Source organism: uncultured Turicimonas sp., from assembly GCF_902477955.1.
In the GTDB taxonomy this organism is placed as follows: domain Bacteria; phylum Pseudomonadota; class Gammaproteobacteria; order Burkholderiales; family Burkholderiaceae_F; genus Turicimonas.
This window is the reverse complement of record NZ_CABSJB010000009.1, coordinates 1-57,671: the sequence shown is the minus strand read 5'-3', so window position 1 is coordinate 57,671 and position 57,671 is coordinate 1. Positions and strand designations below refer to the sequence as shown.

Here is a 57,671-nt window from a genome sequence, read left to right as displayed (position 1 = left end):
ATCATGTTAGAAACAATCACTTTAATGGGCGAAGGTTTTGTTCATGCTTTAAATCCTCTGACTCTCGTCTTGATGATCGCCGCAACAGCTCTGGGTATTACGATTGGTTGCTTACCCGGACTGTCGGCTGCTATGGGTGTGGCTCTTCTGCTTCCGGTCACTTTCGGTATGAATCCGGCTACCGGTCTTATCGTATTGGGCGGTATTTATTGCGGTGCAATTTTCGGCGGTTCAATTTCAGCCATTCTTATTCATACTCCGGGCACCCCTGCTTCTGCAGCTACCGCTATCGAAGGATATGAATTAACTAAGAAAGGCCAGGCAGCCAAGGCCTTAGCAGTTGCATGTTTCGCTTCATTCTGCGGGGGTTTGTTAAGCTGTATCTCCCTGTACTTCTTCTCTCCCTTCCTGGCTGAACTTGCTATGCAGTTCAAGAGCCCGGAATACTTCTGGCTTTCTATTTTCGGTTTAACGATTATTGCCGGCGTTTCCTCCAAATCTTTACTTAAAGGTTTCATTTCCGGCATTCTTGGTCTCTTGATCTCCACCGTCGGAATGGACCCGATGGAAGGCGTAGAAAGATTCATGTTCGGTCAAGCAAGCCTTTATAACGGCGTCAACGTAACGTGCGCCTTGATTGGCTTATTCTCTATGTCTCAAGTTCTTATCCTTGCCGAAAAGAAGATCAAGGAAAGAGCAAAAGCCGCAAAATTCTCAGGCAGTCTTTTACTCTCCAGACAAGAAATTAAGCGTTTAATGCCAACTATTACACGCTCTTGGATGATTGGAAACATCCTTGGCATCTTGCCGGGCGCCGGAGCAACGATTGCTTGCTTTATGGGTTATAACGAAGCACGCCGTTTTTCTAAGCATAAAGATGAATTCGGAAAAGGTTCCATTGAAGGCGTGGCCGGCTCAGAGGCTGCAAACAACGCTGTTACCGGCGGTTCTTTGATTCCGACTTTGACTCTAGGCATCCCGGGTGAATCCGTAACAGCAGTATTAATGGGCGGCTTGATCATTCACGGTCTCCAACCCGGTCCGGAGCTCTTCTCTACTTATGCTCCGATGACATACACCTTCTTTGCCGGTTTCGTTTTAGTTCAGTTTGCGATGTTGGCAGTCGGATTACTAGGCTGCAGAATCTTTGCGCAAGTTTCTAGATTGTCTGATTCTATTTTGATTCCGTCCATCTTCCTTCTGTGCGTTGTAGGTTCCTTTGCCATTCATAATAATTTCGATGAAGTTCTTCTGATGTTCCTTTTCGGCTTCATCGGTTACCTCGTCAGAAAGTTCGATTTGAACGCTGCAGCTATCGTTTTAGGTTTAATTCTTGGCCCGATCGGCGAAAACGGATTGAGAAGATCCTTATACCTAAGCGATGGCGATCCCGCTATTCTCTTCAGTACTCCGCTTTGCTGGCTGCTTATACTTCTCTGCGTCCTCGGTACGCTTTCTCCGTGGCTCATGGCCAAGTGGGAAAAGCACGTAGAGCACAGAGCCAACAAATAAGTAATGGACTCCATGCGGTAAAGCTGAGTAGAATATGGCTTACTCGGAAACAAATATTTAAATTTTTAGACAAATCAAACCAACTTATCCCTAGGAGGATTTAGACAAATGAAAAAAGTACTTTTAGCCGTTGCCGTTGCAATGACAATGCCTGTAGCCATGGCTTGGGCTCCGACAAGCGACGTTAACGTTATCGTTGCTTACAAGGCAGGTTCCGGCACAGATACAGGTGCTCGCCTTCTCTCCACAGAAGCCGGCAAATATGTGGGCAAGACCCTTGTCATTCAGAATCTTCCCGGCGGCGACGGTAAGATTGGCTGGACACGTTTGGTTAATTCCAAACCAGACGGTCACACAATCGGTTTTATCAACCTTCCGACTTTCACAACATTAGCCGCTCAGAAAGGAGCTCCGTTCTCTGTTTCTGACGTTATTCCTATCGCCAACCACTTGACAGAATCCGGTGTTGTCGCTGTTAAGGCTGACTCTCCTTACAAGACAATCGAAGACTTGGTTGCCGCTGCTAAACAGAAACCGCTTAAGGCTTCTACAAACGGCGTTAAGGCTTCCAACCACACTGCAGCTCAGCTTCTCGCACAAAGCGGTAAGTTTGATTACAAAGCAGTTCCTTACGGCGGTACAGCTGACCAGCTCTTAGCTTTGCGTCAGGGTGAAGTTGATTTCACATGCGCTAAAGTTGCTGACGTGGCTAAGCTGGTTAAGGGAGACAAACCTGAATTGAGAGTTTTAGCTGTCTTCTCTCCGACACGTGCTCCTGAACTTCCAGACGTACCGACATTAGGCGAAAAAGGTCTTTATCCGGAATGGTACGGTTCTGCACGCGCTATCGTTGCACCTAAAGGCACATCTCCTGAAATCATCAAGTTCTATGTTGATGCTTTCAAGAAGACAATGCAGGATCCCGCAACTATCGAAGCACACAAGAAAGCCGGTCTTTCTATGGACTTCAAGGATGACAAACAACTTGGTCAATTATTAAAAGATCAGGAAGTGTTTGCTAAAGACGTTATCAGCAAACTCTATAAGTAATTTATAACTAAATCTATTTAATAGGCTCGGCTAACCGAGCCTTTTCGTTATGTCCGGAGAGAACAGAAAATTAGGACTTATCGGCGCGACCTCAGCCTATTTAGTATGGGGATTCCTTCCGATTTTTTGGAAAATGTTCGGCAAAGCCGGCGGTTGGGAAGTCGTTGCCCATCGCGTCGTTTGGTCTTTGCTTGTAATGCTCCTATTACTGGTGATTTTCAAAAAATTCCACAAGTTCAAAGAAACTTTTCATTACTTAGCCGAACAAAAACAATATGCTATTTGTCTAACACTCGCCGCGGCTTTTGCTGGAGTGAATTGGTGGATCAACATCTATGGCGTTAACAGCAACCAAGTGGTAGAACTTGGCATCGGCATGTTTCTGACTCCTTTAATTTCTGTATTTCTTGGAGTCCTTTTCTACAAAGAGAAACTTCCGCCGCTTAAGTGGGCCAGTATCCTCCTTGCCTTCTTGGGTTTGCTTATCATGGTCTTCCAGCTAGGAAGAATTCCTTGGATAGCTGTTGGTGTCTCCTCTACTTGGGCCATTTACGGGGCCTTAAAGAAGAAAATAAAAGTGGATCCATGGATAAGCAACACGATTGAATCCGGTCTGATGCTGCCCATGGCCTTGGTCTATATCTTTACTTTAAACCACCTCGGCACAAGCCACTTCTTCTCCGGAAATCCGGCCGAAGATCTTACCTGGGTTCTTGTCTCAACCGGCGTCATCACAACAATTCCTATGGTTGCCTTTTCTTATGCAGCCTTAAATCTGCCGTTGAACGTCCTTGGGTTCTGCATGTATATCAATCCGATACTTACTTTGTTAGTGGGAATATTTATTTTCAAAGAGCCTTTTAATACAGAACAGTTGCTCCCGCTTTCTTTTATTTGGAGTTCTATCATCCTATTCCTGTTTTCAGAATCTAGAACTCTCGCTGCACGGCGATAAAAAGAAATTAGAATGACCCGACGACAACAAAAATATGGAGAATAAATTGAGCTCTTCTTCGAAGAAATTTTTAACACCGGCAGTCGCTATTATTCTTTTAGGCATTGCCGGCTATACAGGTTTTATTTACTACCAAGGACAAAAAGTTGATGAAACTATTGCAAACATTAATAAAGTCCTTGGCACCGATGAAGTGACAGTCAGCGGAGAAATCACAAAGAAAACTTTTTTTGCAAGAGAACTCCAACTCAAGCTTTATTTAAAGGACATCTCCGAAACCGCTAAACCTCTCGCTGTCTCAGAAGGTGTTGTCAATCTTGGCTTTTCTCCGAAAGCCGTTCTTCATTTGACTAAGATTGACGAATTCGACAAAGACAATCTTGTTCTTAACTCGATGCACCCTACCTTAGCAGTTGACTTTAATTACCGCTTCACTCCAAAAACAGCTACTTTCACAACGCAACCGTTTTCTGCAAACATTGACGATGTCAATATTTCTGTTGACCGTACCGCAGGTAAAACCACTTTTTTAAGCAAGGTAGAAGGTTTTTCCTCGGAAAGCCTTTCCCAATTTCAGACCAAATTTGATATCGGGACAATTAAGCTTAAAAAGTTCAACACAAGAAACAGTGACGGCGGAGAATTAGTTATTGGAAGTCAGACCTTCCAGTCTTATTCAGACAAGAACTCTTTAACCCCGGTTAAGTTTTCTTATGACTTGGAAAAGGTTGACCTAAATCAGAAAGACTTAGGCGGAGATATTAAATTCGCTAATTTCTCTTTCAATACCGAAGTTTTAAAAGAAAAGACCAACTTCATCCAAAACTTCAAGGTTGGTTTAGATGACTTAAACTACAAGTCCATCATTCCTGTAAATATTCCAAAGGCAGACATTAAATTAAAAATGGATTGGAACGCATCTGCCTCTCCCTACTCGGCTCTTTTCTATGACCAGTACGGTGATGACTTCTGCACTGCCAACCCTGTTGCTTGTCAAGAAAATCTTCCTTATTTAGGAAATCTAGGAGCCTCTTCTGAACAGTTGCTAACTGCTATCACCACCGGAAAAATCGGCTTAGAAGTCCTTCCTTCTTATGTTGACGCTAAAAATATCAAAATTGCCTTTAACGGCAACTTTAGATTTACAAAAGACTCTAATAAGATTGGAGAACTTTCTTTCAAAGTTTCTCCGGCAGAAGGAAAATCCGTTGCTCCTTATGTCGGCTTCCTACCCAAAGGTACTTACAAGATGGAAGGAAACGATGCTGTCTCCAACATCCTTCTCACCCATGATAACGATAATCTATTGCTCTCAATTAACGGCCAAAATATCTACTCTGTACCTATGAATTAAGAGGTGTTAAGCCTTAATAGAGAACAGACGTTCGCTGAGTACGGGATCCAAACATTCCTGTAAGTACGCTCTGAAAAGCTCGGGATCTTCACGGCGAAGTTCCTGAGCTTTTGGTTGTGAAAGGATATACAACAAGAGCAAACGCACTTTAGCCGAGGTTGACTCTCCGCCCATGACTGCACCAAGCTGAATAGAGTCCTTCACACTGCCAGGTGTCCCATAAGAATCCAAAATTCTTCCTGCCGGCGTCCGGCTAGTAATAACCACTTCAATTCCGGAATCTATCGCTTTTTTAATAGACGGCATCATTTCCGGTGGGAGGTTTCCTCTTCCGAAACCTTCAATGACTAACCCGTCTATTTTTTGAGACGTAAAATAATCGACAAGTTCGCCTTTATCTCCTGTCACGGCTTTAACTATGCCAACCTTTGCTGTCAATTTTTCGGGTGTCGGAAAGTTAAATCCCATGTCTAAATCCAAAGCACCTGCTCTGAAATAGACCAGATCGTCATCCACATAACCGACAGGTCCCCAAGAAGGAGATTTGAATCCGGCAACATTATCCGAATGAACTTTTTGTACTCTGGAGGCTGCATGAATCTCGTTATTCATACAGACCACCACTCTCGGGATATCTTCCTTCACGTCATGGCAAGCGACCTTAACGCTAGCCAATAAATTTGCCGGACCGTCTGCTCCTACCGCATCTGCTCCCCGCATTGAACCGGTGAGAACTATCGGTTTGAAATATTCATTCTGGAATTCATCGGATAAAGAGATGCTAAGAAAATAAGCAGTCTCCTCCAAAGTGTCGGTCCCGTGAGTAATCACCACACCAGAGACATCCGGACGTTTAAGAATTTCCTGAACTTGCTTTGAAATTTCAAGCATCATCTCCGGCGTCACAGCTGTGGACTGAACACAGGAGAAATTGATAACTTCAATATTGCACAAGTCATCCAAGCCAGGGACTTTTTTGCAGAGTTCTTCACCCGAAGCTGCCGGAACAAGATAGCCCTCGCCGTCTTTTTTGGTAGCAATGGTGCCCCCCACAGCAAAGATAACTACAGTCTTATCTTCCATGACATCCAAATAACCGTCATCTAAGACTTCTTCAGTGATATCAACTTCCGGCTCGATTTGCTGCGAAATAGTTTCCTTTTCTGTTCCGGTGCCTAACTTTGTCATTTCCGTACCTTCGGCTGTCAGATTAATTTACCTGGATTCATAATGCCCTCCGGATCGATGGCATTTTTAATCTTCTTCATCAGTTCCAGTTCGATGGGATCCTTAAACTCATCATTATGATGTTTTTTGAGCATTCCGATACCATGCTCGGCTGATATTGAGCCGTTATATTCCATCACTGTGGTATATAAATTCCTTCTGATTTCTTCTTCGAATCTGTAAGTCAGTGTTGGATCCTCCGGGCTGACAAAGTTGTAGTGAAGATTTCCATCTCCAAGATGTCCGAAAATAGAATCTTCAATCCAAGGGAACTCTTCCTTTAATCTCTTCAAAGAAACTTCGAGAAATTCCGGGATGCTTGCAATCGGAAGGCTGATATCGCTGTGAATACTGCCTCCCTCCGTTCTATCCGCCAGAGGAATAGATTCTCTCACATGCCAGAATTTATGGCTGTCTTTCAAAGAGTTAGCAATAATTGCATCTGTTATTTCTTCTGCTTCAAACGCTTGCTCAAGAATACTTTCTAGGACTGACTCTTCCTTTTTTTCAAATAAAGACAATTCGAGCAATACTTTCCAAGGAGACGACGAGAGTTCCGGAACTTCAACATCAGGAAGATTTTTCTTGACTCGGCCGATTGGTTTTTCACTAATTAATTCGAAGGCTGTAAGCAAAGAACCGGCAGAATTTTTAACACGATTCAAAAGAGCAACCGCTTTCGCCGGAGATTCAACACAAACTAAAGAGGTTTCTTTTTCTTTGGGTATCGGGAATAACTTCAGAACAACTTTTGTAATTACACCTAAGGTTCCTTCTGAGCCCATGAATAAATTCTTTAAGTCATAGCCGGTATTGTCTTTCCTCAAAGAACGGAGGCCATTCCAAATACGACCATCAGGTAAAACTACTTCAATTCCAAGCACCAACTCTCTTGTGGTGCCGTATCTCAAAACCGCAACCCCGCCCGCATTGCACGCTAAGCAGCCTCCGATAGTAGCGTTGCCCTCTGCTGCAAAGGAAAGCGGGAAAAACTTACCGTTGTCTTCCGCACATTTGTGAACATCTGCGAGAGTCATTCCCGCTTCAACAACCATGGAGTCCCCTTTGGTATCAACGGAGACTAAATTTTTCATTCTGGTTAGCGAGATAAGAACTTCTGAATCTGGAGTAGAGGTAGACGCTGATCCTGTCAAATTCGTATTGCCGCCTTGAACAACGACCCCCAAACGATTTTCAGCACAAAGTTTAATAATTTGGCTGATTTGTTCCGTAGAGTTAGGCCTAAGAATAACCAGGGGCTGGGATTTGTAGTGGTCTGTGAAGTCATCGGTGTACGGACCGTATAGCGAGGGATCCGTTAGGACGTGATTTACTCCAACAATCTCTATGAATCTGTCTTTTAAATCGTTTGGAAGAGGCATTTTCGCACCCGTATGAAGATCTTGAAATTTTAGCTTTTCAAGTTTCTTAAATACGAAGGAAAAAGATTTTCTTTCAGTGCACTCTCCTCCTTCTTCAAACTACTCGGAACAAATCAAAGGTATTTTTTATGAATTCAGAGTTTCAGAAAATCTTAGAGGCCGTCCTTTCCTAAGCTCATTTCTCTATTTACTCCATCTCCTCAAATTTGGTTTTAAAAATAAAAATAAACTCAGATTGAGGTGAGCTTTGAAAGCTTCTAATAAACACGAAATTAGAATTCGAACCATGGGCGCGCGGCCAACTTCGACACCGCTTATGTATGTCCGGGCTTTCATGCCTTTTAAGGACCGCCGCCCACTCTTCACTTTTAGATCTCGGAAGGAAATTTTCCTTCCCAAACAATTTCTAAGAAGCTCTTTCTATCGGTCACTCCTTCAGTTAAAAAACACAAGATCTTTGAAGATTCATTCAACTGTAATTTGCTCTTAATTTCAGAGAGTTTCGGATCCGCCAGAAGTGCAATAACTGCGCCTATCGGAGCCGCCCCGCTCTCGCCAGCCAGAATTCTTGGATCATCCTCCAAAGGACTTGAAAGGACTCGGACACCTGTTGCTGCCACCGACTCCTGAATTCTTAGATAAGCCGATGCGCAAGCTCTGAGCTCTTTCCAACCGAGGGTACAAGGTTTTCCGCAAGCCAGTCCAGCCATGATAGTTTTTAAATCACCTTCCACGACTTTCAACTCACCGTCATCGGCTGCGGCTGTTTTATAGATACAATCCGCGGAAAACGGCTCCACAACTACGATTTCTGGAGCCCTATCCCCGTAAGCTGACTTTAGGAAACTAGCTACTGCTCCTGCCATCGAGCCCACACCTGCTTGGAGGAAAACATGAGTTGGAACTTCCTCTCCCAGCTGTTCCTGAGCTTCTTTGGCCATTGTCAAATAGCCCTGCATAATGTAGGTTGGAATTTCTTCGTAACCGTCCCAAGAAGTATCTTGAACGAGCGTCCAACCATTCTTTTCTGCCATGTCAGCTGCCATTGCGACGGTAGCATCATAATTAACGTCGGTTATCCAAGCATCGGCCCCTAGCTTTTGGATATTCTCCAAACGCTCTGAGGAACTTCCTTTGGGCATAAGAACAACACATTTCGCTCCAAGTTTTTTTGCACTCCAAGCGATTCCCCTGCCATGATTTCCATCAGTTGCTGTGATGAATGTCATTTTGGAGATTGATTGGGCAACCTCGGGCGCTTGAAGATCCTTAAAGGAGTGTCTGTTGGAATCCAATCCCAGTAATTCACAAATTACTTTGAAAAGGCAGAAACTTCCTCCAAGAACCTTAAAAGCATTCAGACCAAATCTGGAGGATTCGTCTTTTATCCAAAAGTTCTCGACACCAAGTTTCTTTGACAGAGCTTTTAGATCGGATAATTTTGTTGGCTCATATCCCGGAACATTCTTATGAAACTCTAAAGAACCGAGGGCCGCAGCCGTTCCGAAATCTTCCGAGCAGTTTCCTTCAGGAGGAAGGACAAGACATTCGATAGTAGAAGACATTTATTTTTGCTTTTCCTCAGGCAGGTTTTTGATTAAATTAGTATAGAACTCACAGGCCTGAACTACTTGGTTCGGATCACATCTTTCATCACGCATGTGGGCCAATTTATATTCACCCGGACCAAAACCGATTGTTTTGACTCCAAGAGAAACCGGCACGACTGCGTTTGTTCCGAAATCCCAAAAATCAAATTTCTTTGGTTCATGCCCAAAAGTTTTTTCATAGGCTTCAATACTTGCCGTAGTGAGAGGATCTTCCATCGAAATTTTCCATGGATTGTGAATGGGCTTATACACCAACTTTTCTCCAGTCCATGAATTCATTACCAAAGTTCCAGGTTCCCACTTGGCATTCTTACCCTTTACCAATTCATCCAATTCCTTCTTTACGTCGTCTACTGTTTCTCCTAATCGAAGTCGACGATCGAGATAAATTTCGCATTGATCGGGAACCGCATTCAAAGAAACTGCAACTGAGCTTATCTGGGATAAAACAATCGTACCTTTCCCCGGGGTTGATTGAAGTGTCTTGTTGAGATTTTCAACTTGTTGAATAATTTCTGCCATTTCATAAACAGCATTCACTCCCTTCTCAGGAGCTGAACCATGGGCAGAGATTCCGAAAGTTTTTATTCTTGCCTGAACTTTTCCAGTGTGTCCTAAGGTGATGACATTATCGGAGGGTTCACAGATTACACAATAATCCGGAACCAATTTGTGATCGGCATAGAAGTTTTCAAGGCAAACACCATCGCAATATTCTTCACAAACAGATCCTGTCACGTAAACAGTCTTGCCTTCTAACCAGCCCTGTTCCTTGGCATTTGCAGCTGCAAAAATAGATGCAGTCAGACCGCCCTTCATATCGACTGAACCGCGGCCATAAATCATTCCGTCAACTTCTTTTGCCTCGAACGGAGGAGCAGTCCATTCTTCCGCATCACTTACTGCAACTGTATCCATGTGAGAATCGAAATGGATAACCACGGGGCCATTGCCTACTCTTCCAACCACGTTACCGACTCGATCAATATGAACTTCATCGAAGCCCAAATCCAACATGACGGTTTGAAGAAATTTAGCTAACTTCTCTTCTTCATTTGAGTAACTTCTTGTCTGGATTGCTTTTTTATAAGTTTCCAGAAGCTGTTCCTGCCGTTTTTGAGTAAGTGTTCCTTTCATGGGATTCTCCTTGTCAATTAAATCCTAGGGAAAATTTTAGAAAGGCAAATAAATTGAAATAGAACTTTTCTCCGATAAAATATAAAAATATTGAGGTAGATAAGATGCAAGTTACTCAGATCCCAATCGATTGTAATTTACAAGAAACTACCCATCACGTAACCGAAGGTATACCCTTAGCAATCTACCGAACTTATCTAGAAAGAAATGTCCTCGGTTACGTCGGATGGCACTGGCATAACGAACTGCAATACTGTCTGGTTACCGGCGGAGAAATTGATTTTAGGGTTGTGGATAATTATCTTCGTCTGAAAACCGGCGAAGGATTTTTCGTAAACTCCAGGGTCCTTCACATGGCTAGGCCAACTATTCCCCATACTTCCAACTCTTATATCTGTCTAAACTTTTCACCAAAAATTTTAGTTTCTTCGGTTGGAACCGAGCTCTCTCAGCGCTTGATCTATCCTTTTATCTCTCCCTCAGCCACAAAATACTTCTCAATAAAAACCGACAGATGTTCGTCCAGTCCATTGCTAAAAAACATCGAAGCAATAGAAGAAATTCAAAAGGAAAAGAAGATTGGAAATGAAATCAAATTGATTTCTCTGGTTCTAGAGATATGGCATCAAACCCTTCCCTTCTTAAAAACTTCTTCTAAAAATGACAGGAACGATAGAGCTTTTGCAGTCAGCCAACAGATAATCACATTTCTTGAAGCTAACATCACCGAACCTATTTCTCTGAAAGAAATATCCCTCGCAGTAAACCTTAGTCGGGAAGAGTGCTGTCGGTTATTTAAAGAAGCCCTCGGCATCACAATTTCGTCTTACATCCTGGAAAAAAGAATGGATTTAGCCGCTCAAATGCTTCTTTCTTCAAATAGAACTGTTGAGGGAGTTGGAAGAAGCTGTGGTTTTAATTCGACCAGTTACTTTATTAAAAATTTCAAAAATACTTTTGGACAAACTCCTCTTTCTTTCCTTAAACAATATCGCGGACGGTGATTCCTCTCCGTCCTTTCGGACGGAGTTTTTTGGCGAATGAACTAATTATCAAACGTGTCCTTCTTCAAGGTATTTCTCTGCTCCATTTCTCAATTTAGAAAGATGTTCAATAAAAGCTTTTCGATTAACAAGAGAATGAGGTTCACCGCCCTTTCGTTAAAAAGATTCACTTATAGCCGTCGACAGGCACTTTTGAAGTCTTTTAGAGACCCGTACAAAAGTCGTGAGAAGTTCTCCATTTCTTTCATCATCGTACAAATCACGTCTCGTCTCAATCATCACAGAACTCACTCTTCTATCTTTCTTGTAATGTTCGATTGGCACTAATGCTCCGGAAAAAGGCGAGTTAAAGCCGGTATCGAAACTGCGGGAGAACTCAGAAAAAAACGCTTTCTGAATTTCCAGCGTGGTGTGGAACGGATCTGTTCCAATACATATTTCGGGCCTCTCTCCTGAATTTCCTTCATAAGGAAGTGCTTTTGAGGCAAAGCTATGTAAATCAACAACTAAGGCTTTTCCATAGTTTTCGAGTGCCAGATTCACCTTTCTAGATAATTGAAAATGGTGAGGCCAATACCAGTTATTAAGAAGAGCTCTGCGTTCCGACCTACTTGGGAATTTTCTCAAACATCCTAAACTATGAGTAGCAGTGTAAATGACCCCCATACCTCTTTGAGCCATTACTTCATCTTTGTCCTCGGAAAAGCGCTCAACATCTACTACTAATCGGCAAACAGGCGACGACACTATCTGAGCAAAGGGTATTCCATTGCCGTACAAGACCAATGTCCATAGATCACACATGCACAACAACTCCTTGTTAAGCTGTTCATCATTAAGATAAATACTTTGACGAACTTGAGGAGGAATGTAAGAGGAGTCATGCGGCACGTGAAAAACAACCCAAGGAGGAATGGCGGCTTTCATTTAAATTCTCCAGTAGTCTGTGCTTAGATTCTAGGTCCCAGCAATTACTGGCGAATTAAGTTTTCCGTCAAGATTTGGCCAAATAAAAAAATTTTTTCTCTTCCGTTTCTTTGCAAGAGATTAGGCAGTTTATTCACACAGTTGAGAATTCCAAATTCTGAGATCAATAGCACTCGCTTATATTCTCCGTTTCGTCTATCCTTTTTCATATATAGAAAAAGAGGATGTTATGTCGACAAAACTCAAAATTTTTGCCGTCCTTGGTCTCGCCGCAGCTCTGGGGGCCGGAGGATATTGGTATTACGAAAGCCATCGACAATCGGGAGAACTAAAGTTATATGGGAATGTCGATATACGCCAAGTGGAATTAGCCTTTCTTTGGCCGGAAAGAATTAAAGAAGTACTCGTTGAAGAAGGAGACGTTGTTAAAAAGAATCAAGTTCTAGCAACCCAAGACACTGATACCCTTCTCCTTCAGATTCAACAAGCGAAAGCAGCGGTCAATGCCAGCTACCAAACTTATTTAATTCAAAAAAATGGTTCTCGTCCGGAAGAAATTGCTCAGGCGAAGGCTAATGTCGATGCTGCCCAATCTAAACTAGCCCTTTCTCAAAAAGATTTGGAAAGAGTCAAAGAAATTTTTCGTGCAACAAAGGGTCAGGGTATAAGCCAGCAAAACTTAGACCAAGCAGAAGCACAGCTTAATGTTGATAAAAACCAATTAATTGCAGCTCAGAAAGCTTATGAACTTGTAAAGATTGGACCGCGTAAGGAAGCCATTCAACAAGCTTACGAACAATGGAAGGCTTCCCAAGCTGAATTAAGCTTACTGGAATTAAAACTTCAGCAAAGTGAATTGACGGCCCCGTTAGATGCGGTAATCAGAAACCGATATTTGCAGCCAGGAGATATGGCAGCTTCCTCTAAGCCGGTTTTTTCTTTGGCTATCTACTCACCTAAGTGGGTGCGAGCCTACGTCAATGAAACGGATCTAGGAAAAATTAAGCCTGGACAAGAGGCTTTTGTCACCATTGATTCCTTCCCCGATAAAAAAATACCGGGCCAAGTAGGTTTTATTTCTTCTGTTGCAGAATTCACTCCTAAGACGGTTCAGACACCGGATTTAAGAACAAATCTCGTCTATGAAGTCAGAGTCAACGTAGATGATAAGGATAATGTCCTCCGCTTAGGCATGCCCGCAACCGTTTCCTTCCAAAGGTAGTCAATTGGAAGAAGTTGTCTTACATGCCCAAAAACTCTGCAAAGATTTTCCTCCGGAAGTAAAAGGAGGAGAACCGGCGCACGCACTCATTGATTTTGACTTAACTGTCAGAAAAGGAGAAATGGTCGCGTTAATCGGACCTGATGGTGCAGGTAAAACCACCTTCTTCCGTTTAGTAGAAAAACTTCTAAATCCAACCTCAGGAAAAATTTTGCTTTTCGGCAAAGATCTAAAAGATCAGTCTGATGAAATTAAAGACAAAATTGCCTACATGCCCCAGAAATTTGGTCTTTACGAAGATTTAACCATTATTGAAAATCTGAATTTATTTGCAGACCTGAAAGGAATCCCTAAGAACGAAAGAAAAGCTGTGTATGACGAGCTTCTTCAGATGACGGCTCTTGCTCCTTTTATAAACCGTCCCGCAGGAAAGCTCTCCGGGGGCATGAAACAGAAACTCGGAATTGCTTGTTCTCTTGTGAGTAAGCCGGAGCTTCTAATACTGGATGAGCCGACCGCAGGCGTTGACCCTTTGTCAAGAAAAGAGCTTTGGGACGTTTTAAGTAAAGTCGCGGAAGTCAGGAACACGAGTGTATTAATCAGCACAGGCTACATGGACGAAGCTGCACGTTGTGATCGAATTTACATTTTGAACGAAGGAAAAGTTCTAAGCACAGGAACTCTCTCGGAGTTGACTTCTCCTTATCAAAACCAGGTTTTCTATCTGCCTTGTGCAGAAAAAGATACAAGGAAGCTTCTTGAAAAAGTCGCTGACTCACCTGACGTTATTGATGCCATCCCGCGCGGAAACGGCGTTAAAGCCGTCTTCAAAAAAGAGCTGACAAAGCAAGATATTAAAGAGAAATTCAACATTCTAGACGTCAGACCTCTCGCGCCCGTGCTGGAAGACGCTTTTATTGCTACTCTTAAAAAGGCCAATGAGCACACCGCAGGCCATGAAACTTTCGGCACGATTGATTTAAAAGATTTAACTGTTGTTAAACCGGATCCTTCCGAAATACTTATTTCCGTTGAAGATTTGGTCAAAAAATTCGGAAATTTCACTGCTGTGGACCAAACTTCTTTCCAGGTGTCCCGAGGTGAAATATTCGGATTACTCGGCCCCAATGGAGCTGGAAAAACAACCACTTTCAAAATGCTTTGCGGATTAATTCCTGCGACAAGCGGAAAAATCAGTGTTGCCGGCTATAACCTTCGCACGGCCCGAGCAGAAGCCCGTAAAAATATCGGTTATGTGGCTCAATTCTTCTCGCTTTATCCGACTTTTACGGTAAAAGAAAACCTGACATTTTTCGGAGGAGCCTACGGCCTGGACGGATCCTTTCTAGATTCTCGTGTAAATGAAATGGCCGAGCAGTTTGAACTTTCTTCTATGATGAACGTGGATTCGAACAAACTCAATGAAGGATTTAAGAAAAGACTCTCAATGGCTGCGGCCTTAATTCATGACCCTGAAATTCTTTTCTTGGATGAACCTACCAGCAGTATCGACCCTTTGGCAAGACGAGCCTTTTGGAAAACCATCAATAAATTAGCAGATATTGGAAAAACCATCATCATTACAACCCACTTTATGGAAGAAGCGGAATATTGCACAAAGATGGCAATTCAAGCTGCAGGAAGAATGCTCGCGCTTGGCTCTCCGGCCGAAATTAAGAAAATAGCGGGCCTAAACAATACCGATTCTATGGATGAAGCTTTCCTTAGAATCGTAGAGAACGATAGAAAAGGAAGTAAATCATGAACTTTACTTCCTTAAAGAACTCGTGGAGACGAACTGCCTCTCTAACAGTTAAAGAAACACGGCAGTTAATGCGGGATAAAAGCTCCATCGCCATGGGACTTCTGCTTCCCCTGCTCCTCATTTTTATTTTCGGCTACGGCATTTCGTTGGATTTAACCGATGCAAAAGTCGCTGTATTCAATCAATCTCCCGGAAAAGTTACTAACGCTATCGTTGAAGGATTCAGAGGCTCGCCTTACATCACGCCATTTCCCGTGACATCGATGAAAGAAGCTGAAAAGCTCTTTGATGATGGGAAAGTGCGAGGGATTGTAGTCTTTCCTCAGAACTTCCAGGCCGACTTAATGAATCAAAAGGCCAAAATTCAAATTATTGTCTATGGAGTTGACACCACCTCGGCTAACAGCCTTCAAAATTATGTACAGCAATCGGTTTTAATTTCCCTAAATAAACTCGGGATGCAAAATAGTACTCCGATAGTAATGGAGCAAAGACTTTGGTATAACGCTGCCAACTCTTCCACTTGGTATTTTGTGCCGGGGATTATTGCTATTGTTCTGACACTGGTCGGAACCTTCTTGACTGCTTTGGTCATTGCCCGTGAATGGGAAAGAGGCACGATGGAAATGCTTTTCTCAACTCCGGTTACCACAACAGAAATCCTTCTTTCAAAGATCATTCCTTATTTTCTATTGGGACTCGGGGGTTTCATAATTACTTTGGAAGCGGCTTTATTGGTGTTCAACGTTCCAATGGAAGGCTCTTTCTTTGTGATTTTGGTGTCTTCCATTCTTTACCTCTTAACCTCTCTGGGTATAGGCCTGTTGATCTCAGGCGGATTAAAAGCTCAGTTTCTGGCCTGTCAAATCGCTTTGCTTGTAAGTTTTTTGCCTTCAGTACTTTTAAGCGGCTTCGTCTTTGACTTAAGAAATGTTCCGGACTTTATCGCTGTGGTTGCTTATGCCCTGCCTCCGACATATTTTATTGAACTGCTCCGAGGAGCATTCCTTTCAGGAGATAACTGGACGGTGATTTGGAAAGACTGGGCTATTCTGTTCCTTTACCTCACTGTTTTCTTTTACTTAACCAATAAAACCCTTAAGAAAACTCTGGAGAAAAAATAATGATTACAAAGTTTCTTCACTGGTTAAGATGGCAGCGTTTCCTCCTTTGGAAAGAAACTTCCGTTCTTCTCAAGGAAAGAAAGTCGAGATTTATTCTTATCGTTCCTTTGTTTGTTCAGGTCTTTCTATTTGCCTACGCTGCAACATTTGATTTGAAGTATGTTCCTTTTGTTCTGATTGACGAATCCAATAGCAAATACTCTCGAGAGATCATCGCAAAAATAGAAGCGAGCCATATCTTTACTCTTTATGCCAAAGAAAATAATCCTGCAGAACTTAAAGAGTTAATTTCCCCTCGAAAAGCCATGATGGCGATCCATTTTCAAAGTGACTTCGCCTCTCAAATAGCACAGGGCACTCCGGCCAAAATACAAGTAATTTTGGATGGAAGGAACTCTACAACAGCTTCTCTTGCCGCCGCAGAGCTAAGTCAAATCATCGGCTCATATGCCAAAGAGAATCTTCAAATTAAACCCGCCCTGGAATTTGAAAATAGAGCCTGGTACAACCCCAATCTTTTAACACGCTGGAACTTTGTCACAGCGCTGTGCGGAACTCTGAGTTTTATTCAAGTCCTAATGCTTTCCGGTCTTTCCGTTGCTCGAGAACGAGAACAAGGAAACTTTGACCAGCTTTTGGTGACTCCCTACTCTCCCGCTCAGATCCTTCTTGCCAAAGCAACTCCGCCAATTATCATCGGTTTACTGCAAGCTATATTGGTATGCATTATCGCCGTCTTATGGTTCAACATCCCGTTCAGAGGAAATTTTTTCCTCATGTTTTTAGGCTTGTTATGCTTCACGGCAAGTTCCGTTGGAATTGGGCTGGCTATCTCCTCCATGTCGAAGAATATGCAGCAAGCCATTGTGTTCTGCTTCGTATTTATTATTCCGATGGTGATCCTGTCCGGCTTAGTCTCGCCGGTCGAAAACATGCCTCCTTTCTTCCAATACATCACCTATCTGAATCCGCTGAGGTATGCTCTGGAAGTCGTGCATTCCGTATACCTTGCTGACGCCGGAATAGCACATATTAAAAATGAAATTATTCCGATGCTGATTATCGCCGGCATCACTATGCCTTTGGCGGCTTGGGCTTTCCGCAGACAGCGTTAGACAAAGGATTTTCGAAAAGAAGATTGCATCTGCTGCAAGCCGCATACTAAATCAAGCATCAAAAGGCTCAGGTCGTTGTTGGATAAACGTTTTAACGAAGTTGGCTGACTATAATTCCTTGACAACAAAAAAGTAAACACGAGGATAAAGATGAAATTAACACTCGCTGCAGGAAAACTCCTTAATCAGAAAACAGACGCTCTTATAGTCGGTATTTATCGAGGAAAATTAACGAAATCTGCCGAAGCTGTGGACAAAGCTTCTAAGAATGCGCTTTCTTCCTTAATTAAAGAAGGTGACGCAACCGGTTGTCTTGGAACCGTTGGCATCTTTCCGAACTTTCCTGGAATTGCGGCTAAAAGACTTGTCGTTGTAGGTCTCGGCAAAGAAGAAGATGGTGTCTTAAATTTCCAGAAGGCTCTCTCTTCTGCTCTCAAAGCTGTTTACTTTGTTAAAACAGCTGTTATCTCTTGCACTGACTGGTTTGATCTTTCTCCTGAATGGATTGCTGAGCAAGTTTCTTGTACTGCTATTGATGTTTTAGAGAAGTCCGTAGACTACAAGTCTAACCCTGACCGTCCGGCATGGAAGCAGCCGAAATCCGTTTCTTTATTCGTAGAAGAGAAGACTCCTGAATTAACAACAGCCTTTGCTGAAGGTGCTGTTATCGGAAAAGGCATCAAGCTGGCCAAAGAACTGGGAGACGCTCCGGCCAATCTTTGCACGCCTAAATATATGGCTGAACAGTGCATGAAACTGGGTTCTTCCTTGAAGTTTGACGTCACAGTTTTCGAAGAAAAAGCTCTTAATAAATTGAAGATGGGCTGCTTCTTAGGCGTGGCCGCCGGATCCAAACAGCCGGCTTACATGATCGTCATGGAATACAACGGCGGACAAAAGAAAGAATCGCCTGTTGCTTTAGTAGGCAAAGGATTGACGTTCGATGCGGGCGGCATCTCTTTGAAACCGGCAAAAGGCATGGACGAAATGAAGTATGACATGTCAGGTGCTGCTTCTATTGTGGCAGCAATGGCTACTGCCGCTTCTCTTAAGCTTCCTATTAATATTGTCGGAGTAATCGGCTGTACTGAAAACCTTCCGAGCGGCTCAGCCGTTAAACCGGGAGACATCCTCTGCAGCTATTCAGGCAAGACCGTTGAAGTGCTCAATACCGATGCCGAAGGCCGCTTAGTCCTTTGCGACCTTCTCTCCTACACTATCGACAAATTTAAACCGATTTTAGTTGTGGACGCCGCTACCTTGACCGGCGCCTGCGTTGTTGCCTTGGGTCACGAATATACCGGTCTCTTCTCCAATAACGAAGAGCTGGCGTTAGAGCTTCTCCAAGCCGGAGAAAACTCTTTAGATAAGTGCTGGAGACTTCCTTTAGGCCGTGCTTACACTAAAGCATTAAAGAGCCGCTTCGCAGATTTAGCAAACATCGGCGCCCCCGGTGCAGGTGCTTGTACTGCTGCCGCTTTCCTTCAGGAATTTGTCGGCAAAACTCCTTGGGCGCACTTAGATATCGCCGGAACAGCTTGGAGCAGCGGAGAAGAAAAAGGCTCTACCGGCCGTCCTGTTCCTCTCTTAATCAGTTTCCTTAAAGACCTCACTCATTAAAAATGATTAGATTTGAATGTGATTACGCTGAAGGATGTCATCCAAAAATTTTGGAGGCCCTTCAGAAGACCAATTTCGAACAGACTTGCGGATATGGTTTAGACCCTCATTCCAAGAATGCTGAAGAATTGATAAAGAAAGCCTGCGAAAACGAAGACGCCAGAGTTTATTTAGTCTCCGGAGGTACGCAGGCCAATAAAGTAGTCATCGCTCAGGTTCTGAGGCCTCATCAGGGTGTTGTGTCCGTTGAAGGCGGACATATCGCCCATCATGAAGCGGGAGCCATTGAATCTTCCGGACATAAAGTCGTTACGCTTAAGCCGGAAAACGGCAAATTAAAAGCTGAAACCCTTAGAGCTTATCTAGCCGATTATTGGGCTGATGACACTCATGAGCATATTGTTCAGCCGGGAATGGTATATATCTCCTCTCCTACCGAACTTGGAACTGTTTATACAAAGGCCGAATTATCCGCTCTTCATGATGTCTGCCGTGAATACAACATCCCGCTGTATCTTGACGGTGCTCGCCTCGGCTACGGTTTTGCCAGTAAAGACAATGACTTGACATTACCTGATTTAAGCCGTGTCACGGATATTTTCTATATCGGAGGCACTAAGGTCGGCGCTCTCTTCGGAGAGGCTATCGTCTTTAACGGCGACAAAGGACTCGATCGAGACTTCCGCAGCCTCATTAAGCAAAATGGCGCCATGTTGGCAAAAGGCCGAATCTTAGGAATTCAGTTCGAAGAGCTGTTCAAGGATAATCTTTACTTTGACATTTCCCGTAAAGCAGTCGAACAAGCGGAAAGAATCAAAAAAGCTTTCCTTTCTAAAGGATATAAGCTTTGGATCGATTCTCCTACAAATCAGCAATTTCCCATCCTTCCTAAGGATGCCATCAACAAGCTTAAAGAGAAGTTCGCATTTCTCATCTGGCCCGATACAGGCGAGCCGGAACTGATTACCCGTTTCTGCACAAGTTGGGCAACGAAAGATGAAGATGTCGATAAGCTCATCGACGAAATAAATAAACTTTAATCTTCCAGGCGCATTAAGCGCCTTTAATTTTCACTCATTCAAAATGATCGTAGGTCTAACCTTACTTTTAGTTTTCCAAATTATCGGAAACGTATTGGAACTCATGTTCCATCTGCCCATCCCGGGAGCGGTGGTCGGAATGTTTCTTTTACTGCTCTGTCTAATTTCTATTGATAGTCTGGCGGAGTATGTGAGACCAATTGCACTGGTATTAATTTCTTATTTAGCCGTCCTCTTTGTTCCGGCCGGTGTAGGCATTGTGCTGCACGTTGAAAGAATCAAAACAGAATGGTTGGCCATCACTGCTTCTTTGGTTATCAGCACAGCATTAGCCATCATCACCAGCAGCTTGGTCATTAAGTATTCGACTATCTGGCTCAACAAAAGAAAGACACAAAAGGAGTTGACACATGACTGATTATCATGAAATATGGACCTTCCTGTCTACCTCCTCCCTTTTTTGGCTGGCCGTGACTCTAGCTGCTTATGCAATAGCTCAAAGATTCTATAAGTTCACGAATTGGAATTCTTTAGCCAACCCGGTCGCCGTCGCAATTTTGATAGTGATTCTGCTTATTACGGCTACAGGCACCTCATATAAAACATATTTTGACGGCGCGCAGTTCATCCACTTTTTACTTGGCCCAACTACCGTTGCCCTTGCAGTTCCGCTTTATGACTTAAGAGTTCAATTAGCCAAAAATTGGCTTCCTATTGTGCTTGGGCTATTCAGCGGCTCTATTGTGGCCATTGTTTCAGCGGTTCTTATCGCCGGCGCTCTAGGGGCGAGTCCGGAAACGATGATTAGTTTGGCACCGAAGAGTGTAACTACTCCAATCGCAATGACGGTCGCTGAAAAAATGGGCGGTATGCCTGCTCTTGCCGCATCCTTTGTTGTTTTAACGGGTGTACTGGGAGGTGTAATCGCGGGCCCTATCTTTAAACTTTTGAAAGTGGATTCTGCTCCGGCCCGAGGCTTTTCTTTAGGTCTTGCGTCTCACGGAATCGGAACCTCTCGAGCATTCCAAATCAGTGAAGAAGCCGGCACTTATGCAAGTTTGGCAATCGGATTAACAGGCTTGGTAACCGCGCTTATTGCACCGGTTCTTTTACCTGTACTTCTAATGCCATTTGAGTAAATCCAACAAGATTCGTTTCTTAATCCCTCCCAGACATTGTTCGAATGCCTGGGATTTTTCTTAAGTGCGCCTCCTCCCTTTCCTGAAGTCTCTTTCTCAGCCGCTGAGACACATCTTCTCTTGTCATTCGGACTAAAGTCAGAGCCGGTGAATTAACTATTGGGATCGCTTTCAGATTTTTGGAGATTAAGTCACACGCCGGCGTCGCAATAATAGCAAAAGTATGCTGAGACTCGACGAATGCTACTTGATTGTAAAAATTGCGGATATCCGTTCTCGAAACAATATTGAAATGATATTGGGCCGAGAGCTGTTTCATAAAACTAAACAGTTGAGGAGAAACATCTGAAGGAAGACAAATGCAGTCGAGTTTACTAAGTTGCTCCAAATGAATACTGTCGAATTCCGCCAAAATATGATTCTTCGGAACAACTACCTTATTTTCTATTTTCGCAATAGGAACGGCGGCAATACCTGCTCTTTCAAAAGGCTCTGCGTAGGCGTAACCCACATCTATTTTGAAATCCTGCAGCTGTGAAACTAAATCGATACTCTCTATTTCAATGAAATCATAGCGTTTTTTAGAGTCCGCAATTTTTAGCTCGTTAAGCATCGGTGCGATAAAAAGCTGTAAAAGCCAAGCAAAAGATCCGAAGGTAACTTTTTTTTCCATGCCGTCCAAATTTGCTTGAACTTGATCAAAGAAAAGCTCCGTTTTAGTCAAAAACTTCTCTACAACAGGAAAAATTGCACGGCCTTCCTTAGTCAGAACAGCCTTTTTATTGGACCGTTCAAACAGCTTAACACCAAGAGAATCCTCAAGCTTTTTAATGTGCATGGACAACGGCGGCTGACACATGGAGGCAACACTAGCCGCTTTTGTAAAACTTCCTTCTTTTACAACCAGATAGAAGAGCCAATATGACTGAAGCAATCTTAAGTTCATACGAAAAAAGTATCACAGACATCTAATAATAGTATTTTATAGTTTGCGAGCTAACAATTAGAATTTTTCTGTATGCCTATTTGGCAACCTTGGAGAAACTAATGAGATTAACGAAAACTTTTTTGGCAGTATCTGCTGCCTTTTGCTCAACTATTGTCCTTGCCTACACTCCAGGCACATACACTGCATCAGTAGCCGGCCAGAACGGACCTGTAGCAGTTGAAGTTCAGACTTCGGCCGACAAGATTTTGTCAGTAAAAGTCACTGATCAAAAAGAAACTCAAAATATCGGAACTCATGCCGTAGAACAGCTTCCGGCGAAAATCGTCGAAGCCCAATCTGCTGATGTTCCCGCCGTATCAGGTGCTTCCGTTACATCAAAAGCAATTAAAACAGCTGTCCAGGAATGCTTAGATAAAGCCTCCGGAAAGAAGACCGTAGCTTCTCCTCTTAAAGACGGCACCTATGAAGCCAAAGCTTACGGCAACAACGGTTGGCTGAATGTCAAGGTCGTAATTAAAGACCATAAGATTTCAGAAATCCAAACACCGGGCCAGAGAGAAACAAAATTCTTAGGCGATACTGCTATTCGTGAAATCGGTAAAGATATCATCGATTATCAAACACTTAACGTTGACAACATCGCAGGTGCCACCGTTACTTCAACTGCATTGAAGACAGCAGTTGGGGAAGCCATCGAAAAAGCCGGCGGCAACATTGCTAACTTCCAAAAACCAGTACCGCAAAAGATCAAGAAAATTGACGGAGTACAAAAACAAGAAGTTGACCTGGTTGTCGTAGGTGCAGGGGGTGCAGGCTTATCTGCCGCCGTAACCGCTAAAGATCTCGGAGCAAAGAACGTTTTAATCGTTGAAAAAATGCCTGTCGTCGGCGGTAATACATTAAGATGTGCATCCGCATTCAATGCCGCTGATCCGGAAAGACAAAAAGCTCTTCCGATGACAGAAACTTTGAAAGATGCTGTCGTCAAAGCCATTAATGAAAAACCGGCGAATGAAGAACACAAAAAGCTCATGGCTGATGTTAAAGCCAAGTATGAAGCTTATCTCAAGAGCGGTTCCAAGACTCTATTTGACTGTCCGGAATGGCATGCCTTACAGACCTACAACGGAGGCGACAAAGTCGGCCACATTCCTCTGATCCGCACTTATGCAAACAATGTCTTAGACACATTGCACTGGATGCAGTCCAAAGGCTCTCCGGTAATGGATAGAGTAAGCCAAGGCGCAGGTGCCTTGTGGCAAAGAACCCACCAGTTGGATGCCCCTGCCGGTCTCGGCTTAGTTGATCCGCTGTATCAAGACGCTGTTAAACAAGGCGTAAACTTTAAACTCGGCACTCGCGTCACTGACCTTGTATTGGATAAGAGCGGCAAGGTAATCGGCATCACAGCAGAAGATAAAGTCGGCAACAAATACCAGATTCTTTCTAAGAACGGCGTCATTCTTGCAACCGGCGGTTACAGCCAAAACAAAGAAATGCGTCAGAAATCTGCACCTCACCTTACTCCCGATATGGTTTCAACTAACCAACCGGGCGCTACCGGCGACGGCATCACCATCGCCACAAGACATGGAGCAGATACCACAGGCATGAACTATGTTCAGGTTTACCCGTTAGCCACACCGGGCACAGGTACTCTTCAGGGCCGTGCAAGAAAGATGTCCGGCTTGGATGATGTTATTGATGTCAATAAGAACGGCGAAAGATTCGTTAAAGAAGATGCCCGCCGTGACGAATTCGTTGCAGCCATCAAGAAACAACCGGGTGCTGTATGCTATGACATCAACGACTCTTCCATCGTAAAACCGTTAAACAGCTTCAATGAAGATGTTGAAACCTTGGTTCAGATCGGCAGAATCTATAAAGCAGACACACTGGCCGACTTAGCAAAACAGCTTGGTATGCCGGCCGACAAGCTCGAAGCTACCGTTGCTGAATTCAATAAGATGGTCGAAGCTAAGAATGATCCGAAGTTCGGAAGAAAACTCTTTGATCGTCAGATTGTAAAAGCTCCGTTCTATGCAACTCCGCGTGCTCCGTCAATCCACCACACAATGGGCGGATTGGAAATTACTCCGAAAGCACAGGTTGTTGATAAAAACGGCAAGGTTATCCCGGGTCTTTATGCAGCCGGTGAAGTTACAGGCGGTATCCATGGCTCTAACAGACTCGGCGGAAACGCTACAGCAGACGTTTTGACCTTCGGACGTATTGCTGCAAAGAGTGCTTTAGGCAAAAACTAATCGTTCTGTTTTACAGTAACAACTGATTTTCTTAAGAAAGAAAATCAAAAACAATTAAGCCTCTCATTTCATTTTGATTTGGGAGGCTTAATAATTGCAACAAAAAAGCCCAAGATTTCTTGAGCTTTAATGTTTTATCGAATGTCTCCTGCAAAAACAGGAGACATTCTGAATTGAAGTTCTTACTTAACTTCTTCTTCCTTTTCGATACCTTTGAGCATCGGCATGGAGGAAGATCCGCCGATAAGGCCGACCTTGCTGTAGATACCAAGCTTGTCACGTGTATCAACAATGTCGAGGTTTCTCATTGTCAGCTGACCGATACGGTCTTCCGCTGTAAACATGGAGTCGCCCTTTTCCATTGTCAGACGTTCAGGCTGGTATGTGAGGTTCGGAGAACGTGTATCAAGGATGCTGTAATCATTACCACGGCGAAGTTCAATCTTAACTTCACCGGTAATAGCCTTAGCAACCCACTTCATGCTGGATTCTCTGAGCATGATAGCCTGCGGATCAAACCATCTGCCTTGGTAAAGGAGACGGCCTAAACGCATACCGTTGATTCTGTACTGTTCAATAGTATCTTCGTTATGAATACCAGTAACTAATCTTTCATAAGCAATATGAAGAAGAGCCATTCCCGGAGCTTCGTAAATACCGCGGCTCTTAGCTTCGATAATACGGTTTTCGATCTGGTCGCTCATACCTAAACCGTGACGTCCGCCGATCTTGTTGAGTTCCATCATGAGCTCAACTTTGTCTTTGTATTCTTTGCCGTTAATGGCAACAGGCATACCTTCTTTGAAGCTCAAAGTAACGACTTCCGGCTTAATTTCAACTTCCGGTTTCCAGAAAGCGACGCCCATAATCGGTTCAACAATCTTAATGGAGCTGTCCAAATGTTCCAAATCCTTAGCTTCATGTGTGGCGCCAAGCATGTTTGAGTCAGTGGAGTATGCCTTTTCTTTGCTCATCTTGTAGCCGAAGCCGTTGTCGATAAGGAACTGGCTCATTTCAGCACGGCCGCCCAATTCTTGAATGAATTTAACGTCGAGCCATGGTTTGTAAATTCTCAGTTCAGGATTGGCTAAAAGGCCATAGCGGTAGAAACGTTCAATATCGTTTCCTTTGTATGTGGAACCGTCGCCCCAGATATTAACGCCGTCTTCCTTCATGGCGTTTACAAGCATTGTGCCTGTAACAGCACGGCCGAGCGGTGTTGTATTGAAGTAAGTAACGCCGGCGGTATGAATATGGAAAGCATTACATTGAATCGCAGCAATACCTTCTGCAACTAACTGATCACGGCAGTCAATCAAACGGGCGATTGATGCGCCGAATTCCATAGCTCTCTTTGGAATGTCATCGTAATCTTTTTCATCCGGCTGACCCAGATTAGCTGTGTAAGCACAAGGAAGTGCTCCTTTCTTCTTCATCCAGAGCAAAGCAGAACTAGTATCTAAACCGCCGGAGAAGGCAATACCTACCTTTTCTCCTACGGGAAGGGATTTCAAAATGGTTTCCATTTCTTTAAGACTCAAAAAGTGTTGTTAATCTATCCTTCATTTCTTTTTGCAATGGGGAAAATCAGTATGACTCGCGCAAAAAGACCTAACGAGAAATTATGACCGAAATATAGAGGAGTAGCCTAAATTCAGATAAGATTTGTAAGAGATTAACTAAGTAGAAACACTAAACCGCTCCCGGCATAAGTGCAGGAACATTTTTTAGAAAGAAAGCATTCTTCTCTGACTTTGTTATTATCTAACCTATGTCTGAATTAGCTATCCATACAAACGTTGTCAACCGCGAAAGATATGCCTGTCTTGTGCTTAAAAAAGCGCAGAGACTCGGCATGAAAGCCGCTGTGTTTTTTGACAATGAAAACGATATGGATCAATTGGATAATCTCCTCTGGACATTTGAACCGTCGAGTTTTATTCCCCACTCGATAGCCCGTACAGCCGGTGCAACCGGGAACGCATATCTTCTCTCCGATAATCCTGAACATATCGGCAGCGGCGATCTTTTAGTACTTCTTACCCACAATGTACCGCCTGCTATTCATGACTTAATGCAGAGATTTCCAAAAGTGATAGATATCGTTCCGAAAGAAGATCCGGGACTAACTGAGGGAAGAAGACGTTTCGTTGCATATAAGAGAAACGGCATTACGCCGGTAGTTCATAACAGACAGTAGGAATTTCTCAGCTGACTTTCTCTCTTTCATATAGTGAACGTGAGAAAATATCGCATCTCTTGATTTAAAGAATTTTATTGAAGTAAATCTGCCATGAGCGACACACAAACCAAAGAACTAGCAAAGAGTTATGAGCCCGCTTCCATTGAAGCGAAGTGGTATCCGTATTGGGAAGAACACGGCTATTTTGCTGCCGGTAAAGATCTCGGCAAGCCTTCTTTCTCCATCCAGCTTCCTCCGCCGAATATCACCGGCATTCTTCATATGGGTCATGCCTTCAACCAGACGGTGATGGATACATTGACCCGTTTCCATAGAATGGATGGATTTAATACGCTTTGGCTTCCGGGTACTGACCACGCCGGTATCGCTACGCAGATTATCGTTGAAAGACAATTAGAAAAAGAAGGCAAATCCATCAAAGACCTTACCCGCGAGCAATTCTTGGAAAGAGTCTGGGAGTGGCAGAAGTTCTCCGGCGGCACTATCTTGAATCAGATGCGCCGTATGGGTGCCTCCTTAGATTGGAACAAGCTTTATTTCACAATGAATGAAAAGCTCTCCAAGACAGTAACAAACTGCTTTGTTGAGCTTTACAGAAAAGGTCTTATTTATAAAGGAACCCGTTTGGTTAACTGGGATCCGAAACTTCAAAGTTCCGTTTCCGATTTGGAAGTTGAATCCGAAGAAGAAAAAGGCAAACTTTGGGAAATTCGTTATCCTGGAGCTGATGGCTCTGAAGGCATTGTTGTTGCCACTACCCGTCCGGAAACTCTTTTCGGCGACCAGGCCGTTGCCGTCAATCCCGAGGATGACCGCTACAAACATCTTGTCGGCAAGATGCTTAAGCTGCCTCTGACTGATCGTGAAATCCCGGTTATTGCTGATCCGTACGTTGATAAAGAATTCGGTTCCGGCGCAGTCAAAATTACTCCGGCTCATGACTTCAATGACTTTGAAGTCGGTAAACGCCACAACCTCCCGGAATTGGTCGTTCTCGACAAGACAGCTCATATGAACAATAACGTTCCGGAAAAATATCGCGGTATGGATCGTTATGAAGCCAGAAAAGCTGCTGTGAAGGATCTTGAAGAACAAGGTTTATTGGTCGGCATTAAAGACCATGTTCACTTGGTACCGAAAGTTGCCAGAACCGGTGAAATCGTCGAACCGATGCTCTCGGAACAATGGTACATGGCTATGTCTAAACCGGCTCCCGAAGGCTGCAAGTTCCCGGGAAAATCTCTTGCTGAATTAGGCTTGGAAGCCGTTGAAAACAACCTCGTCAACATCTTCCCGGAACAGTGGCAAAAAGTCTACAAAGAATGGCTTAATAACATTCAAGACTGGTGCCTTTCTCGTCAGTTGTGGTGGGGTCACCAAATTCCGGCGTGGTATGACGACAAAGGTAATGTCTATGTTGCAGCCACCGAAGCAGAGGCTCAGGCACAAGCCGGCGAAGGCGTGAAATTGACACGTGATCCGGACGTACTCGATACCTGGTTCTCATCCGGTCTGGTTCCCTTCTCTTCCTTGGGCGGAATTACTCCTCCGGACGCAGACGCTGAAATTGACTTCCAGCTTTATCTGCCCTCCTCCGTCTTGGTCACCGGCTATGACATCCTCTTCTTCTGGGTTGCCAGAATGATCATGCTGACCCGCTTCTTTACTGGCAAAGTTCCCTTCAAAGATGTTTACATCCACGGCTTAGTCAGAGATGCCGAAGGCAAGAAAATGAGCAAATCTGAAGGCAACACTTTGGATCCGCTCGACATTATCCAGTCCATCGGCTTGGAAGACTTAATCGTTAAGAACACCCGTGGTTTAAGAAGACCGGAAAAAGCTCCTGAAATCGAGAAGAAACTTCGCAGAAACTATCCGTCAGGAATTGAAGCTCACGGCACAGATGCACTCAGATTCACTATGGCTGCTTATGCAACCTTAGGAAGAAACGTTAACTTTGATATTAAGAGAGCTTCCGGCTACCGCAACTTCTGCAACAAACTTTGGAACGCTACCCGCTTTGTTCTGATGAACGTCCAGGACAAAGATTGCGGCTTTACAGATGCAGAAAAGATCTACTCTATTCCTGATCTTTGGATCAAAGGACAGCTTCAGAACTGCATCAAAGAAGTTCGCCAAGCCTACAAAGATTATCGTTTGGACAATGCTGCCAACGCTATCTACAGCTTCGTCTGGAATGAATACTGCGACTGGTACTTGGAACTTGCCAAGGTTCAGTTAAACAGCGGGAACCCGGCAATTGAAAGAGCGACAAGAAATACTCTTGTTACCGTACTTGAAACTGTTTTGCGTCTTGCTCATCCGATTATTCCGTTCATCACTGAAGAACTTTGGCAGACAGTTTCCGTTATTGCCAACGCCCGTAAGGCTGACGAAGAAACATCCATCATGATTCAGGAATATCCGAAGTACGATGCTTCTCAGGTTAATGCCGAAGCCGACTTCGCCATGAATGAAGTCAAAGCAATGATTGATGCCATCAGAAACTTACGCGGTGAAATGAAGATTTCTCCGTCTACTAAAGTTCCTTTGGCTATCAGCTGCAAGGACGGCGCTTCCAGAGCAAGAGCAGAATCCTTAGATACCTATCTGAAAGTCTTAGGCAAGCTCAGCGAAGTTATCTACACGGATGATTTAGATAAGGCTCGCCCTGTCGGATCAGCTGCTCCTGTCGCTGTCGTTAATGACTTCAGTCTCATGCTGATTGTTAAAGTAGATATTGAAGCTGAAAAAGCTCGCCTGAATAAGGAAATTGCTCGTCTTGAAGGTGAAATTGCTAAAGCTAAAGGCAAACTTTCCAACGAAAGATTCGTAGCTAAAGCACCTGCTCAGGTAATTGAACAAGAAAGAACTCGATTAGCCGGTTTTGAAGCTTCTTTGATCTCTGTCAAAGAACAATTAGCTAAACTGCCATAATGTAGATTCAATTAATTGACGCGAGGGGCTGAAAATATTTCAGCCCCTCATTTTATTTTTCTACCCTTCAGAAGTAAGACAATAAAATACAATGATCATGTTCTCAACTTGCGGATTTGCTCCCAGCTAGAACTGATACAGACACTTAGCCTTAAGAATTTGGACTACCGGGCCTTTATCCCCGCCTCCAATTGAGTAGTTCAAACCTAAGACATGTCAGTGATCTTACTTTTGAGTCCCGTCCGTGCTTATCTTCCTTATTAAAACTTATAAAACTTCAATAGGTTAAGACTTACCATTTGTCTACATAAAAACAGGATCTTCGGCACAGTAAGCTCTTTTAGAAATGATATTTTTCAACGACTTTGGAAATTTCAACCTGAGATCGAATTCCAAGTTTTTTACATAATGAACCTCGGTGGATTTGAACGGTTTTTTCCGAAATACCCAGCTTAAGCCCCGCTGCTCGGTTAGAAGATCCGTCGGCCAATGCTTTGGCCACTTCTTTTTCTCGTTGGGTTAAAGAGTCTACCTTTTCCTTTTCACGCAGACTAAGTGTCTGAGCCTCTACTCTTTGGGCATCTTTTTCACAAGCCCTTTCTAAGCTCTCCACCAGCCGCTCAACTTCTACCGGCTTTTCAAGAAAATCTACAGCTCCTTTTCTAACGGCCAAAACTGCCATATCAATTGTGCCGTGGCCGGAACAAAACACAATAGGAAGTTCATTCTTCGTTTCTTTCAATAGTTCTTGAAGTTCGAGCCCGCTCATCTCCGGCATTCTGACATCCAGCAAAATACAACCCATCGGATGCGGATCGTCTTTTTCCAGAAACTCTTTGGCGCTGTTATAGGTAACGACATCGCATCCCAGACTATTCAACAAGAATTTCCAGGATTCCAACATCGCCGGATCATCGTCAATGATTCTTATTTTTGCTAAAGGACTTATCAATTTTGTTCCTCAAATTTTGGAAGACTTAATATGACGAATAACCTTCCGGATTCATCTTTTTGAAACTCTAAACGGCCTCCGTTTGCCTCCGCCACCCGTTTTACAATGGCAAGACCAAGGCCAAGACCGTTCTGTTTACTGCTCTTAAAAAGAGTTCCTAAATTTTTAAAAGTTTCTTCATCGATCTCCGGAGCATTGTCAGAAATCTTTAATTCAACCCGAGAATCCTCCGTAAGTTCTATAGTGATTTCCGGCTTTTTAACTTCGGCACAAGCGTCCGCAGCATTTTTCAACAAGTTATAAACGGAAAGTTCTAAATCCGTCGGCTCTGCCTGAACAACAACTTCTTTCTTAGGCAGTTTTAATGAAACTTTTACATGCCGTTGGGCAGTCTGGTTCAAGTATGTCAAGGCCTTATGAATTAACTGGTTGAAATTAACCGACCGAACTTGAGGCTTTTCCTGCTTGGCATAACTTCTGACCCTTTGAATAATTGCGTTGGCTCTTACGGTCTGCGTCTCAATCTGTGTGAGTGCGGTCAGAATATTTTTTGCATCAAGCTTTCCTGTCTTTGACTGGACTTTCAGACCCTGAAGGTAATTCATGATGATAGTCAGAGGCTGTTTGAGCTCATGGCCGATCATGCTGGACATTAAACCAATCAGACCAACCTTCTGCATATTGTTTAATTTCAGCGTTGTTTCGTTGAAAGTCTTTTGGATCTCTTTTAATTCTTTTGTCCGCTTTTCAATCAAGTAGTTAGATCGGATCGAGTGACTAATCAGTCCGGCAACAATCAACGCTAAGAGGATTAAAACATCGGCATGCTCCTGAAGTTTCCGGAAAAAGAATTTTCGAGACAAACTGCCGTACTGTTCTGCATTCAAAGTTTGCAAAAGAGCATGAGAAGCGGAAAGGTTTCCTCCTGCCGTCCAGATATAACCATTCTCCGCGGGCATTTCCAAGAGAGTCTTTAAAATTAAACGGTTAAGATAGGGATCCGCCTCTGCCGTTGCTGCAAAAATAGTTCCCAAGTACAAATCCGTACTGCTCTTGCAGTTCATGACTGGAAAATCTTTTAAGTTAACAACCCTTAGTTGGCTCTCCACTTCGTAATTGGGATGCTCTTCTAAATAACAGGTCCTCACTACCCCGATATCAGCCTCTTTTGAGAGGACTTTCTCAATCACTGTTTTATGCTTACCGTCACCATACTCAACAGATTTGAAGAATTCTCGAGGCTGATGGCCACTTTTGGCAATCTCTCCTAAAAGACTTAAATACGTAAAAGTATCATTTTGACTTGGAACGAAGAGAGATTTTTCTTGCAGATCAGAAAGCGTGTGGATATTAGAGTCTCTTCTGACAACAATAGTTGCGCCTTCGCCATAAGTTGGAGAAGAAGTACGAGGATTCCATAGAACTGCAATTCTCGCTGCCGTTTGACCTCCGGAAGACGCCGAAACTGAAGTGTAAAAAAGAGAGTTGGAAATAAAATAATCAACCTTGTTTTCGGTAACGGCTTTCTTTAGCTCTTCTGCCGGTAAAGAAACATGCTTGATTTCGTACTTCCCTTTAAGCTCGGAAGAAAGGTAGCTTAGAGTACTGTCTAATGCCGTAACTCCTAAAGTGTCTTCGCTCCATGGCAAAGAAGCTACCGTTATTACCGGAAGCGCATAAACCGCACTGCTTAGGACTAAGACCGTAAATGCAATACAAGGCTTTAAAACTTTCATCAAATAATTACTCAGAAAATTATCCTTTCTTTCTGATTTTAACCAAGGCCTTTCTTTTGAATATTGCCAATACTACTGATTGATCACTCTAAAAAGCTCACCTCTTCCAAATCTCATTATTGTTCTGATTCTTACGCTTCAAAACTTGGCTTTCCTTGTTAATGGAGATAGCTCAACATGATCTAGGATATTTATCCTATAGGGTCGAGGATAGAATTCTTAACAATCCTTAAGCAAATGCTTACTGGTTTGAGAAACAAAACATTCTTTTGGAAATAGGAGAATTCAATGTCCAAGCAATTTTCGCGTCGCGGTATGCTCAAAACTTCTTTCTTTGGAAGCTTAGCCGCCGGCCTTGCTACATTTGCCGGCACAAGCCAAGCTGCTGAACCAAAGAAGGACGAAAAAGAAGTCTATGACGCCATTATTTTAGGCGCCGGTCCTGCCGGTCTCGTTACTGCTATTGCAGCCAAACAAGCCGGAGCCAAAAAAGTCGTTGTGTTCGAAAAGAAAGATCGTCCTGACGGCAACGCTATCTTTGCTTTGGGCTCCGTTTGCGGTTGGGGCGCCCGCCATCAGAAAGAACAAGGTATCCAAGATACAGCTGAAGCCTTCTACGCCATGATGATGGATGTTTCCAAACAAATGGGCGATCCGGCTTTGAACAAAGTCTATACCGATCACATTCCTGCTGATATCGATTGGTTGGAACAGGATATCGGCGTTAAATTCAAAAAAATTCGTCCGATGCCTTATCCACGTCTCGGCCGTACTTGCCGTGTAGATGGTGAAGGCCTCACAGGCGGTGCACAATTGGTTAAGAAACTGTTGGCTGCCGCTCAAAAGAATGGCGTTGAAGTTAAGTTCGAGCACAAAGGTATTGAACTTCTTCACGATGACAAGATGAATGTCACAGGCGTCAAGATTCAAACTCCTGAAGGTCAAAAAGAATTCTTGTCCAAAGGCGGTGTAGCCATCGCTACAGGCGGATTCTCCGCTAACCCCGAAATGGTTGACAAATATATCGGCGGATGGGCAACCCGCATGGTTTTGAGAGGTTCGAAATCCACCACCGGTGAAAATATTTCCCTGACAATGCCTTTGTACACAAAGTTCGTTAATATGGACCAATTCCACTCCGGTCCTATCGTTAAAGAAACTCACGTCAACCCGGCCGACGTTCTTAACAGCGGATATGGCATTCAAGTCACAACAAGCGGTGATCGCTACATGGACGAAAACAACACCTATGTTATTAAGGCCAGAACAACCGCTCAAAAGACTCTTGACAATAAGGCATGGGTTATCGTTGACTCAACCTGCCCGGTCCTTGAAGGCGTGGTCGCAAAATTCGATCGCTTGAACAGCCCGTATGGAAAAGCCGACACAATTGAAGCGCTCGCTAAACAAGTCGGACTTCCGGAAAAGAAGATCGTAAAAGCTGTCGAAGACTATAACAACGCAGTCAAGAACAGCACACTTGATAAACTTACACCTCCTAACACCTACAAGAAGCCGCACCTCATCGAAAAAGGACCTTTCTACGCTATTCCGTTGAACGGCGGTATGACTGCAACTTTCGGAGGTCCGTTGATCAATACCAAGGCTGAAATCCAGAACTTAGACGGAAAATCTATCCCTGGTCTCTATGCAGTTGGCAACTCTGCAGGCGGTATCTTCTTCCATAACTATGCCGGCGGTGCTCAGTTAGGCGCTGCTACGGTGTTCGGAAGAATTGCGGGTAAAGAAATGGCTCAGAGAGCAAGTCAAGCAAAATAATACGTGAGGAATAACATGAAAAAACTTCTTATTGCCGCTCTTGCATTAACAATCGGTTCTTGCATGTCTGTTACTTTTGCTGCTGAAGCAAAAACATTAGAGCAAGCCCATGGAGCCATGTGGCCAAAAAGCCAAAACGGCTATGTCACTAAATACCAGTGCATGCAATGCCACGGTGACTATGACAAATTAGGTCAGCAAACTGCAAACCTTGTTCCAAATCCTCATAAGAGCCATTTAGGTCAAGTTAATTGTGAAGATTGTCATAAAGCCAATCAGTCTAAGCCGGTCCTCATGTGCAATGAATGCCACAATTTCACAATTAAGAAAGCCGCACCGGAAGCTAAAAAATAATAGTTTCTAAAGCACAACGCCCGGAATACTTTTTCCGGGCTTTTCTTTTGGCAGTTAAATCTAAACTCTAATTTCTTTGAATTTAACCCTGCCGTCTCAAGGATGCTTTTGACTCTTAAGAACAGCACCGGATTCCGGCTTATCTAATCTTTTTGAAGAAGCCGTCCAAAACTTCCCCGGCCTTCATTACATTCAAACTGCCCTGATCTGTGATTTTCGGGAAAATAGAATCGAGTTTACTTCCCATCTCGTCTTTGGCTAGTCTCAAAGCCAAATCAGAACCTGCCTCTTTAAAACCGTCTTTTGTTTCATAGAGAGCAACTTTCGCCATTTCTTTTCCGCATCTCTCCGTTACGATGCTTGTCATGACAGCCTTGCCCTTTGCTTCAATGTCTTTGATTTTTTGAGCCGGAATCACAGTCACTTCTTTAGCAGCTTTTGTTTTTCCTAATGAAACAAATGCCCACTGAGTCAATATCTTTTTATCTTGAGAATTTAGATTGTTATAGGCACAGTCACTCAACTGTTGGGCATACTGACCTGCAAAAGCTGCTTGAGAAAACAAGGCAGCAATTAAAAAAAGCTTCTTCACCATAGAAAATTTTCCATTAAAAGTTTTTTGATTCTATATTTCTTGAGAGGTCTAAACTCAGAATTTCTTTTCCTATAAAGCAAGATCGCTCAAACTGAACTTACACCCTGGTAACCTTATGTAAAAACTGATATCGTAGGAGGGTAAACCTCTTACCAATTTGTAGATTTAAAGAAGGAACTTGTATGGCTCAATTATCAAAAAAAGAATGGTTAACTAAATTAATTGCAGCTGCTAAAGAAGTTGGAAATGCTAACCCTTGGGCACTTGGATTTGTGGCTTATGATGATTTGCGTGCCAAAATTCAAGGCCCGCTCAAAGTCTCAGGACAACAATGGTATGCCACCCATCAAAATGATCCGATGGGTATGAACGATCCGCTCGCTGTGCCTGATGACGCAGATCTCAAGGTCTTTGTTAAAGATGTATTCGACAACCTAGTATCTACCGGGGGAGAACATTTCTGGGTCATACCGACTGAAGCTTTGGCCGATGTTTTGAAATATCTCATGAGCCACCCTCGCTTTAGAGGCAATCTTTTGGACATGGATGATGAAGATCCGTGGGATATGCCGAGCATTAACTTTGAAAATATTTGTGCAACCGCAGAAAACCAATTCTTAAGCAATCAGCCGATTAACGTTGTCTTTGAATATAAAGACGCTGATACCGGACTTGTTGTTCACAGAGTTACCTTAAATGAAAAAGATTTCTGGTACTTTGTTGACGAACAGCAAATGAAGATTGCCGATAGAAAGTGGTAATTTTTACTTGGAACTAGAGAAATGGAGCAGTCTCTGACGAAAAAGATATTGAAGGTTTGTGCAGCCTCCCTGCTGGCAGTGTCCTCCTTTTCTTATTCGTCCCCTGCTCCCTACCAGCTTTCTCCCTTGGAAAATTACCTCATTAAGTCCTTTGCTTGGGAACAATACGAGAGCTTTGTTAATACCGGGGCGTCTACTCTTTTTGAAAATCCGAAGGTCTATTACTTCAGTGCAGGCTCATTGGCTAAAAACGTTTTAAAAAATCCAACCGAATTTATTCAAAAATACAAAGGACAGAAGGTCTTCGTTGAAGGAGTCCTGTCCCGTTACTCTCCCTCTAAATCCACTTTTGTCTTTGATACTTCTGATAATAAGTTCATCATCAATATCAAAATGGGAGAGGATCACAACACGGAAACCCATCCCTCTTTGCGGAAAAATTTCTACTGTCAGGTAGCCCATGCAAAGAAAAACGAAATAATTCTTGAAAATTGCATTACAGGATTGGATTACCAGAAAGTCAAGATTAGTGAAATAGAACAAGGAATCAAGAATTTTCTTTCGGGTAAAGATAAAACAAATCCGAATATGCCGACTTATGCGATGCTCGCCTATATGGCTTTAGTTTCAGCCAAACTTCTTCCTTCTCACTCTTGCTGTCAAGCAGCCGCAATTGATGAAGGGCCGCAGACGACAGCGGATATACGGGCTTGTAATCAGGAAGTCACTACTCTCTGGCAGAACAACTCACAATTTGAGAATTTCAATGAAGCAATGGACTCCGTAGAGCGAGATCTGATGCGCCACGGAGCCGATTTAAATATGGTGAGGAAAGCTGCCTCTTTAATGGATTAAGCCAAACGATTGGCTTCGATCTCTTCGTCAGTCTTATTGAGCATAATTTTCTCAATTTCTCTGCTGTTAAGACCGCTGCCTTTGTCGCCTTCAAAAACTGTCTCACGTACTTTTGCCTTGATTTCTGCTTGGGCAGGAGACGAATTTGCCTTTTCGATGTAAATCTTGATCAAATCCAAAATACCTTCTTCGGCATTGTCATAATGGCGAAGAACACAGTTAATGAAGTCTTTCTTTAAATCACTGTCGATTAATATCGACATTTTTTCAAGTGCCATTTTCTTCCTTCAAAATAATCCAGTCCGATCTACGGATTACAGAATATTTTATTCTTTTGAAAAGATTCTTCTTTTAGAAATAACCACTAAGAAAACCTGAAATCAATACGAGGTGTTTCTAATTCTCTCTAACCGCATGAATTTATAAGGAAGAGTCTCCTTTTCCGTTGCGGGATGATCTTCTTCCCACACAATTTTCCAATCTTCCTCAGACAAAGAATCGAAGTACGCATCGCCGTCAAAGTCTTGATCAATTTGGGTGAGCCAGACAGTGTCAGCTAGTGGAAGCGCTTGTTTATAAATACTTGCACCTCCGATAATCATCACGGTGTCGTTAGAAGAAAAGAGTTTAATGGCTTCCTCGATACTTCCGACAACCTCAGCCCCTTCAGCGGAATAAGAGGGATTACTCGTAATAACCACGTTTCTTCTTCCCGGCAAAGGTCTGCCGATAGATTCCCAAGTTTTCCTTCCCATAATGATAGGAAGTCCCATGGTTGTCTGCTTAAAAAACTTAAGGTCTTCAGGAAGACGCCATGGAAGCATTCCGCGGTTACCTATTACGCCGTTTCGGCTTCTGGCGACAATCATACTAATATGGGGCTTCACGTTTTCCTCCTAAACAGCCACCGGCGCTTTGATTGCTGGATAAGGATCATAGCCGACAATCTCGAAATCTTCGAACTTGTAGTCGAAGATGGAATCCGGCTTTCTCTTGATAACTAGCTGAGGAGCTTCTCGAGGCGAGCGGGAAAGCTGCTCCTTCACTTGCTCTATGTGATTATCGTAAATATGGCAATCTCCTCCGGTCCAAACAAAATCGCCGACTTTCAAATCACATTGCTGGGCAACCATATGAGTTAATAAAGAATAGCTTGCGATATTAAAAGGAACACCCAAGAAAATGTCGCAGCTTCTTTGATAAAGCTGACAGGACAGGCGTCCTTGAGCAACGTAAAACTGGAAAAACATATGACACGGAGGCAAATGCATTTTAGGCACTTCTCCCACGTTCCAGGCACTAACGACTAGTCTCCTGGAGTCCGGATTAGTCTTGATTTGCTGGATGACATTTGCAATTTGGTCCACTGTTTTACCATCGGCTGTCGGCCAGGATCTCCATTGGACTCCGTAGACCGGGCCTAACTCACCGTTTTCATCTGCCCACTCATCCCAAATAGTAACTTTGTTCTCACGCAGATAGGCTATGTTGGATTCTCCCTTTAAGAACCATAACAGTTCATGAATGATTGAGCGCAGATGAAGCTTCTTGGTCGTAACCAGAGGAAAGCCTTCTTCGAGATTAAACCTCATTTGATAGCCGAAAACTGATCTTGTCCCGGTTCCCGTGCGATCGGATTTAGGAACTCCGTTCCTTAAAACAAAATCTTCTAGCTGCTCATACTGATTAAAGATCATTTTCGGCTCTCCCGGAGAGCCCCCTAAAGGCTCTCCTATTTAAATTTATTTAGATAAAGCTGCGAGTCTGGACTTCACAATATTTACAAACAAAGTGGAAGCCAGCGGTAAAACCTCATCGTTAAAGTCAAATAACGGATTATGGATGGAAACCTGATGGTTTTCATCTCGGACGCCAACTCTAATAATACTTCCCGGAATTTTTTCCTGATAGACGCTGAAGTCTTCACTGCTCATAAAAGGAGTCATGTCTTTAACCACATTTTCTTCTCCGACAAGCTTAAGTGCCTCTTCGATACCTGCTTTTGTGCAAACCTCTGCATTATTTAAAGAAGAAATCAAACGAATATATTGGAAATTAACTTTCAAACCATGAGCTTGTGCAATGCCTTCTGCCATTCTCTTCATGTTTTCTTCCAGAAGATCTCTTACTGCGGGAGAGAAAGTTCTTACGGTGCCCCCGAGACTAGCGTCTCCGGGAACGACGTTGTAAGTGTCCTTTCTTCCGGCATTCATGGAGCAAATAGACAACACTGCCGGCTCTAATGGATCGACTTTTCGAGAAATGATAGATTGATATGCGTTATAAAGTTCAGCAAGCGCAGGAAGAGGATCTATACCTTTGTGAGGTCTGCCTCCGTGAGTTCCAACTCCCGTAAACTCAACCAAGAAGCTATCTGATGAGGCTTGCAAATGTCCTACTTTGAAACCGAAGGAGCCTTTATCCAAGAACGGTTCGTCATGGCCTCCGTAGATTTCTTTAACGTCATACTTTTCTAAAATGCCTGCTTTAACAATTGCAGTAGCTCCTAAGCCAATTTCTTCTGCCGGCTGGAAAATAAATACCACACGTCCCGGGAAATCACGGTGTGCGGAGAGGTAAGTTGCAGTACCAAGCATCCAAGTTTGGTGACCGTCGTGACCACATGCGTGAGCTTTTCCTGCAAAGGTGCTCTTCCAAGGATTGGAAGTGGAATCCGGCATTGGAAGTGCGTCAATATCCGCACGCAAAGCTACGGTAACCCCAGGCTGATTCCCGGTTAGGACAGCAATCACGGAACCTTTGACCGTTGTTGTATCAATCTCAGTGATTCCATGTCTTTGCAGGAAAGCTACAATTTTTTCAACTGTTCTGTCAGTATCAAAGCCTAATTCCGGATGAGCATGCACGTCTCTTCTGTGTTCTTTTAATTCTTCGTACAAGGCCAGAATCTCCGGATAGCACCTTGCTTTCATTACTGGTTCACTCATTATCTTTCTCCCATCTGAATTCTTTTTTAATACAAGTCTTGCAAGTATAGTGGAGAAGGTTCAAATGAGGAATATAAATAAAAGGAACGAAAGCTAGGACTTAGTGAAGAGATAAAAACGTACTCAAACTGAAAAGCTTTTTCACTTTTTCCTCAACCAACCGGAGTATTTTCAAAAGTCTTGGCTATAAATATAATTGTCTCTTCAATTAGGCAATCATTTTTAATGAAAAAAAGCAAAATAATACCGATTAAGCCTGAGTCTAAAACTATTCCGTTAAGCGGAACCATCAGCAAAAAAGACTCTCACTGGGTTGACAGACGAGGCAGACCGTTACGTGACTTACGAATCTCGGTCACGGACAGATGCAACTTTCGTTGTCGATATTGCATGCCTAAAGAGAAATTCGAAAAAGATCATTCCTTTCTGGCTCACACCGAACTTCTGACTTTTGAAGAACTAGAAAGAGTCGCCAAAATTTTTATTAAGAACGGCGTTGAGAAAATTCGTCTGACCGGCGGAGAACCTTTGCTTAGAAAAGGCATAGAGAACTTAGTCGCAAAACTTTCCTCTCTGAAGACTTGGAACGGTAAAAATTTAGATGTTGCTATTACAACCAATGGCTCGGCCTTAACAAAAAAAGCAAAAGCATTAGCTGAAGCCGGTTTAAAAAGGATTACCGTTTCTCTCGACAGCATGGACCCCGAGGTCTTCATGAAATTGAACGACGTGGGCTTTCCTCTCGAAAAAGTTCTCGAAGGCATTAAGGCTGCCGAGGAAGCAGGAATCCCGAGTATCAAGATAAATGTTGTCGTTAAAAAAGGCGTCAATGACGACAAGCTTTTAGATATTGTCAAGTATTTCAAAGGAACTAAAGTAATTGTCCGTTTCATTGAATTTATGGACGTTGGCGCAACTAACGGCTGGAGAATGGATGATGTTATCCCCTCCAAAGCTATTGTTGAACACATCAACAATGTCTACCCTGTTGAACCTTTAGATCCGAACTACACCGGAGAAGTCGCTACCCGCTGGAGATTCAAAGATGACGGCGGAGAAATAGGCTTCATTTCTTCAGTCAGTGAGCCTTTCTGCAAAGAGTGCTCCCGCATGAGACTTTCCGTTGACGGAAAAATCTATAACTGTCTTTTTGCCACTACAGGGTTCGATATTCGCCAGATGCTTCGCGGAGGCGCAACCGATGAAGAGATTGAGGAAGCTATCGGACGTATTTGGTCGGCAAGAGAAGACCATTACTCGGAAATTCGAACTTCTGAAACCGTCAAGGAACGTAAGAAGAATAAGATTGAAATGTCTTATATCGGCGGTTAGTTCGAAAACATAAGTCTTTTGAATTAAAAAGTTTTTCATCAAGTCCGGCTTGGCGCCGGACTTATCATTTACTCGTCCTGCTCCTTATCTTTCTTCAGCAAGATAGAAAGCATGGACTTCCCCTGGATCATTGATTTCACAATAGAGTGAGCCTTTTCAGAATAAGGCGGATTAAACATATCCACAAAATTCAGTTTGCTCTGATAGAACACAGACTTAAGATTGGAAAAGCTTTCAAAGCCTGCCTTTCCCATGTAGCGGCCCATTCCGGACTGTCCCACTCCGCCGAACGGCAGATTGTGACTGACCGCGTGCAAAATCGTATCGTTTACCGTTATGCCTCCGCATGGCACCGTGGAGACGATGTTTTTCACTCTCTTCTTATTGTTATCAAACCAATACATCGCTAAAGGATGAGGTCTGGAATTGATAAAGTCGACCGCCTCCCCTATGTCATCATCGGGATAGGCAATGACCGGCAAAATAGGCCCGAAAATCTCTTCGCTCATTACTTCGATATCAGGCGGCGGATTGAGAACTATCTGTGGTCCAAGCTTTCTCGTCTTCAAATCGAACTGATCTCCTAAAAATAGAGATTCCACTTTAGATGTCTGAGACGCTTCCTGCAGCTGATTGAGTAAAGATTCAAATCGGCTTTGAGAGACGATCGAAGTGTAGGACGGATCTGCTAAGCCTGCCGGATAGAGTTTTCTTGCTTCTTTTCTGCAAATATCCACAAAATTTCTAACGCGTCTGCGCTCTATAAGAACATAATCGGGAGCTATGCAAGTCTGGCCGGAATTTAAGAGCTTACCGACCATAATCCTCTCTACAGCTGCATCTAAAGGATAATTCGGAGCAATAACCGCCGGAGACTTTCCCCCTAACTCCAAAGTTACCGGTGTCAAATTTTTTGCCGCAGCTTGTGCAACCTTTCTGCCAACTTGAGTTGAGCCGATAAACAGCAAATGATCAAAAGGAAGTTCTGCAAAACGGGAAGAAATATCGCTTTCGCCCAAGACTACATATAGTTCGTTGGGCATGAAGTATTTTTGTACAAGTTCTTCTATTAAGGAAGAAAACACCGGAGTCGTCTCAGACAACTTTAACATGCACAAATTACCGGCAGCAAATGCCTGCGCAACTGAACCAATAGAGAGAAAGAGAGGATAGTTCCATGGTGCAATGATTCCGACTACTCCCTTCGGCTGAAAGATTACTTCCTCACTTCCCGGAAGCAAATACGGATCGGGGACAAAGGAACGAGGCTTCATCCATTTTTCGGCATTCTTCTTCAAATATCGGATCTGAGAAAGGGTCGGGAAAATATCCAACATATCCGTGACGAAAGCATCTCTGCATCCAAAATCCGTATAAATCGCAGCTTCAATCCTTTCCTTGTTTTCTAAAATCATATTTTCCAATCTGTCTAATCGGACAAATCTGTCTTTCCAAGCCGGATTTGGCTTTAATAAAACAGAATGCTTCATAGACATGAAAACTTCATTCATGGTTGCGGCGGCTTCCTCGAGGTCAATAATGAGAGGAATTTGGACTGATGTGTCTGTTTGAGGCTGCATTTTTCGGGAAAACTCTATTTCTTTCTTGACTAAATTCTAAACTTATTGTCCGCTTTTCGATTTGAGGCTCTTTCGATTGTTAATATTTCTTCGATAATTTTGAAAACGTAAATAAAATGTTTAATCCAACCTCAATAACTTTTATTGGCTACCTTATTGTCATGGTAGCAGTAGGCCTTTTTGCGTGGCGCTACACTAAAAATTTCAACGACTACATCTTAGGCGGAAGAAGATTGGGAAGCATTGTCACAGGCCTCTCGGTCGGCGCCTCAGATATGAGCGGATGGCTTTTGATGGGCTTGCCGGGTGCGGTATTTCTTTCCGGCATCTGTGAATCTTGGATTGCCATCGGTTTGGCCATCGGAACATATCTTAACTGGAAAATTGTCGCATCACCTCTTCGCGTTTATACCGAAGTTGCCCATAATGCTCTGACTCTTCCGGATTATTTCACTCATCGCTTTGAAGACAAGAGCAAATTGCTCCGAATTATCTCAGCTTTTGTCATTCTGCTCTTCTTTGCCATCTACTCTGCCTCCGGTATGGTAGCGAGTGCCAGACTTTTCGAAATGGTGTTTGATCTGCCGTACTCAACAGCTCTTATTCTCGGCACGATCGCAACTTTAGCCTATGTCTTCTTAGGCGGTTTCCTCGCTGTAAGCTGGACAGACACTATTCAGGCATCAATGATGTGTTTAGCTCTCATCATTACACCGTTAGCAGTGATGTGGGATCTTGGAGGTTGGACTGCCACCATTAATCAAGTTTCTCAGGTCAGCGCCAATCATTTGAACATGCTTCAAGGCCAAACATTCATTGGTGTAATATCCCTGCTGGCTTGGGGTTTAGGATATTTTGGTCAGCCCCATATTTTGGTTCGCTTTATGGCAGCAAAAGATGCCAAAGTTATGCCTCAAGCATGCCGCATCAGCATGATTTGGCTTATCTTCTGCCTAGGGGGTGCAGTTGCAGCCGGATTCTTCGGAGCTGCTTATTTTGCTGCTCATACCGATGTAGCTGCCCCGGTTATAGCCAATCATGAAAGAGTTTTCATGGTTCTCTCTACTACATTATTCAGCCCATGGATTGGAGGCATTCTTCTCTCGGCTATTCTTGCAGCTGTGATGAGCACCCTCTCCTGCCAACTTTTGGTTTGCTCCTCTGTTTTAACCGAAGATTTTTATAGAGCTTTCATCCGGAATAATGCTTCTCAGAAAGAATTGGTTTGGGTCGGCAGAGCCACCGTTATCGGCGTCAGCCTTGTAGCCATTTTGATTGCATTGGATCCGAACAATCTCGTACTTTCATTGGTTAGCTACGCATGGGGCGGATTTGGAGCTGCTTTTGGTCCCGCAATTATTCTTTCTCTCTTGTGGAAGAAATGCACTAAGAACGGCGTTCTGTGCGGAATCATTGTTGGTGCTCTTACAGTCTTGGTTTGGCACCAAGGTGGTTGGTGGGATCTTTACGAAATCGTTCCGGGATTCGTTTTCTCGGCCCTTACCATTATCGTTGTAAGCCTTTTGGATCCCAACAAACCTTCAAAATCCGTTAGTGATACTTTTGATTATGTACATGAGAAGCTTGAAGAAGCTAAAAAGCTGAATTAATCAAGTTTCCTTACGCCTTTCAACTGCCTCTTGGAAAAACTTCAGAGGCAGTTTTTTTCTGCCATTTTTTAATTAATTCAAAGTTATTTCCTCACTTTGTGTCTCTATACCTCTTGCATGCGGACAAAATGGCTATATTGAACGCACCTATTATGGAGGTTGTTATGGACGACAAGTTAAATACTATAGAGAGAAAAGAATTACCGGATTCAGTTTTTGGCTTACCTGAAAGAAGAGAATATCCAATGCCGGATGCAGCCCATGTTAGAGCCGCTGAGGCGTATTTCAGATACTGCCCGGACGACTTAAAGCCAAAGCTTGCCCGTGCCATTCTTGCTCGTGCTAAAGAATATGGTGTCGATGTTGAAAGTCCAACCGTACTCTCCTACGCTGAAGAATAATCAAAAATTTTTAGCCGTGTTAACTCTCACAGAAATTTAAAACTTGCAGGAGACCGATTTTTATGTATAATTCAGTCTCCTTTCGGAAGGGTGGCAGAGCGGTTGAATGCACTAGTCTTGAAAACTAGCGATGGGTAGCCCCCATCCGTGGGTTCGAATCCCACCCCTTCCGCCATTCTTTTTTTCAGATTCATCAAATAAGTTCCAAAAATCCTTACAATCCCTCTGAAACTCATTGATTTTTAATGTTCTGACTAGTTTGTGTTTTCAAAGTTTATAAATTAAGTTCGCTTGCATAAAGTCACCAAATGGCGACAAAATGGTGACATAAATCATCTTTAGGAAAACCCTAGTCACCATTTTTAAGGATTAACAAAATGGCTTTATCCACGGCTTTACAAATCAAAAATACTAAAGAAGATGGATGGTATGCGATCACAGGTGCCAAAGGTCTCTACTTGCGGGTTGTTGGAGAAAAGAAAAATTATTATTTCCGCTACACCTGCGCTGGTAAAAGAAAAGTCATGGTCATTGGCCCTTGCAACACACTTACCCTTTCTCAGGCCAGAGAAAAAGCATTTGGTCTCCAGCAAAAGGTTAGAGACGGAACAGATCCGGCTGCAGAAAGAAAAGAAAAATTTGCATTCACGAACCAACAGATAGAAAAGAAGAAAAAAGAAAATTCCATATTTAAATTTTTAGCTCTGAAATTTGTGCATGAACGAGCTGTAAATCGCTATTGGAAAAACAATGTTAAGGGTGAAAGAGACATGATTAGTCGACTGACCAATCACATCTTTCCTTTTATCGGGAACATGGACATTAACGAGATAAAACCTGAAAATATAAGAGATCTCATGGTTCCCGTCTGGAGCCGCAGTCCTTCTACATCTTCTAAAATCCTTTGCGATGTTCGGGCAGTTTTTCGTTGGACCATTGCACTTGAATATAGAACAGTTCCTTTTAATCCTGCCGATCTTTCAGGCTCACTTGGAGTCTTACTTGAACCATATAATAAAAATAGAAAAATAGAAGAAACTCACGCAAGCATCGACTTTAAAGAAATTCCTGCCTTTGTAAAAGAAATTTCTTCGCTAATTAGTCCTTCCTCTGAGATGTTGCTTTTATCAATTTTTCTTGCTGCTCGCTCTAAGGCAGTAAGAAATATGAAATGGTCAGATATTGATCTCGAAAATAAGACTTGGACAATTCCCTTAGAAGACGACAAGATTAAAACCGGTAAGACTCGTAACCAAATTTTCTTAAACGAAGCTGCAGTAAATCTTCTAAAAAGAGCAACTAGATTTTTCGAGTGTCCTTATGTTTTTTCTAATTCATACGGCAAACCATTCTCGGACATGGCCATGACCCAAGTCATCCGTAAGGCTCATGCAAGAAAAAAAATCATAGACGGCATAGGTTGGATTGATGAGGAAAAGACCGCTAGAACAGGAATAGAAAGTATCGCAACGCAGCATGGTACAGCCCGTTCAACTTTCAGGACTTGGGCCAAGAGCGATGAATTAGGTAATAACCGAAAATACGATCAGGAGGCAGTTGAACTTTGCCTCCTTCATTCCAGAAACGATCCATACAAAGGCGCATACGATAGATCGAAACTAGAAAAAGAAAGAAGAACGATCATGGAAGATTGGGGCCGATACTGCACTTCCCTACTCGAAGAAGAGTAGTACAAAGAACGTTTGAAGAGGCTGGAGTTTACACTTTCCTTAGAGCGGCAAGATATTCTCTTTCCTCTTCTGACATCGGAATTTTATCAATCATACGCTTCTGGCAATAATCACAAATTAGATTAGCACACAAACTTTTCGTTGATTTTTTTAATCCGTTAAAAGGATCACTCAAAGTTTCCACTATCTTCAAAAAATCCTCGGTACTGATTTCTACAGTTGGAGGCTTGATTGATCTTCTTTCTTCTTCTACAAATTCCGCAACAGTATCCCTAAACATTTTGTCTAATCCTGTCCTAATTCTGTTTGAATCGTCATATCTCCCAAACCTCTCCATTAGGAAGAACTATCTTCCTCTTCGGCAAAGGGGGAACTTCTCCGGGCTCACATAGACCCAAATATAAATGCCAAAAGTTCCATCTCTTGTCATCAAACCATCCTTTTTTTGCGTTTTTAAGAACACTTATAAGAAGGGTTTTATCGAAATTTTCCAACATCAACCTCAGGTCACTCAACGTACCTAAATTCATGACTTGAGCCAAAATAAAGAGCGGATCACACTCTAAAAATACTTCCGGCTTCTCCCACCAGATATACTTCTGGGAAAGTTCCTTCGCTGTCTGTATCTGTTGTTCAGTAAAAACCGGCTTTATTTCTTTTCTCATGCCTTTTCGCTCGAAAGAAAATCCAGCCATTGAAGTCCGTACTCTTTGCCCATAAATTCGCTAATCTTATCCCAATGTTTTAGGTTCTTTAGCACGTAAACTTTTTTAAAAATCTCCGGCGTATAGCTGTCATTGCAAATAAGCTCGTTACGCATTCCTTGAGCATAACCGAAATTTCCTTCCGCCAATAAATCTAGACAGGCCCGGATATGATTAGCAGTATTGAAAGTTCCCTCATGTTCAGGGACGTAAGAATTTTTTTCGATTCCGTAATCACCAAACAAAGAATTTGAAGATTCTCGGACTGTGGGCATCTTCCATTGAATACCGGATTGATGCCAGTCACCGCAAGTTTGCAGGCTGCAGCGTAAATTCAAAGCATGTATGCCGCTTATATATTTCATAAAAACCTCAGCGGTTTTGTTCCAGCTTATTCTTCTCTTGCGTATTATCGAGAAGAAGACCCAGTTTGTCATGCATTGTCAAGAAACTATCGGCAAGTTTATTTTTGTCGATGAGTGGATCCTTTTGAGTTGCAACGAGGTAGTCAAATTGCTCTATACCTTTGTAAGAGAGTACATCACGTATTGTATTTTTGGTTCCGTGGGAAAGCTTATCAAAGTAATTATTGCAAATAAAGCTCAAATCATAGAGATCTCTAATTTTGTCACGACCGTTGTAGGCATTGGCCTTCATTCTGGCTAAGGCATCAATTGAATAAACTTTAATTCCTCCAACAATCTGCCAGTCTTGTTCAGATATTTGTTGGTTTCGGTAAGAGACTTCAATTTTCAAAGGCTTTTCCAATCCGCCGTAATCAATTAGGCACCGTTTTACTGTTGATGTGTCCTTGGCAACTCTCATTGTGAAGCCAAATCGGTCACAAAATCTTCTCGTCAGTTCTTTAATATCTTGTTTGTGACCATCCAAATCAATATCTTCAGAAAATCTGTCTAATCCATAGCAGCGTGATAAGGCAGTTCCTCCTTTTAAAATAAATTGATCGGTTTGTTTGTTCAGTAACAACAAATAACTAATCATGATTTTCTCATGGAGCTCTTTCCCGTCTTTCATTTTTTTATCTTTTTACAAAGGATATTAGTGATGCTTATTGGAAGTATAGAGCTTGTTTTTTGGATCCTTGTTGTTATTGGAAAAGACAAAATCGTCTAGTTGTGTATTGCTAGAATTACCGCACCTACTCTGAGTGCATAACAGAGCAAGGAATTGAGAAGTTGCTGGTTTTCTTCTCAGTCTGTGTAAAAACCAAGCGAAACGGCCCGGAAGTACCAATTCCGAGCCGCCTTATAAGGATGAGATTTATGCACATCTTCTCATGCCTCTAGTATAAAGTGGATTAAGTGTTTTAATTTTTCTTTTCCGGTTAATTATCAATTGTATTGCTTTTGCTTAAGTGAAAACCTCCGAAACACGCCGATCTTCACCTTTTTTCTAAGTGTTCTCGATAGTTATTCAAAAAGAGCTAAGTCGGTTAAGATAGGCCCTTATAAAAGCTCGAGATAAGAGTTCCTAGGACGAATAACCTAATAAGCTGAGGAAACATTTATATCTTTAAATGGAGAACCAATAACCATTCCTGCAGCTAAAGTTGTAAAGTTCCATCCGAGCAAAAAATTCAAAGAAGCTGTCAATAAATAAGAGGAGATAATCGGCATCGGAAAACAAAAAAAGCCGATACAAAACAATCTGTACCGGCTCTGCCAACGCTACTTCTTAACTATTGTTAAGAGCGTTGCTGCTGCCACTATCGAGACAGAGATATGCATGTCAAAGTTGACAAGTACCTCTGCGTTGAAGGATAATTCCTTCAACACGATAAGGAGCAGTAATAGTCGTATAGTTTCAAGTCTCACGACCAACTCCTTATTAACTGAGGCTCTCTGCGTATTCCCGTACGCTTTGAGCCTCGTGTTTTTCTTCCTGCAAGCAACTTAGAGTTTCGTTACTGCAGGGCCTCTGCCTCATATTTCAGAAGCATTCTCATTATTTTTAAGGCTCGGCAATATTAACCTGATTTTTGCCGAAACTGTCGAATGCGTTATTGTTTACAAAATTATCGCTGAGCTCCTCGTTCAAATTTCTTTCTTCTCTTCATTGCTTGCAGCCGGCGAATCTGCTGTGCTCTTTCTTCGTTCATCTTTCTGAGCATTTTCTGCTGTGCACTTTCGACCGGAGAAAGATTGTCGTAATGAATTTTAAGTTTCTTACCCAACTCTCTGTCGGCCTGATTTTGAGAACGCAGAAGCTGCTGAGCCGCACCGTTTGCCAGTCCGATGACTTTCTTTCTCGTTTTTTTAGCTTGAACAATTCCATCCGGATCTTCAATCTCCGCACCAATCTCGAAAGCGTCAGCTATCCGCTGCATTCTCTCTTTCTGATGGTTCAAAAGATTGCGCTTTTTACTCATGGCATAAATCCGTGCCCGCTCTTCATTAGTCATTACACGGTTGCGGGCGACGTGATAATCAGCCTGACTGACAGACTTTATCGTTTTTCCCCGGGACCATCGACGTGTAGCATTAGCTTCGATGCCGTTTTTTAACAAGCATGAAGCAAAATGCTCACGAAGGGCAGCCGTCTCTTGATTGTCTAAATGAAACCTTTTCCCGTCTTTACTAATGGTCCGCAGGAGAATATGACAATGAGGCTGATGAGTTTTTTTGTCATTGCTTTTTAAATGAAAAGCGATTAAATAGTCGTAACCGGAAAGCATATCTTTGGCCCACTGCCGGCAGGATTTCTGAAATTTTTCCTCATCAACTCCCTCGGGCATAGACAGAATAATTCTTCTTGCATGGCCGTATTTTGCTTCACCTTCTCCCATATCTGAAGCAAGTTTCCATTGATAAAGAATTTTTCGGTATTCGGCTTTATCGGTAAAAATCTGCCCGCTCTGATCTTCAACTTCAACATCTCCATGCCGGGCAATGTAATCAGCAGTTTTAATCAGATGAGAATAAGAGCGAACATTGGGTCTTCCCAATCTGATAAAAACTTCGGGTCTTCCGTTTACTACTCCGGCCGCCTTCGTTTTCGACCCGAGGGCCGAAAAGCGAAAAGCAGCAGTCGACTTAACCGTCTCGAACTCTCTTTTGAAACTGCCTTTTGGAGCTCGTGGCGTCGGAAACAAATCTTCTAAAAAAGGGTTGTCTGACAGTTGCATGACGGTTATATCCCGGCTAGTTTTTTAGCTTTTGTAATTTCCTGCAAAATAAACTTTTGCTGGGTGCTGAGAAAATCCTGCAAACTGCCTGCTCCGGCCTCAACATCTTTGAGTTTTCTTTCAAACATGGCAGTCAGAACCGGATTTTTAACAAGTTCAGGAACGACTTTGAGCAATGCAACTCCGACTTCTGTTGCGTTTATTTTTTTCCCTTTAGAGGCTAGATATCCCTTCTTTTTCAGATCAGTAATAATTGCGGCTCTCGTTGCAGGCGTACCAATGCCGTCTCCCTCCTTAAGAAGTTTTTTGTGCTCGGGATTTTCAACGATGGTATGAATTTTTTCCATGGCAGCAATAAGCGTACCCTCAGTAAAATATGCCGGTGGTTTGGTCATATCTTGCTTAACAGAAATGCCCGCTACTGCCGCTCTCTCGTCTTTAGTGACTTTCGGAAGAACTTGAAGTTCTTCTTTTTCCTCTTCTTCGTTGAACCCTTTCCAGCCGGCAACTTTGACTGTTTTCCCGTGAGCGCAAAATTTTTCACCGGCGATATCTAACTCAATAGTCTTAGCCAAGTACTGATGCTCCGGGAAAAATTGGGACAAATAACGTTTAGCAATCAGAAAATAAATTTTCTTTTCTTTCTCATTTAGGGCCTCCCATGAAACGCTCTGACAAGTTGGAATCAGTCCGTGGTGAGCTGTAATTTTTTTATCGTTCCACGTAGAGGACTTAATCGAAGGATTTGCCTTTTTAGCTAAAGCCGATAGCTCCGGAATGCTTTTGCCGACCGCCGCAATCACCGAGGGTGCATCATCAAACTGGCTCTCCGGCAAAAATTGGCAGTCGCTTCTTGGATAAGACGCACATTTGTGATTTTCATAAAGACTCTGACACGTGTCCAAAGTCTCTTGCGCTGAAAAACCAAACTTGTTGGAAGCCTCAAGCTGAATATCAGCTAAAGAATATGCTTTAGGCTGGACTTGTTTTTTGAGAACCTCTTCAGCTTTTGTAATAACACCGCTTTTTGCCTGCTGCAATTTTTGCTTTAAGGCAATTGCGGCCTCTTTGCTTACCAGCCGGCCCGATTCATCTAATCCTTTTTGATTTTCAGCAGCCTTCCAAGTTGTCTTAAAGCTACCCCCTGCGGCTTTAATGTCCGCATTAAAGTTATAAAAAGGGATGCTCTTAAAATTTTTTATAGCAAGATCTCGGCTCGCTACTAATTGCAAAGTAGGCGTCTGAACTCTTCCGACGGCGATAAGTCTGCGCTCCTCACGGCTTGAATGAGCAAGAGTAAGAGCACGGGTCAGATTCATTCCAAGAAGCCAGTCGGCTCTCTGGCGTCCTAAAGCAGCTAATTTCATCCCGTTGTATTTTGAGTTTGGCTGCAGATTCTCAAGACCCTTTCTGATAGATGCAGAATCTTGAGCCGAAACCCAAAAACGAAGAACCGCTTTTTTATTTCCGTAGAACTCTAAAATTTCATCGACTAGAAGCTGCCCTTCCCTGTCGGGATCGCCGCAATTTACTATTGTTTGTGCCTTAGGGATAAGTGTCTTAATAACTTTTAATTGAGCTTTTACGCCTTTGTCAGGCTTGGGAAGAAGTTTCCATTGGACTGGAAATATCGGCAGATCCTCCATACGCCAGATTTTCTTTCCCGTTTTTTTGCTCACCGGTATATCTTCAGCAGTGTATGCGTCCGGTTCTGCCTGCTCAAGCAAATGACCAAAGCACCAAGTGACATAATTTTGTCCGGAGCATTCAATATAACCATTGTTGCCTTTTACAACTCCCAACTCATTCACAATGGCTTTTGCCACCGATGGTTTTTCCGCAATAAATAATCTCACGTTCCTTCCTCCTGCTATCTTTCGCAGCCACAGGCCAATCTTTCTTTTTTCTCACTCACTTCACGGTCAAACAGATTCATTTGATAGGGATTTGAATTGCGTTTCGGTTTATTCAAACTTTGAGCAAGGCTCTGGACGACAACAGCTTTTTCCTCTGCAGAAAAACTCTTATAAATTTTTACAGCTTTTCTTGTCTCGGAATATTCCTCTGCAACTTTAGAAATTTCAGTGGAACTGCCTTCTTCAAGTTTCAGCGACTTATCCAAGCTAAATAGGTAATCTTTGATTTTTTCGGCATCAGCACAAGCTCTAAGAATCTCTCTCGGATCGTCTCTTAACGCTTTAATCCATGAATCAACATAGGCTGCGTGGTTTGACGGATCATGAGAAAGTCCGAGGGTTGATCCGACCATGAAAGAGGAAATTTCTGCTCTGAGTTCTTCTTTAGCATATTCCTCGTCCCCGAAGGATTTTCCGAAAGTTCTGTTCAGTCTTGAACTATGACCGGTCCAGTGTCCTAATTCATGAAGCGCAGTGTCGTAAAAAGCCTCCGCATTAAAGAACTGCTTTCTTTCAGGCAGAACAATCAGATCTTTTGCGGGGTTGTAAAAAGCCCGAGACTGATTTTTTTCTTCAATTTTTGCTCCCGAGGCTTTAAGAAGCTTTTCGGCTGCTTCAACAGGCGTCCAGTCATGCTGAGGTACTTCCAAAGGTTTTATTTTCAGGTTCTCACATTGTCCAACGTTGAAAACCGTAAACGGACATGGGATCATTCTTTCTTTGACAACGATCTCTTCTCCTTCTTTTTCAGGATTTTCGTCCCGAACTTCAAACCTTCCCCAAAAGATGCAAGGGACACCTCTTTCTCCTTTTCTGACCGAGCCTCCTAAGGAGCGTGCTTGATTGAAAGTCACCCAACGGTTATCTTCAAATCCGTTAGAGCACTGCATAGCAAAAAGAAGCATCAGGTTAGAGGCTCGATAGAGTTTTCCGGTTACTGCATTTTGCGGAAGAATAAATTTTGACTCCCAACCTTTTTGCCAAGGAGCGCATCCCTTTTTCAATTGATCTATAAAAAGTTCTGCGACCTCATTGACATAAGCATTGTATTTATTGTGAGTACTGCTTGTTTTATTTGCCATGGTCTTTAGCTCCTTCGGGGACTTGCGCATAAGTTCTTAAGCAAAAATCTTCAAAGAACTTATCTTTCTCTTGGGCAGTAATTGCAGTCTCTTCAAAACAGCCTAAGTCTTCGGCTTCCTTTGCATCAAAAGAAAATTCTTTGGCGGCTGCCGGTTTGCATAAATTTTTAATAAAAACCTTTACAACGATTTTTAATTGTTCTGTTTTATTTACCATATGTCTCACCATTTCCTCAGGATTCATCCGGCATCCCCCGGCTAACCGGACAGCAATTACTCAGCTTTTATCTCTCTTGACCTTTTTGCTGATGTTTTTGTTTAGAGAATTGAATTTCAAGACCCGGCTGATTCAGTGAAACAGCTATGCCCTTGGCTCCAATGACATTTTCTGTCATTGTTTTGCCGTCTTTTCCGGTAAATTGTTTCTCTCTGAGCTCACCACGAACTTCAAGAGTCATGCCTTCTTTGATTCCCGCAGCTATTCTCTTGGCCGAAACTTCGCTGCCGTAATACTGGACAGTGAAGAACTTCGAATCTTTCTTTTCAAAAGTTCCGTCGGCTTTTTTTTCAAATTCCGGCTTGTAAGCTTTAAATTCAACAACAGAAGTCTTCTGTCCGGCTCGTGGACCGGACTTTGGGACAATCTGACTGACTGTGGCTTCCTTGTAAACCACGATGGCATTGTTAAACGGTGTGTAATCGTTCATACGATTCTCCTTTTGTTTTCCGCTTGAGTTAAGAGGTATTTATGCAGACAGCGGACGTCTTGCAGCTCTTCGATATAAATTTTTAGCTTGATTAAAATTTCTAATCTTCTCGGATGCAGACTCAGCAGACTCCTCTGAGTCTTCTTGATAATTTGACGGCTGTGAACCGGCAGGAACCTCGACAAGCTGCTTTTTGATTTCTTCTATAAGGGTTCCCACAAATTTTGCGCACTTATCCTCCGTCCAATCTGTGGTTTCAATATTTGCAGTAACTCTTGCTTCAACTTTTCGCAGCGGAGCCTCTGATTCGTCTTGACTCTCAGGGGAGGAAGTTTCTTCAATTTCAGCAGTAATCTCAACGGACTCAGGCAGCTCCGAGGTCTCGATATCTTTTTTCGTTTCGGCAGAATCAACCAGATCAAACTCTTTCAGTGCACCTAAAAGAGAGTCTTCGGTTTCCTCGTTTTCCTCTGATTCGGTTTGCATCAGCGACTCTAAACCGGCATTTTCTTCAGAGTTGTTTTCCGAAGCGTTGGCTGCCTCCAAAAAGGCTGAGGCATAATTTGTTTGAGCAGCTTGTGAGGCATTTCTTACAACTTCATTTAAGTTTGCGAACGGATTGCTGAAACTTTTTACACCGATTTCATTGGTTACGAGGTTATCCAGATAGCAGTTAATCTGCTCCTGAGACCATTGTGAATCCGGAATGGAGGCCATGTCCGCCGGTAAAGTAGTGTTACCGGTGACAATAGAGTCAGCAGCGTTTTCTTCTTTCAATTCCTCATCAGCGGCAGCACGGATTCTTTGCTCTAACTGAGCGACGAATAAGTTAACGTCCTGAATCGGAATATCCGGCGTTTGCCAATTGGCTCTTTTTGTAAACTCCGGATCTTTGTAATAGCGGATCTTTTTACAAAGAATCGGTTTGGTATTTTCTAAGGTAACAATTTCATTATCTGTTCCGAGTTCCCGAATTTCCTGCGGAAGCATCAGTGCTCTTCTTTGATCAGATTCGCTCGTAGATCCTCCGGATTTCCCGGTAGATTTTGATTTTGACTTCACGGTCTGATAGCCAAGCATTTCTGAATATTCATTCGCATCTGACTGTGTTGCAGGGCTCGGAGCATACATAATCATTAACGCATGATTAGACAGTAAAGTCACGGCTCCGGCTTTTCCGTAAACATCTTCCAACTGAGATTTATTTTGGATAATCGTCAGCAGTCTCATGTTGTAGCCGGCCATGTACGAGACTGCTTGTTTAATCATGTTGACTGTGCCGATGGAAGTCATCTCGTCTAAGAGCACTAAACATTGATATTTCAGCGATTCATCCTGAGAAGGCAGTTTGCGTGTATTTAAATTTAACAGCTGATCAAAAAAGAGATTGATAAGTACTCTGGCATCTTTGAGTTTCGTCGGTTCTATCTTGAAATAGACGCTCATTCTTTTTCTGCGGACTTCCCTTAAGTCAAAATCACTTGCGCTTGTAGCCAAATCCACCTTTGGATTCTGAAAACTTAAAAGTGCGGTGTTAAACGTAGCGACAATACCGGCTAAAGTGTTTTCAGAGTTGCTTAGTACTCGGTTTAAAGCATCGACGCAGTTGTTGGAATAGGGGTGTCCTTTTTCTTGAGCTTCTTTAAGTTTTTCAAGCAGATGCTCTTTAACGGGTTTGCCTTTGCCGGAAGCCTGACGCAGAATTTCACCTAAGGTATTAGGAAGTTCCGGAGTTTCTAATACAAATAAAGCCACGCCTCGGAAGAAGTCTTTGGCATTTTCCGACCAGAACTTATCGTTATTGTTCTCACCGGCGTACAAAGCTTGCCCGATGGCATCAATATCTCCAAGTCTTTCAGCAGGATCATCACTTACGTAATCCAGCGGATTGTAGCGGTGAGTCTTGCCTTCTTCGTCATAGGGTGAAAATAAATAAACCTCCTGCCCGCAAGAATGTCTGAACCCTGACGTGATATCAAAATTTTCTCCCTTGATATCAAGCACCACTAAAGAATCAGAATAGTTTAGGCAGTTGGGAACAACTACACCGACGCCTTTGCCTGAACGGGTAGGAGCAGCCAGAAGGACAAACTGAAAGCCCCCGTAAGTCAAGTAGCGGTCTTTAAATTTGCCGACAAGAATGGTTTTATCTAAGCCTTTTTCCGGATCAATTAATCCTGCTTTTTTAACTTCAGCTATGGTTGCAAATCGGGCTGCACCGTGCAAAGCTCTTTTGTCTTTTGTTAAGACAATGAGAGCAGCAGCACCGGCAAGAATTATCCAAGGAAAGAAAAAGAAGAAATTTACAGCCAGACGGACCCATTTATATGTACTGTCCCGATAGAGCATCCAATACTGAACAATCGTCCACGGCCGGGACAGTGATATCGGCAGTCCGAAAATTTGCATAAAGATAAAACTGGACACCCAATAGAACAAAACCAGTAAAAAGATTCCGGCAAAAATACCGAAGAGGACTTTCTTCCATGCATCACTCATGGCTCACTCCTTTATTTAAAGGATCGGCATAGAAAATTTCAGTGATATGCCTTCCGTCACGATGGTCTCTGTGAACGTGCACAATAACGTCGATGACCTGATGCAGAAGTTTTTGAATGACCTCATAAGGTAACTGTCTTCCAGTATTCGACTGCAGCACTTTAAGAGCCAAGTATTCAAAAACCTGCTCACAACTGCCGGCGTGGCAGCTTGTTATTGAGCCTGCGTGACCGGAAAGACATATGTTTAGAAAATCATATGTTTCTCCGCCTCGAAGTTCAGCTAGCAAAATCCTATCGGGTTTCATTCTCAGACAAGATCTCATGAGACTGGCAGCTGTCACACTGGAGTCTTCAGTTGCCTCGGAAGGATAAAAAAGATTGACCTGATTGCCGTGTTTGGGTAGTCCGTAAAGCAGCTCGGGAACGTCCTCAATTGTGATAATTCTCTGTGAGGACGGAATATGCTGCATTAACGCCTTCATAAAAGTCGTTTTGCCGGAACCGGTCTCTCCGGCGATAATGATTGTCTTTGCGCACTTAACGCATTCAACCAGAAACTCGGAACGGCTGGAAATTCTTAAGGCTTCATCCGGATGAAAAAGATTTTCATAGAGATCGTGCAGTTTCTGTGCATTCGGATCAACGCTGTCGGATTTTCTGATTTTGTTGAAAAAACCGCTTTTTTTGTAATCTTCTATCTCGATTACCGAGCGGGAAATTTTTCTGACCGTAAGGCTCACTGTTCCGCTTTTACAAGCCGGAGGCATTACGAATTGGGCTCGTTCACCGTCCGGCAGTTCTACTGATAGGACAGGATTACCGCTATCGAAAACTTTATTTTCACCTCCGAAAACTGCAGCCGCATTGCCCAAAGAAAGAAGATAGTCGTATGTAACTGCCGGATCTTCAATCTTGGCCCATCCCCCCGACTCTTCAACCCACACAATCCCCGGAGAGTTAACGGCAACTTCTGTAATATCGCTTCTGTCTAAATACTTCTGCAAAGCTTTTTTTAATAAATTTCTAAGAACTGCATCGTGGGCTATTGCTCTTCCCATGCTGTCCTCCTTTTCTTCTTATTTTCAAATGCCTGTCTTTGACTTCCTGTTTCAAAGGGTTTTCTCAAAGCAGGCGTATAATCAACGGCAAGATAAATGTCCTCGAGCGACTTGGTGTGCTGAAGTTCGGCTTGTTTTTCTTCAGTTGACAGTAGATTAGAGGGTGATGTTGCCGAAGCATCAGGGGCGGGGAAGATGAGCGCACCCGCCACGTTTATCCCTGCTTCTCTTTCCGTCATCTTTGCATTCCTCCGGTTCTTTTCTCGACAACGGCAGCCTTTGGAAGAGGTTTTCCTGCCTGTTCCAACTCAACGAATTTTCTGTAGAGAGTTTTTATTTCCGGTTCGGCATCCGCTATCTTGGAGTACTTGAAGTTCATGGCCTTAACGTGTTCTGCCAACACTTTCATTCCTTCCGGAGACAATTTC

53 protein-coding genes and 1 tRNA gene are annotated in these 57,671 nt (G+C 43.0%); 26 read left to right on the top strand and 28 right to left on the bottom strand.

The genetic code is table 11. The features are described 5' to 3' along the window. Positions 1-3: 3 nt before the first annotated feature. The 4 genes from RDK53_RS04220 (at position 4) to RDK53_RS04205 (ending at position 4,871) form a co-directional block, all read left to right on the top strand. A complete protein-coding gene (locus RDK53_RS04220; RefSeq protein ID WP_308513439.1) occupies positions 4-1,512 on the top strand; it encodes a tripartite tricarboxylate transporter permease in 1,509 nt (502 codons plus the stop codon). Positions 1,513-1,620: 108 nt separating this feature from the next. Beyond that, a complete protein-coding gene (locus tag RDK53_RS04215) occupies positions 1,621-2,562 on the top strand; it encodes a tripartite tricarboxylate transporter substrate binding protein (protein WP_308513438.1) in 942 nt (313 codons plus the stop codon). A gap of 49 nt (positions 2,563-2,611) precedes the next feature. Continuing rightward, a complete protein-coding gene (gene rarD, locus RDK53_RS04210; protein WP_308513437.1) occupies positions 2,612-3,517 on the top strand; it encodes an EamA family transporter RarD in 906 nt (301 codons plus the stop codon). Between the two features lie 46 nt (positions 3,518-3,563). Then, a complete protein-coding gene (locus RDK53_RS04205) occupies positions 3,564-4,871 on the top strand; it encodes a hypothetical protein (protein WP_308513436.1) in 1,308 nt (435 codons plus the stop codon). Between the two features lie 6 nt (positions 4,872-4,877). On the opposite strand, the gene RDK53_RS04200 is transcribed toward RDK53_RS04205, so the two are convergent. The 4 genes from RDK53_RS04200 to RDK53_RS04185 all read right to left on the bottom strand — a co-directional run bounded on the left by RDK53_RS04200 (position 4,878) and on the right by RDK53_RS04185 (position 10,227). Further along, on the bottom strand, positions 4,878-6,059 hold the full coding sequence (locus RDK53_RS04200) for an asparaginase (protein ID WP_308513435.1): 1,182 nt from the start codon (positions 6,057-6,059) through the stop codon (positions 4,878-4,880). A gap of 17 nt (positions 6,060-6,076) precedes the next feature. Beyond that, positions 6,077-7,480: an FAD-binding oxidoreductase gene (locus tag RDK53_RS04195; RefSeq protein ID WP_308513434.1), complete on the bottom strand. Its 1,404-nt coding sequence runs from the start codon at positions 7,478-7,480 to the stop codon at positions 6,077-6,079. 368 nt (positions 7,481-7,848) lie between these two features. After that, positions 7,849-9,045 carry a diaminopropionate ammonia-lyase gene (locus RDK53_RS04190; RefSeq protein WP_308513433.1) on the bottom strand — a complete coding sequence of 399 codons (1,197 nt, stop codon included), beginning with the start codon at positions 9,043-9,045 and terminating at the stop codon, positions 7,849-7,851. Next, positions 9,046-10,227, bottom strand: a complete 1,182-nt coding sequence (locus tag RDK53_RS04185) for a YgeY family selenium metabolism-linked hydrolase (protein WP_308513432.1) — start codon at positions 10,225-10,227, stop codon at positions 9,046-9,048. A 104-nt stretch (positions 10,228-10,331) separates the two neighbouring features. Between RDK53_RS04185 and RDK53_RS04180 the strand changes: the two genes are divergently transcribed. Continuing rightward, entirely contained in the window at positions 10,332-11,231 is a 900-nt protein-coding gene (locus RDK53_RS04180; RefSeq protein ID WP_308513431.1) for an AraC family transcriptional regulator, read from the top strand. 156 nt (positions 11,232-11,387) lie between these two features. On the opposite strand, the gene RDK53_RS04175 is transcribed toward RDK53_RS04180, so the two are convergent. After that, positions 11,388-12,158: an N-formylglutamate amidohydrolase gene (locus tag RDK53_RS04175; RefSeq protein WP_308513430.1), complete on the bottom strand. Its 771-nt coding sequence runs from the start codon at positions 12,156-12,158 to the stop codon at positions 11,388-11,390. Positions 12,159-12,387: 229 nt separating this feature from the next. Between RDK53_RS04175 and RDK53_RS04170 the strand changes: the two genes are divergently transcribed. The 8 genes from RDK53_RS04170 to RDK53_RS04135 all read left to right on the top strand — a co-directional run bounded on the left by RDK53_RS04170 (position 12,388) and on the right by RDK53_RS04135 (position 21,183). Further along, entirely contained in the window at positions 12,388-13,380 is a 993-nt protein-coding gene (locus tag RDK53_RS04170) for an efflux RND transporter periplasmic adaptor subunit (protein WP_308513429.1), read from the top strand. Positions 13,381-13,384: 4 nt separating this feature from the next. After that, positions 13,385-15,145: an ATP-binding cassette domain-containing protein gene (locus RDK53_RS04165; protein WP_308513428.1), complete on the top strand. Its 1,761-nt coding sequence runs from the start codon at positions 13,385-13,387 to the stop codon at positions 15,143-15,145. Continuing rightward, the gene (locus RDK53_RS04160) at positions 15,142-16,269 is read left to right on the top strand and encodes an ABC transporter permease (RefSeq protein ID WP_308513427.1); all 1,128 of its coding nucleotides are present in this window, start codon (positions 15,142-15,144) and stop codon (positions 16,267-16,269) included. The genes RDK53_RS04165 and RDK53_RS04160 overlap by 4 nt, the downstream gene beginning before the upstream one ends. Continuing rightward, positions 16,269-17,384 (top strand): ABC transporter permease, encoded by a 1,116-nt coding sequence (locus tag RDK53_RS04155; RefSeq protein WP_308513426.1) that lies wholly within the window; start codon positions 16,269-16,271, stop codon positions 17,382-17,384. The genes RDK53_RS04160 and RDK53_RS04155 overlap by 1 nt, the downstream gene beginning before the upstream one ends. 150 nt (positions 17,385-17,534) lie before the next feature. Next, positions 17,535-19,004 carry a leucyl aminopeptidase gene (locus RDK53_RS04150; protein WP_308513425.1) on the top strand — a complete coding sequence of 490 codons (1,470 nt, stop codon included), beginning with the start codon at positions 17,535-17,537 and terminating at the stop codon, positions 19,002-19,004. 2 nt (positions 19,005-19,006) lie between these two features. Beyond that, complete coding sequence (locus RDK53_RS04145) at positions 19,007-20,044, top strand: aminotransferase class I/II-fold pyridoxal phosphate-dependent enzyme (RefSeq protein WP_308513424.1); 1,038 nt, start codon at positions 19,007-19,009, stop codon at positions 20,042-20,044. Positions 20,045-20,087: 43 nt separating this feature from the next. Next, positions 20,088-20,462 carry a CidA/LrgA family protein gene (locus RDK53_RS04140; protein ID WP_308513423.1) on the top strand — a complete coding sequence of 125 codons (375 nt, stop codon included), beginning with the start codon at positions 20,088-20,090 and terminating at the stop codon, positions 20,460-20,462. Continuing rightward, positions 20,455-21,183, top strand: a complete 729-nt coding sequence (locus RDK53_RS04135) for an LrgB family protein (protein ID WP_277036909.1) — start codon at positions 20,455-20,457, stop codon at positions 21,181-21,183. The genes RDK53_RS04140 and RDK53_RS04135 overlap by 8 nt, the downstream gene beginning before the upstream one ends. A gap of 19 nt (positions 21,184-21,202) precedes the next feature. On the opposite strand, the gene RDK53_RS04130 is transcribed toward RDK53_RS04135, so the two are convergent. After that, positions 21,203-22,117: a LysR family transcriptional regulator gene (locus RDK53_RS04130; RefSeq protein ID WP_308513422.1), complete on the bottom strand. Its 915-nt coding sequence runs from the start codon at positions 22,115-22,117 to the stop codon at positions 21,203-21,205. 113 nt (positions 22,118-22,230) lie between these two features. Here RDK53_RS04130 and RDK53_RS04125 point away from each other — a divergent pair, with 113 nt between their 5' ends. Further along, on the top strand, positions 22,231-24,396 hold the full coding sequence (locus tag RDK53_RS04125; RefSeq protein ID WP_308513421.1) for a flavocytochrome c: 2,166 nt from the start codon (positions 22,231-22,233) through the stop codon (positions 24,394-24,396). A 182-nt stretch (positions 24,397-24,578) separates the two neighbouring features. Here RDK53_RS04125 and argG read toward each other — a convergent pair whose 3' ends face one another. Then, positions 24,579-25,922, bottom strand: coding sequence for an argininosuccinate synthase (gene argG / locus RDK53_RS04120; RefSeq protein ID WP_066592485.1), 1,344 nt, complete (start codon positions 25,920-25,922; stop codon positions 24,579-24,581). A 245-nt stretch (positions 25,923-26,167) separates the two neighbouring features. On the opposite strand from argG, the gene RDK53_RS04115 reads away from it, so the two are divergent. Together RDK53_RS04115 and RDK53_RS04110 are read left to right on the top strand one after the other, a co-directional pair. Next, a complete protein-coding gene (locus tag RDK53_RS04115) occupies positions 26,168-26,596 on the top strand; it encodes a DNA polymerase III subunit chi (RefSeq protein ID WP_308513420.1) in 429 nt (142 codons plus the stop codon). Positions 26,597-26,689: 93 nt separating this feature from the next. Further along, positions 26,690-29,536: a valine--tRNA ligase gene (locus RDK53_RS04110; protein ID WP_308513419.1), complete on the top strand. Its 2,847-nt coding sequence runs from the start codon at positions 26,690-26,692 to the stop codon at positions 29,534-29,536. Between the two features lie 340 nt (positions 29,537-29,876). Here the strand turns inward: RDK53_RS04110 and RDK53_RS04105 are convergent, their stop codons facing one another. Further along, the gene (locus RDK53_RS04105; protein WP_308513418.1) at positions 29,877-30,488 is read right to left on the bottom strand and encodes a response regulator; all 612 of its coding nucleotides are present in this window, start codon (positions 30,486-30,488) and stop codon (positions 29,877-29,879) included. After that, on the bottom strand, positions 30,485-32,224 hold the full coding sequence (locus tag RDK53_RS04100; RefSeq protein ID WP_308513416.1) for a PhnD/SsuA/transferrin family substrate-binding protein: 1,740 nt from the start codon (positions 32,222-32,224) through the stop codon (positions 30,485-30,487). Before RDK53_RS04100 ends, RDK53_RS04105 begins: the two co-directional genes overlap by 4 nt. A gap of 288 nt (positions 32,225-32,512) precedes the next feature. Here RDK53_RS04100 and RDK53_RS04095 point away from each other — a divergent pair, with 288 nt between their 5' ends. Continuing rightward, positions 32,513-34,003 carry an FAD-dependent oxidoreductase gene (locus tag RDK53_RS04095; protein ID WP_308513415.1) on the top strand — a complete coding sequence of 497 codons (1,491 nt, stop codon included), beginning with the start codon at positions 32,513-32,515 and terminating at the stop codon, positions 34,001-34,003. A 15-nt stretch (positions 34,004-34,018) separates the two neighbouring features. Further along, positions 34,019-34,357, top strand: coding sequence for a cytochrome c3 family protein (locus RDK53_RS04090; RefSeq protein ID WP_084081463.1), 339 nt, complete (start codon positions 34,019-34,021; stop codon positions 34,355-34,357). Between the two features lie 139 nt (positions 34,358-34,496). On the opposite strand, the gene RDK53_RS04085 is transcribed toward RDK53_RS04090, so the two are convergent. Beyond that, positions 34,497-34,952, bottom strand: coding sequence for a hypothetical protein (locus RDK53_RS04085; protein WP_066592499.1), 456 nt, complete (start codon positions 34,950-34,952; stop codon positions 34,497-34,499). Between the two features lie 182 nt (positions 34,953-35,134). On the opposite strand from RDK53_RS04085, the gene RDK53_RS04080 reads away from it, so the two are divergent. Both RDK53_RS04080 and RDK53_RS04075 read left to right on the top strand, forming a co-directional pair. Continuing rightward, positions 35,135-35,713 (top strand): hypothetical protein, encoded by a 579-nt coding sequence (locus RDK53_RS04080; RefSeq protein WP_308513414.1) that lies wholly within the window; start codon positions 35,135-35,137, stop codon positions 35,711-35,713. 21 nt (positions 35,714-35,734) lie between these two features. Next, positions 35,735-36,568 carry a hypothetical protein gene (locus tag RDK53_RS04075; protein WP_308513413.1) on the top strand — a complete coding sequence of 278 codons (834 nt, stop codon included), beginning with the start codon at positions 35,735-35,737 and terminating at the stop codon, positions 36,566-36,568. On the opposite strand, the gene RDK53_RS04070 is transcribed toward RDK53_RS04075, so the two are convergent. The 4 genes from RDK53_RS04070 to RDK53_RS04055 form a co-directional block, all read right to left on the bottom strand. Continuing rightward, entirely contained in the window at positions 36,565-36,846 is a 282-nt protein-coding gene (locus tag RDK53_RS04070; RefSeq protein ID WP_066592511.1) for a 4Fe-4S ferredoxin, read from the bottom strand. The genes RDK53_RS04075 and RDK53_RS04070 overlap by 4 nt on opposite strands. Before the next feature lie 102 nt (positions 36,847-36,948). Beyond that, entirely contained in the window at positions 36,949-37,455 is a 507-nt protein-coding gene (locus RDK53_RS04065; protein WP_308513412.1) for a dihydrofolate reductase, read from the bottom strand. A 9-nt stretch (positions 37,456-37,464) separates the two neighbouring features. After that, positions 37,465-38,265 (bottom strand): thymidylate synthase, encoded by an 801-nt coding sequence (thyA, locus tag RDK53_RS04060; RefSeq protein ID WP_308513411.1) that lies wholly within the window; start codon positions 38,263-38,265, stop codon positions 37,465-37,467. A gap of 45 nt (positions 38,266-38,310) precedes the next feature. Beyond that, on the bottom strand, positions 38,311-39,516 hold the full coding sequence (locus RDK53_RS04055) for an amidohydrolase (RefSeq protein WP_308513410.1): 1,206 nt from the start codon (positions 39,514-39,516) through the stop codon (positions 38,311-38,313). A gap of 225 nt (positions 39,517-39,741) precedes the next feature. Here RDK53_RS04055 and moaA point away from each other — a divergent pair, with 225 nt between their 5' ends. After that, on the top strand, positions 39,742-40,848 hold the full coding sequence (gene moaA / locus RDK53_RS04050) for a GTP 3',8-cyclase MoaA (protein WP_308513409.1): 1,107 nt from the start codon (positions 39,742-39,744) through the stop codon (positions 40,846-40,848). Between the two features lie 68 nt (positions 40,849-40,916). Here moaA and RDK53_RS04045 read toward each other — a convergent pair whose 3' ends face one another. Beyond that, positions 40,917-42,428, bottom strand: coding sequence for an aldehyde dehydrogenase family protein (locus RDK53_RS04045; RefSeq protein WP_308513408.1), 1,512 nt, complete (start codon positions 42,426-42,428; stop codon positions 40,917-40,919). A 116-nt stretch (positions 42,429-42,544) separates the two neighbouring features. On the opposite strand from RDK53_RS04045, the gene putP reads away from it, so the two are divergent. The 4 genes from putP (at position 42,545) to RDK53_RS04025 (ending at position 46,130) form a co-directional block, all read left to right on the top strand. After that, entirely contained in the window at positions 42,545-44,038 is a 1,494-nt protein-coding gene (putP, locus tag RDK53_RS04040; RefSeq protein WP_308513407.1) for a sodium/proline symporter PutP, read from the top strand. 164 nt (positions 44,039-44,202) lie between these two features. After that, complete coding sequence (locus tag RDK53_RS04035) at positions 44,203-44,439, top strand: hypothetical protein (protein ID WP_089275764.1); 237 nt, start codon at positions 44,203-44,205, stop codon at positions 44,437-44,439. 84 nt (positions 44,440-44,523) lie between these two features. Further along, a tRNA-Ser gene (locus RDK53_RS04030) sits at positions 44,524-44,614 on the top strand. Positions 44,615-44,816: 202 nt separating this feature from the next. Beyond that, positions 44,817-46,130 (top strand): integrase family protein, encoded by a 1,314-nt coding sequence (locus tag RDK53_RS04025; RefSeq protein WP_308513406.1) that lies wholly within the window; start codon positions 44,817-44,819, stop codon positions 46,128-46,130. Between the two features lie 28 nt (positions 46,131-46,158). Here the strand turns inward: RDK53_RS04025 and RDK53_RS04020 are convergent, their stop codons facing one another. Genes RDK53_RS04020 through RDK53_RS04005 form a run of 4 tightly spaced genes read right to left on the bottom strand, consistent with a single transcriptional unit; the run spans position 46,159 to position 47,869 of the window. Continuing rightward, on the bottom strand, positions 46,159-46,410 hold the full coding sequence (locus RDK53_RS04020; protein WP_308513405.1) for a hypothetical protein: 252 nt from the start codon (positions 46,408-46,410) through the stop codon (positions 46,159-46,161). 34 nt (positions 46,411-46,444) lie between these two features. After that, entirely contained in the window at positions 46,445-46,795 is a 351-nt protein-coding gene (locus RDK53_RS04015) for a hypothetical protein (RefSeq protein ID WP_308513404.1), read from the bottom strand. After that, positions 46,792-47,199: a hypothetical protein gene (locus RDK53_RS04010; RefSeq protein WP_308513403.1), complete on the bottom strand. Its 408-nt coding sequence runs from the start codon at positions 47,197-47,199 to the stop codon at positions 46,792-46,794. The genes RDK53_RS04015 and RDK53_RS04010 overlap by 4 nt, the downstream gene beginning before the upstream one ends. A gap of 7 nt (positions 47,200-47,206) precedes the next feature. Next, positions 47,207-47,869, bottom strand: a complete 663-nt coding sequence (locus RDK53_RS04005) for a nucleotidyl transferase AbiEii/AbiGii toxin family protein (RefSeq protein WP_308513402.1) — start codon at positions 47,867-47,869, stop codon at positions 47,207-47,209. Between the two features lie 492 nt (positions 47,870-48,361). Between RDK53_RS04005 and RDK53_RS12255 the strand changes: the two genes are divergently transcribed. Further along, positions 48,362-48,454, top strand: coding sequence for an HU family DNA-binding protein (locus RDK53_RS12255; protein ID WP_374041560.1), 93 nt, complete (start codon positions 48,362-48,364; stop codon positions 48,452-48,454). Positions 48,455-48,869: 415 nt separating this feature from the next. On the opposite strand, the gene RDK53_RS04000 is transcribed toward RDK53_RS12255, so the two are convergent. The 9 genes from RDK53_RS04000 to RDK53_RS03960 form a co-directional block, all read right to left on the bottom strand. Then, the gene (locus RDK53_RS04000) at positions 48,870-49,979 is read right to left on the bottom strand and encodes a relaxase/mobilization nuclease domain-containing protein (protein ID WP_308513401.1); all 1,110 of its coding nucleotides are present in this window, start codon (positions 49,977-49,979) and stop codon (positions 48,870-48,872) included. A gap of 5 nt (positions 49,980-49,984) precedes the next feature. Then, on the bottom strand, positions 49,985-51,835 hold the full coding sequence (locus tag RDK53_RS03995; protein ID WP_308513400.1) for a DNA topoisomerase 3: 1,851 nt from the start codon (positions 51,833-51,835) through the stop codon (positions 49,985-49,987). A gap of 14 nt (positions 51,836-51,849) precedes the next feature. Next, complete coding sequence (locus RDK53_RS03990; protein ID WP_308513399.1) at positions 51,850-52,977, bottom strand: zincin-like metallopeptidase domain-containing protein; 1,128 nt, start codon at positions 52,975-52,977, stop codon at positions 51,850-51,852. After that, on the bottom strand, positions 52,967-53,194 hold the full coding sequence (locus RDK53_RS03985) for a hypothetical protein (protein ID WP_308513398.1): 228 nt from the start codon (positions 53,192-53,194) through the stop codon (positions 52,967-52,969). The genes RDK53_RS03990 and RDK53_RS03985 overlap by 11 nt, the downstream gene beginning before the upstream one ends. A gap of 67 nt (positions 53,195-53,261) precedes the next feature. Further along, positions 53,262-53,684: a hypothetical protein gene (locus tag RDK53_RS03980; RefSeq protein ID WP_308513397.1), complete on the bottom strand. Its 423-nt coding sequence runs from the start codon at positions 53,682-53,684 to the stop codon at positions 53,262-53,264. A 39-nt stretch (positions 53,685-53,723) separates the two neighbouring features. Then, positions 53,724-56,183 carry a type IV secretory system conjugative DNA transfer family protein gene (locus RDK53_RS03975; RefSeq protein WP_308513396.1) on the bottom strand — a complete coding sequence of 820 codons (2,460 nt, stop codon included), beginning with the start codon at positions 56,181-56,183 and terminating at the stop codon, positions 53,724-53,726. Then, positions 56,176-57,243: a P-type DNA transfer ATPase VirB11 gene (gene virB11, locus RDK53_RS03970; RefSeq protein WP_308513395.1), complete on the bottom strand. Its 1,068-nt coding sequence runs from the start codon at positions 57,241-57,243 to the stop codon at positions 56,176-56,178. Before virB11 ends, RDK53_RS03975 begins: the two co-directional genes overlap by 8 nt. Then, the gene (locus RDK53_RS03965; RefSeq protein ID WP_308513394.1) at positions 57,228-57,482 is read right to left on the bottom strand and encodes a hypothetical protein; all 255 of its coding nucleotides are present in this window, start codon (positions 57,480-57,482) and stop codon (positions 57,228-57,230) included. Before RDK53_RS03965 ends, virB11 begins: the two co-directional genes overlap by 16 nt. Further along, the coding region (locus RDK53_RS03960; protein WP_308513393.1) for a hypothetical protein at positions 57,479-57,671 on the bottom strand (193 nt) is incomplete at its 5' end. The genes RDK53_RS03965 and RDK53_RS03960, both read right to left, overlap by 4 nt.

Excerpts from the sequence above, each read along its gene's own strand:
- putP (WP_308513407.1), top strand. The coding sequence starts at position 42,545 with ATGTTTAATCCAACCTCAATAACTTTTATTGGCTACCTTATTGTCATG.
- RDK53_RS04070 (WP_066592511.1), bottom strand. The coding sequence starts at position 36,846 with ATGGCACTTGAAAAAATGTCGATATTAATCGACAGTGATTTAAAGAAA.
- RDK53_RS04170 (WP_308513429.1), top strand. The coding sequence starts at position 12,388 with ATGTCGACAAAACTCAAAATTTTTGCCGTCCTTGGTCTCGCCGCAGCT.
- RDK53_RS04190 (WP_308513433.1), bottom strand. The coding sequence starts at position 9,045 with ATGTCTTCTACTATCGAATGTCTTGTCCTTCCTCCTGAAGGAAACTGC.
- RDK53_RS03965 (WP_308513394.1), bottom strand. The coding sequence starts at position 57,482 with ATGACGGAAAGAGAAGCAGGGATAAACGTGGCGGGTGCGCTCATCTTC.
- RDK53_RS04055 (WP_308513410.1), bottom strand. The coding sequence starts at position 39,516 with ATGAGTGAACCAGTAATGAAAGCAAGGTGCTATCCGGAGATTCTGGCC.
- RDK53_RS04215 (WP_308513438.1), top strand. The coding sequence starts at position 1,621 with ATGAAAAAAGTACTTTTAGCCGTTGCCGTTGCAATGACAATGCCTGTA.
- RDK53_RS04080 (WP_308513414.1), top strand. The coding sequence starts at position 35,135 with ATGGCTCAATTATCAAAAAAAGAATGGTTAACTAAATTAATTGCAGCT.
- RDK53_RS04015 (WP_308513404.1), bottom strand. The coding sequence starts at position 46,795 with ATGAGAAAAGAAATAAAGCCGGTTTTTACTGAACAACAGATACAGACA.
- RDK53_RS04200 (WP_308513435.1), bottom strand. The coding sequence starts at position 6,059 with ATGACAAAGTTAGGCACCGGAACAGAAAAGGAAACTATTTCGCAGCAA.
- RDK53_RS04035 (WP_089275764.1), top strand. The coding sequence starts at position 44,203 with ATGGACGACAAGTTAAATACTATAGAGAGAAAAGAATTACCGGATTCA.
- RDK53_RS04135 (WP_277036909.1), top strand. The coding sequence starts at position 20,455 with ATGACTGATTATCATGAAATATGGACCTTCCTGTCTACCTCCTCCCTT.
- RDK53_RS04085 (WP_066592499.1), bottom strand. The coding sequence starts at position 34,952 with ATGGTGAAGAAGCTTTTTTTAATTGCTGCCTTGTTTTCTCAAGCAGCT.
- RDK53_RS03985 (WP_308513398.1), bottom strand. The coding sequence starts at position 53,194 with ATGGTAAATAAAACAGAACAATTAAAAATCGTTGTAAAGGTTTTTATT.
- RDK53_RS04125 (WP_308513421.1), top strand. The coding sequence starts at position 22,231 with ATGAGATTAACGAAAACTTTTTTGGCAGTATCTGCTGCCTTTTGCTCA.
- virB11 (WP_308513395.1), bottom strand. The coding sequence starts at position 57,243 with ATGGGAAGAGCAATAGCCCACGATGCAGTTCTTAGAAATTTATTAAAA.
- RDK53_RS04195 (WP_308513434.1), bottom strand. The coding sequence starts at position 7,480 with ATGCCTCTTCCAAACGATTTAAAAGACAGATTCATAGAGATTGTTGGA.
- moaA (WP_308513409.1), top strand. The coding sequence starts at position 39,742 with ATGAAAAAAAGCAAAATAATACCGATTAAGCCTGAGTCTAAAACTATT.
- RDK53_RS04180 (WP_308513431.1), top strand. The coding sequence starts at position 10,332 with ATGCAAGTTACTCAGATCCCAATCGATTGTAATTTACAAGAAACTACC.
- rarD (WP_308513437.1), top strand. The coding sequence starts at position 2,612 with ATGTCCGGAGAGAACAGAAAATTAGGACTTATCGGCGCGACCTCAGCC.
- RDK53_RS04090 (WP_084081463.1), top strand. The coding sequence starts at position 34,019 with ATGAAAAAACTTCTTATTGCCGCTCTTGCATTAACAATCGGTTCTTGC.
- RDK53_RS04115 (WP_308513420.1), top strand. The coding sequence starts at position 26,168 with ATGTCTGAATTAGCTATCCATACAAACGTTGTCAACCGCGAAAGATAT.
- RDK53_RS04000 (WP_308513401.1), bottom strand. The coding sequence starts at position 49,979 with ATGCAACTGTCAGACAACCCTTTTTTAGAAGATTTGTTTCCGACGCCA.
- RDK53_RS04025 (WP_308513406.1), top strand. The coding sequence starts at position 44,817 with ATGGCTTTATCCACGGCTTTACAAATCAAAAATACTAAAGAAGATGGA.
- RDK53_RS04100 (WP_308513416.1), bottom strand. The coding sequence starts at position 32,224 with ATGAAAGTTTTAAAGCCTTGTATTGCATTTACGGTCTTAGTCCTAAGC.
- RDK53_RS04140 (WP_308513423.1), top strand. The coding sequence starts at position 20,088 with ATGATCGTAGGTCTAACCTTACTTTTAGTTTTCCAAATTATCGGAAAC.
- RDK53_RS03980 (WP_308513397.1), bottom strand. The coding sequence starts at position 53,684 with ATGAACGATTACACACCGTTTAACAATGCCATCGTGGTTTACAAGGAA.
- argG (WP_066592485.1), bottom strand. The coding sequence starts at position 25,922 with ATGGAAACCATTTTGAAATCCCTTCCCGTAGGAGAAAAGGTAGGTATT.
- RDK53_RS04220 (WP_308513439.1), top strand. The coding sequence starts at position 4 with ATGTTAGAAACAATCACTTTAATGGGCGAAGGTTTTGTTCATGCTTTA.
- RDK53_RS04095 (WP_308513415.1), top strand. The coding sequence starts at position 32,513 with ATGTCCAAGCAATTTTCGCGTCGCGGTATGCTCAAAACTTCTTTCTTT.
- RDK53_RS04020 (WP_308513405.1), bottom strand. The coding sequence starts at position 46,410 with ATGTTTAGGGATACTGTTGCGGAATTTGTAGAAGAAGAAAGAAGATCA.
- RDK53_RS04005 (WP_308513402.1), bottom strand. The coding sequence starts at position 47,869 with ATGAAAGACGGGAAAGAGCTCCATGAGAAAATCATGATTAGTTATTTG.
- RDK53_RS03975 (WP_308513396.1), bottom strand. The coding sequence starts at position 56,183 with ATGAGTGATGCATGGAAGAAAGTCCTCTTCGGTATTTTTGCCGGAATC.
- RDK53_RS04045 (WP_308513408.1), bottom strand. The coding sequence starts at position 42,428 with ATGCAGCCTCAAACAGACACATCAGTCCAAATTCCTCTCATTATTGAC.
- RDK53_RS04150 (WP_308513425.1), top strand. The coding sequence starts at position 17,535 with ATGAAATTAACACTCGCTGCAGGAAAACTCCTTAATCAGAAAACAGAC.
- thyA (WP_308513411.1), bottom strand. The coding sequence starts at position 38,265 with ATGATCTTTAATCAGTATGAGCAGCTAGAAGATTTTGTTTTAAGGAAC.
- RDK53_RS04145 (WP_308513424.1), top strand. The coding sequence starts at position 19,007 with ATGATTAGATTTGAATGTGATTACGCTGAAGGATGTCATCCAAAAATT.
- RDK53_RS04010 (WP_308513403.1), bottom strand. The coding sequence starts at position 47,199 with ATGAAATATATAAGCGGCATACATGCTTTGAATTTACGCTGCAGCCTG.
- RDK53_RS03990 (WP_308513399.1), bottom strand. The coding sequence starts at position 52,977 with ATGGCAAATAAAACAAGCAGTACTCACAATAAATACAATGCTTATGTC.
- RDK53_RS04155 (WP_308513426.1), top strand. The coding sequence starts at position 16,269 with ATGATTACAAAGTTTCTTCACTGGTTAAGATGGCAGCGTTTCCTCCTT.
- RDK53_RS04110 (WP_308513419.1), top strand. The coding sequence starts at position 26,690 with ATGAGCGACACACAAACCAAAGAACTAGCAAAGAGTTATGAGCCCGCT.
- RDK53_RS04175 (WP_308513430.1), bottom strand. The coding sequence starts at position 12,158 with ATGAAAGCCGCCATTCCTCCTTGGGTTGTTTTTCACGTGCCGCATGAC.
- RDK53_RS04160 (WP_308513427.1), top strand. The coding sequence starts at position 15,142 with ATGAACTTTACTTCCTTAAAGAACTCGTGGAGACGAACTGCCTCTCTA.
- RDK53_RS04075 (WP_308513413.1), top strand. The coding sequence starts at position 35,735 with ATGGAGCAGTCTCTGACGAAAAAGATATTGAAGGTTTGTGCAGCCTCC.
- RDK53_RS04185 (WP_308513432.1), bottom strand. The coding sequence starts at position 10,227 with ATGAAAGGAACACTTACTCAAAAACGGCAGGAACAGCTTCTGGAAACT.